The following is a 41,088-nucleotide window of genomic DNA, read 5'->3' as shown; positions in this document are numbered from 1 at the left end:
TAAGGAAATAACAGTAATTTCAGGCATGACTAAAAACGATTTGTTAACAATTGATGGATGGAAAGATTTTAATTATGGCCATAAATCTGTAATAAGAGTCAGCATTGCAGACAAGCCATTAAGGACAATAGAGTTTGGTTAAAATGGATGAAAGAACATTAATTCAAAAAATAAACAACCTGAAGAAAAAGAAAGATGCAGTTATACTGGTTCATAACTACCAGCGGCCTGAAATCTACAAAGTAGCTGATTTTATCGGCGACTCGCTTGAGCTTAGCAGAAAAGCAGCTGAAACTAATGCAAAGATCATTGTATTCTGCGGAGTTGATTTCATGGCAGAATCCGCAAAAATACTGAATCCTGAAAAGAAAGTGCTGCTGCCTGCCTTGGAGGCAAAATGCCCTATGGCTGCAATGGTTACCGCAGAAGAATTGCTTGAGGAAAAAAAGAAATACAAGGATGTGGCTGTTGTTTCTTATATAAATACAACAGCAGAAGTAAAGGCAGTTTCGGATATTTGCTGCACTTCTGCAAATGCTGTTAAAGTTGTTAACTCGCTTAAAGAAAGAAATATTATTTTTGTTCCCGACAGGAATCTTGCTGATTATGCTGCAAGGTTCACAAGCAAGAAGATAATCCCGTGGCAGGGCTATTGCTATGTGCATGCAAGGTTTTTATCAGAACAAATTAAGGAAGCAAAAAAGCAGCACCCAGATGCAGTTGTTATCGCTCATCCAGAATGCCCGGCTGATGCGATAGATGAAGCAGATGCTGTCTGCTCGACATCCGGAATGGTTGATATTGCCAAAAAATCAGATGCCAATGAATTCATGATCTGCACAGAAGCAGGAATGGTTGAAAGGCTCAGGCTGGAAGTTCCGAATAAAATATTTTATACGCTGGGAACAATCTGCCTGCAGCAGAAAAAGAACAATCTGCAGAAGGTTTATGATTGCCTTAATAATGAAACAAACGAAGTTGATGTGCCTGCAAGAATAAGAAAAAATGCAAAGAAGGCATTGGATAGAATGCTGAGAATAAAATGAGCAGCGCAAAAGAGCTTATAAAAACAGATTGCGGAGTAATAGGCGGCGGCTTTGGCGGCTGCGCAGCTGCGCTCGAACTGGCTGGAGCCGGCAAAAAGGTTGACTTATTTATCAAAGGAAAGTTAGTGGAAGACTGCAACAGCTATTTGACAGCCGGCGGCCTGGCAGCAATTCCTCTGGTGGATGGAAAGCCTATTAAGGGAGATTCCTTTGAAAGGCATATTAAAGAAACATTGATTGCAGGAAAAGGCCTTAATGATGTCAAGATTGTTAAATTCTGCGTGGAGCATTTTTTCAAAGATGTTATTCAGTGGCTGATTGGCAAAGGCGTTAAATTTAATGCATCTGAAAAAGGATACAAGTATGATCTGCACAGGGAAGGCGGCCATTCCAAAAACAGGATATTTCACGCAAATGACACAACAGGCGTGCAGATAATGAAGACGCTTGGCAGGTTAGTGAAAAGCAACCGCAATATAAGGGTTCATGAAGAGCATGTTGCAATTGACCTTATAACAAAGAACAAGCTGGAAAAAAGAAAAAAAATCAAGGCAAAAGCGAAAGATGCCTGCCTGGGGTTTTATGTTTATGATATTAAAAATGATCGTATTGAAACAATCTCCTGCAATGGAACATTCATTGCAACAGGCGGCCTTGGGAAAGTCTTTCTTTATACAACAAACTCAGATGCTGCAACAGGAGATGGATTTGCAATATGCTATAGGGCAGGCTTGCCATTGGCAAACATGGAATTTGTGCAATTTCACCCAACTGTGTTTTATGACCCGTCTGCTGTCAATGAATACAGCAGAAGATTTTTGCTTACAGAGGCGCTTAGAGGAGCAGGCGCAATATTGAAGCTAAGAAAAGATTCAAAAGAAGATTTTGTTTTAAAATATCATCCGCTTGGCTCGAAAGCAACAAGGGACGTTGTTACAAGAGCAGAAGATATAGAAATGAGAAAACACGGCTTGGCGCATTTATGGCTGGACTGCGCAAAAATAGACAAAAAAAGATTAAAGGAGGATTTCAGGAATTCTTATGAGTTCTGCTTGGCCAAGGGAGTCGACATAACAAAAGAGCCTGTGCCTGTCATTTATGCTGTTCATTATTCAAATGGAGGCGTGCTTGTTAACCGGAATGCAGAAACAAAAATAAGAGGATGCTATGTCATAGGTGAAACTTCTTATACAGGCCTGCACGGCGCAACAAGGCTGGCTAGCAATTCTGCGCCAGAATGCATTTTATTCGGCAGGCTGGCTGCAAAGCATTTCTTAAAGCTCAAGAATCAAGCAAATATGAGTGTTCCATTATGGAATGCGGGCTCTGCAAATGATATAAGGGACAAGGCTGCCATAGCCTATTATTGGGAAACTGTCAGAAGAACAATGACTTCATTGTGCGGAATATCAAGAAATAAAGAAAGATTGGATGCTGCAAAGCAAGTATTATCCGCGCTCAGAAAAAACATCAACGGATTTTACTGGAATTATCATGTGAGCAAGGAATTCTTAGAAGTCAGGAACATAGCGGATGTTGCCGGCATAATTGTAGAAAGCGCCATTGCAAGGGAAGAATCCAGGGCATGCCATTTCAGGGAGGATTTTCCAAATCAGAATGATAAGAGATTCAGGAAATTGACTATAATAAAAAAGCATGATGCATAGAAACCTTTTTAAAACACGCCATATTCACCCTTTATCGAGGTGGCAGAATTGAAATTTTACAGGGGATCTTTCATAAGCACTGCATCCGGCATCTTTAATTTTACGAACAGCATGTTCAGCCTCATAGTTGTCTACTTCATCTATCTTTTTGCAAATGAAAAAGGATGGGCTTTGCTTGCATTTGTTTCAAAGCTCTATTTAATCACGATAGTCGGGGTTTTTGCCATATTGTTCATAGTGATGCTTATTGTCTTGCTTTTCTCGGTCATTGGTTTTTAGAAGATAAAAAGGTGATAAAATGTACAAGCATAAAGGGCAAAGAGTGGGTGTTTTTATAGATGTGCAGAACATGTATTACTCTGCAAAGCAGATGTATGGCGCAAAGGTAAACTTCAAGGAAATCCTGAAGGAAGCAGTCAAAGGAAGGAACTTAGTCAGGGCGCTCGCATATGTGATAAAAGCAGACATAAAGGAAGAGCAGGGATTTTTTGAAGCATTGAAAAATATCGGGTTTGAAGTTAGGGCAAAAGACCTGCAGATTTTCTACGGCGGCCAGAAAAAAGGAGACTGGGACATCGGCATTGCAATGGACACAATTGAGCTTGCCCATAAGCTGGACACGATAATTCTTGTAAGCGGCGATGGGGATTTTGCTCCTTTAGTCCAGCATCTTAAAAGGGCAATCGGCTGCAGGGTTGAAATCATAGCATTTGGCAAAAGCGCCTCAGCTAAGCTGATAGAAGAAGCTGATGAGTTCACAGACCTAGATGAAGCTCCTAAAAAGTTTCTGATAGAGAAATAAAACAAAATCTAAAATGCCCATCATAACAAAAAAGCAGAAACTAGCTGAAAACATATTCCTGATGAATGTTAGGGCTCCAAATATTGCTAAAAATGCAAAGCCCGGGCAGTTTATAATATTGAGGCTAGATGAAGAAGGCGAGAGGATTCCGCTGACAATCGCAGATTCAAATCAGACTGAAATAACGCTTGTGTTTCAGGCAATAGGAAAGACAACAAAACAGCTCTCCGAATTAAAAAAAGGCGATAGTATGCTTGATCTAATCGGCCCATTGGGAAACCCGTCTGATATAAGGGAATACGGGACAGTCTGCCTTGTTGGCGGCGGCGTTGGAGCTGCTGAATTATTGCCATTGGCAAAAGCATTGAAGAGAGCAAAGAACAAGATCATAACAATAATCGGCGCTAAAAATAAAAAATCATTGATACTTGTTGATGAGCTTAAAAAGCTCTCCAAGCAGCTTATAATCTGCACAGATGACGGAAGCAGAGGATTAAAGGGGTTTGTTACAGCAGCATTGGAAGCTTTGCTGAAAAAAGAATGGTTAAACTTAGTCTATGCAGTCGGCCCTGCAATAATGATGAAATCTGTTTCTGCATTGACAACGGACAAGGCAAGGACAATAGTTTCATTGAATCCGATAATGATAGACGGAATAGGCATGTGCGGCGGCTGCAGGGTTGTTGTTGATGGCCAAATAAGATTTGCATGCATTGACGGCCCTGAATTCAACGGGCATAAGGTTGACTGGGATGATCTGCTCAACAGGACAAGCTATTATGCTGAAGAAGAGAAGCATGTCTGCAATTTGAGAAAAATAAAATGAGAAAAAAAGAAAAATCAGAAAATAGAATGTCCATGTATGTGTCTTCACCAAAAAAGTTTTATCCAGAAAGTTATTTAATAGCGGCAATATTTTATTTGTTGCTTTTGTTAGCTCTCCTATTCATAATAATTAAATCGTCCAATATGTTATTTAAAATTTTAATAGCAAATATTTACCTATTTTTGTCCATATACCTTACCTACTTCCTTATGCACATGTATATAATAAAATTAAACAAAAAGAAAAAACAATTAATAATCCAAAACTATTTTGCCAGCAAATTAAATCTGAAATCTTGTTTAAAGATTATTCATCTGCGAAAGATTATTAAGAATAACGAGAGGTCAATCCAAATATATACTTATGGCCAGGAATATTCGAGTCTCAAACTGATTATAGAATACCTTAAGAGATATTTCAGAAATAAAGTGACCATAAAGTGTATCCCGGAGCGTTTGTGGATATAAACAAAATGAAAACCATAATGCCGCAGCAAAAATCAGAAGAGAGAATTAAAAATTTCGATGAAGTCAATCTAGGTTATAATGATGAACTGGCGATCAAAGAAGCATCCCGCTGCCTGCAGTGCAAAAAGCCAGTCTGCATCGAAGGATGCCCTGTCAAAATAAACATTCCGAAGTTTATAAAGCAGATCAAAGACAAGAAATTTGATGATGCGATAAAGACAATAAAAGAGCAGAATTTTCTTCCAAAAGTTTGCGGCAGGGTGTGCCCCCAGGAAACGCAGTGCGAGGAAAAATGCATCTTAGCAAAGAAAAAGCAGCAGATTGCAATTGGCTGCCTGGAAAGGTTTGCAGGAGATAATGAAAAAAGTTTTTTAATTCCTGCAATCAGGAAAACAGGCAAAAAGGTTGCTGTTGTCGGCTCCGGGCCTGCTTCGCTTACATGCGCTGCGAAGCTTGCTTTAATGGGCCATAATGTGAAAATATTTGAGGCATTGCACAAGGCAGGAGGCGTTCTGCTCTACGGAATTCCGGAATTCAGGCTGCCAAATAAGATTGTTGATGATGAAATAAGATATATTAAAAAACTCGGAGTTGAGATCGAGCTTAATTCTGTGATTGGCAGAACTATCTCGCTTGACGAGCTCTCAAAACAGTATGATGCTGTTTTCATAGGAACAGGCGCTGGCTTGCCTTATTTTATGCGCATTCCGGGGGAAAGCCTTAATGGGGTTTATTCTGCAAATGAATTTTTAGCAAGGATAAACCTGATGAAAGCGAATGAATTTCCAAAAGCAAAAACTCCGATAAAGAGGGCAAACAAAACCATAGTTGTCGGAGGAGGGAATGTTGCGATTGACGCTGCACGAACAGCCAGGCGCCTTGGCTCTGATGTAACTGTTGTTTACAGGCGTTCTTTTGATGAAATGCCTGCAAGACTTGAAGAGATAGAGCACGCCAAGGAAGAGGGGATTAACTTTTTAATGCTGACAAGCCCAACAAAAATAATTGGCGATAAATTTGTCACAGGCATGGAATTCCAGCAGATGATGCTTGGCGAAATGGACTCGTCAGGAAGAAGAACTCCATTGCCGATAGAAGATTCCGAGTTCAGCCTTGAGTGCGGCCAGGTTATCATCGCAATAGGCCAGGGCATAAATCCTTTGCTGACAAGGAATTCTGAATTAAGGACGGTTATGAGGGGCGCAATAGAAGTGAATGAAAACTACCAGACATCCGAACCCAAAATATTTGCAGGCGGTGATGTGATCGGCCAGGAATCCACAGTCATAAAAGCAATGGCTGATGGCAAGAACGCAGCAGCGGCAATAGATGCCTTTTTAAGAGGTGAAATTAAAAATGATGGCGGTAATAGAGCTAAATAAGGATACTTTCAAGGAAGAAATTCTGGACAGCGATAAGGTTGTGCTAGTGGATTTCTGGGCAGAATGGTGCATGCCCTGCAAAATGATGGCCCCTGCTTACGAGGAGCTTTCAAAAAAATTGGCAATGCTGAAGTTCTGCAAGTTCAATGTTGACAGCGCTTCTGAAATAGCTGAAGAATACGGAATAAGGGGAATTCCGTGCATTGTTGTCTTCAAATCAGGCAGGGAAATCGGAAGGATTGTCGGAAATATAAACAAAAATGAGCTTGAAAACAAGATTAAGGGGATTATTGGAGAAAAATAGGCCTTGCTGATGCATTCACAATTGCCCTTATCAGCTAAAATAATCTTCATAGCAGAAACTTTTATTCGCTCCTTCAAATGTGCAGCTGCCTTTTTCATCAATTATGTTGCCGTCTAAGAATTCTCTATAACTGTTAATCAGGGAGTTGCAGTCGCTGCACCTCTTAAAATCAGTGCCTATCTCAATTTCAAACTGCTTTTCATTGAGCTTCTTTATTTTATGCGGAACAACTGACCTTTCTTTAAAATAAGTATAAATGGTGTCTATGAATCTGTTATCGGCAAAAGCTTCTGAAAGAGTTATGTGAAGGACGCATTTTTTTGGAGCAGTGAAGCTTACTGCATTTCTTTTTATTTTTATACATCTCTGAGATCTTAATTTTTCCTTATTTTCTTCTTTTTTGCAAGCTGTTCTGGAAGCTTAATGCTGCCGTCTGGATTGAATTCAACCATGAAAAAGCGGGATTGAAGCTGTTTAAATTGTTTTCGTTTTATGCGAGAACTAATGTCTTGCCTGTACTTGGTGAATGAAAATAAGCGTATTGTTCAACCTGTAGATATTAACCGTAGGCTGTTAAGAATTCGGCTGTTTTCTTAGAGAATTACTTATTCAAAAGAATTTTTTGACCAAAAATACTATTCCTCCAATGAATACAAAGAAACCTGCAATTTCATAAAGTGTCAGTGTTGATAATATTGAAGTTTTTGTTTGTTGATCAATCGGACTGTCTTTAACGACTTGACCAGTTGCATCCAGCATGGCGTCTTCTGCAACGCCTTGGATATAATTATTTAACAAGAATACCGATAGTGCTACAATAAATGCAATTATTCCAAAAATAGTAATCTTGCCCATTTAGCCAATCACTCTTTTTGCGACAGCAAATATTCCAAGTAATCCTAGCACGATGCCTATTCCAACGCCACCAAAGATTGCTAGGTCGCCCATTCCTGCTGAAAGATTTGTTCCTTTCAAAAGGAGTCCTGCTATGATTAATACACCGACGATGCCTGTTGCACCCATTCCGATCCAAAAATTTTCTGTACCATATGTTTTCCTCCGGACTTACGTCCAGTATATCAGTTATTGCTTCTAATTTAAATATTTATCTGTTTTAGCTTATACTTGTGAGTATTATAAGCTACTGCTAATACTTTTTACCAGTAAAACGAAAAATTTATATACTATTGCTCGTACTTTTATTAAAATGGAGAGGAAATCTGCTAAGGAGCTTATAAAAAGAATTTTAAAATCTGTGTCTGAAGCTCCAAAGTCAATACACGAAATTGCCAAAGATTGCGAATCTAATTGGGAATCTATTAAGATATACCTGGAAAGTCTAAAAGAGGCAGGCGTACTGTTAGAAACAGAAATCGCAAATAAAAGAGTATTCTCTTTAGTGCAATGTGATAAAACTAACAAAACAGGGAATTATTTTGATTTACCAATAAGATCAGAAGATGAAAAACTAATTGATTCTTTATTTTCTAAAATTAAAGAAGAGTGGAAACAAAAAACAGGAATAATTCCTGGTAGAATCCAAGTACAAAAAACTCTTGCAAGAATAAATAAAGAATGTAATTTGAATCTTCCAATTGGATGGTATCAATTTGGAACATTGTGTGTCAAACCTTACGACCAAAATTTAGATTATGATTTTTCTGGATTAAATGACGAAGTAAACAAATGCATAGTCGATATAGTTGGAACTTATTCGAAAGAAGTCAACGCAACAGCACTCAAATTAAGACATTATAATGAAGAAAATCACACTCTTTATAAAACAAAAGAAATGTTATTGTCTCTATTATCTTCATCTAATTTCTCTAAAAAATATATTCAAGAGATAAATAATCAACTTTACACTCTACTAAAAAACTCTCCCCCCATTTTTGATAAAGTTTCTAAGAGATTAGTAAATGATTTTGTCGGTTTAGTTTTACAAATGGTAAATGCTATTTCTGATGAAGATCTTAAAATGGTAAAGAATGATATCTATCAATCATTCAACGAGATTTGGAAACTAATTGCTTTGTATAATTACTTCTCAGATTTGGAACCTTATTATTCAAATAATTTCAGTAAAGAACTTGAGCTAAAACATTTCATTTCTGAAATGAATACTCAAAAGATGGAAGTTATTGAACATTTAAAGTACCTTAATGATCTTCTCCCTCGTCAAGCAGAGCCAGACGATGAAACATATAGAAAAATAAAAGCTATGTTAAGTTCGGTAGTTCTTCTTACTGAAGATGAACAGAAGAAACAGGAAAAATTCTTAGAACAAAAAGAGAAAGAACTAGGACACGATAAATTCCAAGAATGGTTGCTAGAACAAGCAGGCTTACAATAATTCTGGTTTTTTTATTGGTATTTTTGTTCCGATTTGAAGAAAGTCGTCAATGTTTCTTGTGATGATATAATCTGCTTTTACATTTTCAGCAATTACAATATGAAGAGCATCTGGAAAATTAGTTTCTGATCGTTTTCTTGCTTGAACTTCTTCTTCAAGAGAATATTTGCAGATTTCGATTTTCCTTTTCAAAATCTCAAAAGATGCTTTAATTTGATCTCCGCGAAGCTTTTTTAATAGTTCTTTTACCGTCCATGGCTCAGCCATATTCTTATTCGAATGCATACTCACTTCATTATTAATGACATTGATGAAGAGATTTGTGTCAATGTAAAGCCTGCTCATGAATTATTCTCCGTTTGTTTTCTCCTAAATGTACTCTTATCAATCATTACAAATAACCACCCAATTATCACACCATAGATTAAACCAAAATAATGCATAAAAAAGTTCACGAGCGTCCCATTACTTGCGACATTGTTAATAGTCGGAAATAGAAGGAATGGTGCAACCATAAAAAATAAGGGAATAAATAAAGACAAGAATAAAATTAACATATTTCGTTTACTTTCTTTTTGAATTATGAAATACAGAATATTAAAATTCTTTCTCCATAAAAATACAAATAATAAGAAGAGCGAGGCGAGAGGCAATATTAAAATTATAGACTTAAACGAGTATATGCATGAAAAAATTAATGCTACATAAAATAATATCAAATAAAAGAATAAGTTATTATGGAGGTTATTGTTACTTTTAATTGCATAGTGTCTAATCCAAATAAAAATTATGATGCCTAAAAAAGCAGATATTACTCCCGAGGTTCCTGTCGATGTCAACAAATTAGGAAAATATTTTGGTGTTATCCATAATTCCGCAAATCCACTAATTATTGGGAGCGAGATACAAATCGTAAGGTACATTTTATAGTATAATTGCTTCAGATTAGAATATGCTGCAAAGATAAATATTGGGATAACAAACCAAAAATATCCCGTTAAGTTATCAGTTAAATGTTTCCAACTTCCATGCATGTAACTAGCAGTAAATAACTGCCACCACATTGGTTCTTTGATGTGAATTTGCATAGCTGTTCTTATTGCATCAGGTAAGAGCATTAACAGAGTTATAATTAGGGGTAGAATCAATAACAAAATTATATCCATAAAAGTAATATTTCCGACAATTTTTTTGGAATCCTTTAAAAGATTCTGATAACTCAATCTTTTAATCAATAAATTCAGTCTTTGTTTCTTGGAGAGTTTCTTCATTCGACTAACTCACCATTAAACGCTTTCTGCATCAATGCATCAAACAAATTGTTTATGTCGGAAGTTGTTTCTGATTGTTTTTGCCTTAATGATTCAATTTTTTCCATGATTGTTAAAAATTCGTTGAGATACATGTTAATTTCCCTTCTTTAATTGTTTTTCAACAAATATTTCGAATTGGCGAGATATAACCAATCCTTTTTTCTTGCAATACTTTTTATACATTTTATAGATTTTCTCATCGACTTTGAGTGTTATATTCTTACTAGCCATTCTAACCAGTAAATATTTGCACAACTTTATAAATATTACTCAAATGAGTTGGACTTGACATGTCCACTGTCTTTATTCGTGCAGACTTGACTTGGCTGTAATTACTGGTTTCAAAAAAGTGAGAAAAAACAAGACTACTAAGAACATCCGCTATTTAACGGATAGGATTGACATCCACAGGGTGACCAATACGGAAAATAAGAAAACTATATAAACCAAATAAAACCAATAATTTCACTATGAGAAAGCCAATAATCGCAGGGAACTGGAAGATGAACAAGGTCAATTCTGAGGCAGTTGCTTTTGTCAGTGAATTAAAGCTGCGGTTGATTGACGTCAAGGATGTCGAGATCGTTGTATGCCCGCCTTTCACTGCGCTGCATGACGCTGCAAAAGAGATAAGGAATTCAAGCATCAAGCTAGGCGCCCAAAACATGCACTTTGAGGATTCTGGCGCATTTACAGGCGAAATATCCGCCTTAATGCTGAAGGAATTAGGAGTTAAATATGTTATTTTAGGCCATTCTGAAAGAAGGCAGCACTTTAACGAAGCTGATGATCTTATAAACAAGAAAATAAAGAAGGCATTGCAGCATAACCTCATTCCGATACTCTGTGTAGGAGAAAAGCTTGAAGAAAGGGAAAAAGGCGAAACAAAGAGAGTCATTGAAGAACAAGTCAAAGGCTGCTTAAAAGATATAGATGCTTCTAAGATAGTCATTGCTTACGAGCCAATATGGGCAATCGGCACCGGTAAAACTGCTGCGCCGGAACAGGCTGAAGAGGTTCATTTATTCATAAGAGAGTTAGTTAAAAACTTATATGATGAAAAAATTGCAAGTAATGTGAGGATCCAATACGGCGGCTCTGTAAAGCCGGATAACATCAAGGCGCTAATGGAGCAGAAAGACATTGATGGCGCATTAGTCGGGGGAGCTTCCCTGAAAGTTGACGATTTTGTGAAGATTGTAAAATACAGGCAGTGATAACTATTTCTCAGTGATTAAATATAGAAAAGTTTATAAAGTAGATGTGTTTTATTGGTTTAGAGGGGTTAGGGAGCTGGGTTAATGAAGTGCAGCATACTATTACTCGCTTTGATCTTATCCTTTTTGTTACTCATAAATATTTCTTCTGCCAATATTTCAGAGCAGGATTTCTCTAAAATCTGCAGTGATTTGTCAAAAATAGACAAAGCAGATTTAAATAAAAAGTTAATTGAAGCAGGCATTGATCCTGAAAACACAACCCTGCCCTATATTTATGAAGCATGCAATAATTTAATTTCAACTGCTGCAGCTTCAACAGAAGGCATTGCTGATAAAGAAGCTAAAAAAATAAAAAAGAAGAAAGAAGTTTCCATTAATGAAAATAAAATAATTGAAAACAAAGGAAAAGGAAAAATAAAATTTGACAAAGATATTGGCATGGATGTAACTGATGTTGAAGAAAACCCAAATATTTATGTTGATGATAATCTGATTGCTATAAACAGCAAAGAATTGCCGGAGCTCAATGAACCGGCCGCAATTACAATAGAAAATCTCCATTACAAACAAACACCCAGGATATTATATACGAATGAATTCACAACCAATAGAAATGAAATCAAGAATCCATGCCCGGAAGATACGTGCTTTAATGTTTCTTACGATCCTGTGCTCAGAATACTGGCCTTTACTGCTTCCCACTTTTCTTCTTTCACAACAGTAAGCTCATCCTGCCCTGTAAATTATACAGACTGCAATGGAGACGGCGCAGGAACAGATGCAGATGGCTGCGAAAACCCTTATCCTAAATGCTCATGCTTAAACAGAGGCAATTATTATTTCTGCGCAGATTATGCATGGTTCTGGAATTACTATGGCCAGAATTATAGCTGGTGTTTTGGGAGAACATCATGGCGCAGTTACTGGTTTGGCGGGGTTGTTATAGACAGCACGGGAGAGAAAGGAGGTTTTCCAGACTGCAGCCAAAGCCAATACTGCTGTTTTGATTATTATACTGATTTTATGGCAACATGCGGAAACGGAGTTTGCGATGCTAACAAGCCATATTATCCTGAAAGCAATGGAAACTGTCCCAAGGATTGTTACGTTGGAGATGGCGTTTGCGACCCTAACTATGAGAACCCAAATAATGACCCAAATGACTGCTGCACAGATTTAACGCAATGCAATACTTTGCAATACTGCAGCGAGAATAATCTTTCAGATTGCAGCATCAAAAAAAGCTCTGAAGTTTCTGGAACCTATAATTTTAAAGATTTAGTGATTGATTCAACTGTTACATTAAAGGCTGTTGATAATGTTATAATCAATGCTGAGAATGTTAAGATCTACGGAAAGGTAGTGGTTGATGGCGATTTAGTGTTTAATTTAACCGGTGATTTTGAATTATATGGCGTAATAAACGGGACAAAGTCAAAGCATACAGGGTTTTCTGTGATTAGTGAAGAAAAGCTTTATTGCGCTCCTGGCTCAGCATTTGATATGAGCGGGGATAATGGCGTTAATGGCGCAAAAGGCGTTTCTGGCCCTGCTCCGACAGCTGGAGTAGATGGAACAAATGGAAAAGATGGAAAGCCAATAACAATAGATGTTGGTGTTCTTGAAGGTGAGTGCAAATTTATTTCTAATGGCGGCAGAGGCGGCGATGGTGGAGCAGGAGGATCTGGTGATTGTGTTGGCTCTACAGAGGGCTCTAATTATTGCTATGGAGGATTATGCAGTTGCTCTGGCGATCCAAATGGAAAAGACGGAGGTATTGGAGGAAATGCTGGAAATGGCGGGCCTATAAATATTAAAGCAAAACTAAGCAAATCTTCTGTTTCAGCAATTGCTAACGGAGGCAATGCAGGCTTAGGGGGTAAAGGCGGTGATGGCAGCAGAGGCCCTACAACCGGAAGGTACTATGAAACAGTTTTCTGGTGGAGCGGCACGTTTACTATAAATTATATTTTATATGATGGAGGAGATAGTGGTTCAGGAAAAAAAGCCGGAAAAGCCGGAGATGGCGGGGCAATTAATATTAATTTTGATAAATATAAGTGCGATTCCAAAGCAGGAAGTTTATCAGCAAATGCTGGCAATGGCGGAAACGGCGGAAATGGAGGAAAACCAGCTGATGGCAGCGGCTGCTTCACACATTTCACAAGCTCGTGTTTTTCAAGCATGCCTGGTAAAGCAGGGCTATCAGCAGAGTCTAGCAAGGGAGGAAATGGAGGCTCTATAAATATTAAAGTAAATCACAACGATAATAAGCCTGTAATAAACTCTTATTTGTTCTCTGCAAATGGAGGCAGTGGAGGCAGTGGCGGGAATGGAGCCGGGGGAGCTTACTCCTGTTATAGTGACAGAGCGGGCGTATGCAGATATCCAGGGTGTACTGAGGCTTCTTTAATGACGGATGCTGCAGATGGAACAGAGGGCAGCAATGGCGGAAATGCTGGAACTGTTATTATAGATGGCCTCATCGTTGGCTGCAGTAAATTTTCTCTTAATGGCGGGAATGGAGGAAGCGGGGGAAAAGGAGGAGATACCCAGGGAAATACCGGATCTGGAAGTAATGCAGGAGATGGTGGCGATGCAGGAACTATCAGCGGATTAAAAGAAAGCTCATGCAAAAATACATTTAGTTTAAACGGCGGTGATGCTGGAGATGGCGGAAACGCAGGAAATTCAGCGTCTTGCTTGCCAGGATCGCATTGTTCAACAGATGTGTGTAATTTTTGCGGATATTATTACGAGCACCAAACTGGCATTTCTGGCAGCGGTGGAAATGCCGGGGATGGAGGGGAAGCAGGCTCTTGTTCTGATTGCACTGCAAATGCAAAAGGCGGAAAAGGCGGAATAGCTGGAAAAGGAGGAAAAGACTATGGTGAAGGCTGTTCGATTTCTTTAATCAGCCCATATTGCGGCAAACCTTGCAAGCCATCAGGCGCAGATGGAGAAGCTGGAAACAGCCAAGATTCAATTTCATTCATCAGCAATACGTCTGTGCCTACAGAAAATCATGCGCTAACAGTAAGCGCAGATATAGCGGCAAAAAACAGCGATGCATCACCTACTGTTTGTGACGATCTACTGTGCAGAATAGAAATAAGGGGCGATTGCTCTGGTGGCGCAGCAGAATACACTAATGAAGTGGAATACAATATTAGTGGCGGCCATGGCTCTTTGGCAAACAGCTATCCGAATGGCGTTATGAATGATGTTACTAATTGTGATTGGGATTATGCCAGCTGCACCTGCATTGTTGAGTTGACCATACCCAAGCAATATACTGATTACGGGGATAATATAAAGTGTATTGCAAAAATAGAGGACAGGTGCGCTGAAGCAACAGCTAGCGATTCAATAGGAATTGCTCCAAAATGCGGAGGTTAATAAAATGAAAGCAACAACTAAAAAAATAGCAGTAATCAGCAGCATTCTTTTAGCTACTTTGGCGGCCTACCCATCTGTAAAACAAGCCCTTAGCCCAAAACATCATGACATATATGACGCCTCAAAAATCGGAACAGGTGCTCTGAATGAGGAAGGAAGTGTAGTAGTTGAAGTAAACTATAGGGATGTAACGTATTCAGAATCTGTTTTTGGAATGCGCTGTTATGGCATATTAATACCGGGTCATAATTACTATCTTAACGGCTTTCTTTTTGAAGATTCTTCAAATAAAAATTTAGCAGAATTTGCTTTAGAAAAGGATCTTACTCTTAAGGTTCTGCCTAAGGAAAAAGGCGAATCTGGAATCTTTCCTATCCCGAAAGGGGTTAACCCTGCGTATATTCCAACGGAAACATCAAATTGCCCTCCACCTTTAGAAGAATTAGTTTGGCAATCCGAGGCAAAGATAGAACATGTTGGGCAAGAATTCTGGGTTAAGACAATAAAAGAAGGCAAGGATAAATATTTTAGAATTAAAGTAACAGATTATGGTTCTGTAAATAAAACAATTAAAGAAGAATATGGAAGCCCGGAAGTTACAAAGGTAAATGTAAAATGATAAACAAGGAAATAAATTATTCAGTAATGTTCTTATTGGCATTTCTTGTAGTTCTTCCTCTGGCAAATGGCGGTGGCAGCGACAGTGTTAACGGATGTAATGAAGGATGCGCAGCTCTTGGCACTGGGGGCATACAAGAGTATTTTTGTTTTGAGAATCATGTAAGTATGTATCAAGTTAGTGGAAACATGATAATCGGGTGCGACTGTTCCCAAACTGTTGGGGGCCGTGTTGGCGGCAGCAATACGCAATTTATGATGGCATACAATAATGATGTTTCTTACCAGAGCTATTATTGCGACTGCAATGGCAATATAAGAAAATTTTATACTGGCGATTGCACTACTGAACCGACTTTTGAGAAGTGGCCAGAGACTCCTATTTATACTCCGCCCCAGGATGGCAATAAATATAAATGCGTTGATCCTGATGGCGAGCCTGGGTGTGGGTATGAACGCTGGGACCCTCCATGGTCCTGGACCATTACACATCTTGCCTATGATAAACCAAACTATCGCCTTGTTTGCCATGGTTTAGAGAATGCCAGATGGGATCCCCCTGCTCCGCTTAGCTCTGTTGACTGCGGAACTGCTGGCGGGCCAGCTGGAGGCGGTTCCGGTGGAGGAACAGGCGGAGCTGCTGGTTCGGGAACTCTTGCGACATCAGCGCTTTGCGGAGCTCCAGGATGCTCTATAATCTTAAGAGGGTCCTTCATAGAGCTAGATGTCCCGCCTGATGCATTAAAAGGAAGCGGCACTATTGTTACAACAAACAATGCTCTCTCCGGTACAATTATAACAATTATGAAAGAAGATACATCTCTTTACATCAATAGTGAAAATAATATCCTTGTTGTTTATAGGCTTATACCCCAAGAACTTGCATTTGCGCTTCCCTCAGCCATAACTATAGGTTATGATGAAGATCCGGCAATAAATGAAGATAGGCTGGATATTTATCTTTATGATGAAGAAAACAATAATTGGATAGCTCAAAATGCTTCAATAAATAAAGAGAAAAATGAGTTAACCGCGCATATTGGCCACTTAGGCGTATATGCTGTCATTATGGCGATAGATACAGAGCCCCCTGTCACAAAGGATGATTATAAATACAATAACACATGGGTTAATAAAAATGCTGTGATCAATTTAAGCGCCACAGATGATTTATCCGGAGTGAAAGAAACATTATACTGCATTGGAAATTATGCTTGCGTTCCAAACATCAGCTATAAAGAGCCAATATCAATAACAGCAGAGGGCATAGCGTATTTGAAATATTACAGTGTAGATAATGCGGGCAACAAAGAAGAAGCAAAAGAAACAATAATAAAAATAGATAAAACACCGCCAGAGTTAAGCTTGGCATTAAATCCAAATCAAATATGGCCTCCGGACCATAAAGAAGTGAGCGTTAAGGTAAATGGCTATGCTGTTGATTCCTTAAGCGGCGTTAAAATTAACAGCTTCAAATTAATTGATGAGTATAATGAAGTTAAAAATACTGTAAATGGATTTAATACCTCGATAAAGCTGATAGCATGGAGAGATGGCAACGACAATGACGGCAGGAATTATACAATAACTGTCGAATCAGCTGATAACGCCGGAAATAATGCCATAACATCAGCTGCTGTTCTAGTGCCGCATGATCAGAGGAAATGACAGCAGCATTACACCCATATCTGATAGGTGGTTCTTGATAAATTAAGGAGAAGAATAAAATGGATAAAAAAACCAAGGCACTTTATATTGCTTTAATGGTATCTTATCTAACATACCTAACAACAGGGTGCACAGCTAAAAATAGATTAGTTGAAAAGTACAATGCTGTAAAATTAACAAATGATACAAAAGCCGAATGGCTTGCAGCTTTCTTAGGAGACAGTGTTGCTTACACAAGCAGGAAAATGGGTTCTGGTTCTCAAGAAATTTATATTGGCGATAAAGCTCCAATAAAAATAGATTTAGGTGATGAGATTATAGATAATTTCTTTGGTGGCAGAAATAATCTGCGCCAGTTGGACAATGGAAAAATTCTTGTACCTGTTTATTCCCTTATGCCTAATGAGACAAGACACAAACTATGCATTAGCCTAGTTGACCCTGCTGATGGAAGTCATAAGCTAATATTTATACCCGAACAGTTCGAGGCTTATGTTTTTTTGGAAGGTTCTTTTAGAGATAAATTTTATGTTACCACAGAATCATATAAGTCGGGTAATCATATATACGAAGTTTCATTAAATGGGGATAAAAAGGAGATTAGTGCTTTTCCATCCATCATTGCAAGAAAACAATATACGATTCAGGAACTTAAAAAGGAATTATGGAATGGATTAGGAATAAATGAAGACCAACTAGAAGCTATAGCGCAAAATAAATGTCTATTGGAAGTAAATGACTTTAGAACGGATAATGAAGGCAATATTATTGAACTTCTTGTTGGTTATTACGGAAAAAATGGATGGATAGGTCATGAGCAGTGGGACATATACAGAGCCCCTTACAAAGGCAATTTAAAATTTCTTCCAAATACATCAAACAAATCAGGCAGCTTATTAGAAAATAAAATGGATCATCTGTTTGATAAACAATATGAACTTGGATCCAGACAGAAACTACGATGTGATGCCTTATCTTCTGCAAAGAACGAACTCACTAAGAATTAATAATCCTCATAGGAGAATGTAAAATAAAATAAGCAAAAATGGCAATTACGGATTTCTTCCGAATGTTAGCTTATCCGCAGCTAACGCCAAGCACATGCCTGCTGTATAAGCAACAAAATCATTGGGATCAAATTTTCCAAAAAACCCGCTGAATGCTTGCGCGATCTCAATGCCGTAAAATAAGGAAAGGAGAAATCCTGCAACAAATCTTCCCCTATTCTTAAATGAAGCGCCATAATATGGGGAGATCAATTCGGTTAAAAAATATGCTCCAAAAGGAAATGCAGTTTCGATCAAATATTTGCCTGTGAAATTTCCTGCAGGGTATTTTGCTGCGACTGCAACGCTGCCTATTACCGGCAGAAAAGCATATGCTCCTTCCACTATTCTTTCAAGCCTTTCTCCCATAGCGCTTATTATGGCACTTGAAATATTTAAATCTTTCTATTTTGTAATTACTTTTTAGTAGTTCATTTGTAGTTGATTTAAGAAACATAAACGTAAATCTTGTGGATCTGCTGGTCATAAGCTTGCGATTGGGCATTTGCCGCTCCTCCGCTAGCATCGCAATTTGCTCCTGTGCAAACCATCACATTATAAATATAAGTTCCAGCCTTAGCTCCGCCAGGTATGTTGAATGCAACCCTTGCAATGTCTCTTTCAAATTTTTTAATTGTTTTTGTTGTTGGGTAAACAAACCATTTAGTTGTAGCTTCTGTCGCAGTTGAAATTGTTTCTCCTTTTTCATCAATAGCAGCATCCCATTTAACGCTTATGCTGAATGTATCGCCAGAATCCAGAATATTCCTTATTCCAATCCCGGCAACATCGCTCTTCCCAGCCCGTACATTGATGGAATTCGGAATAACAGCAACCTTTGACCCTGTGTCAAGAGCATCAAGTATCTGCGCTCTTGTCTGCTGGTCAAGATCTTTCTGCGTTGCATAGGCCTGCTGCATAAACCTGTATGTCAATGTTACTGCAAGCCCGAAAACAACTATGGCCAGGATAAGCATCACTATGAAATTTATGCTCAACTCCATGCCTTTCTTGTTTTTAACTGACATCTGGCTTTATAACGGTTACTTTTTCTTTTAACGCCTGTTCGAATGAATCTGCATAAGTGGTTGTTGCTCCATAGCTGGTTTTTCCGAATTCATAGTCTATTTTTATATTAAGGTAAATATCTTTTTGATAGCCGTCAAATTCATAGCTGCTTACCGGTATCTCAATGCTGTTTTTATAGCCGACAGTTGGGAAAATTAAATTACCGGTCTCTTGGCCAAGGACAACTGTTTTATCATTTATTTGCACTTTATTGATAGTTAGTGGCAAAACAGCATTTTTTTCATCAAATTTGCTCAACGTAAAGTCAATTTTAACTGTATTGTTCTTGATATTAAGCGGTTGCTCAAGGGAAACGTCAAAGTCCAATGTGAAGTAAGATGCTGTTTTTGTATTCGGGTAAAGCTTGGATAATTGAATCCCCTCCTTCACTGCAGTTTTGCATTTGTCTTCAAAACAGCCGTATTGCATGTAATTTCCAACATCTCCTTCGCAAGGCCCGCAGTCTGCCGGAGCATTGCATTTCGTTTCCCCTTCTTCACAGATCCAGTTGCCGTTGCAGTCAGCTATTATGTCATGCCTGCAGAAATTATTTGTTTGTTCATTGCAGTAATCATTTGTGCACCTGTTGCCGTCATCGCAGGAATCCGGGCATGAAGCTTCAGGCCCTTTTACAAACGTTACATCTGTTTTTATCTGCTCGACATAGCTTCCGCTGCTGCTCACTCCTTTTTCTTTATACTCATAAAATATTCTCAATGATATTCGCTTGTCCGCCTTATCAGCGCCAAAATCATAATCAATCACAATGACTTCGCTTATTGCGTCATTTATTTTCCACAGCATTCTTTCAATTGGCTTTTCGCTCAATAAAATATTCGAGCTGCCCATTGATGTTTCAACCATTATTTTGTTTATTTTTATATCCGTCACGCCAGCATCAGCTTGCGCAAGCATTATGCTTAATCCAAGGGCGGAGCGTCTTGTATCGAATGGCTTGTCTATTGTTGTGCTCAGCTGGAGCTTGAATTTCCCAACATCTTTTTCTGAAGAAAATGTCTGTGATATTTTTTGGGGAACGCATTCATCCTTTTTATCGCACGCATATGTTATGCCTGACTTTGATTTTGCCGAGCACTGGCCGTAATCTGCAGGGCAGCCGCATTCATTTTCCCCGGATTCCTTTATTTTGTTTCCGCAGCAGTTCATTTCAGCAATATAGCTGCATTTTCCCTTAACGCAGCTTGCGTCATAGCATGTTTTTGCTGCGCAGTCAGAAACTGATTTGCATTTTTCAACATTGCTTTTTCCGCAGGCGCTTATTAAAAAAACAAGAATAATTATAGATGTCAAAAACAAATAATGACTTTTTTTCATTTATTGTCCCTTTATTAAAATCATATAAAGATTAAAAAACAAAAATCAAACCCTTTTGATTTCATATTCCTTGGCTATTATTGCCATGAAAATCACAAGGATCACTGCTCCGATTAAAATGATATAGATCGGGTTGATCGCTGCCTGCTGGAATAATTGATACAGGCCAAACAGCATGATAATCACGCCAACCCACAGAAACTTGTCAAATGTGATCTTCATGATCTCGAATTCTTCTGCCTGAGTTAGCCTTCTTTTGATTTTCATCTTGGCCTCATTTGACTGTTACGTAAAGGTCAACTGTCTGTGGCTGGCTACCTGCCCCTGGCGGCGTTACTTCAATCGGAATCAAATAGGTAGTTGGCTCAGCTCCTGAACTTACTTTCACCTTCATCGGGATGACTTCAACTTCACCAGGCTGCACTTTTTTAGTAGAAAAGGTTGATACTGTAACATCTCCTTCACAAGCAGTTCCGGCTATCGTTTTACAGTCGTCGGTTTTAATGGCTATGCTGAACTCAACAAGGGTGTCATCTTGCAGATCATTTTTTATCGCAAGAAAAATGCTCTTTTCCTCGCTTCGTTTCATCTCAATTTCATAAACATTCAGCATTACCTTGCTTGTGGAATCCTTAATCCTGTCAATCATTTCCTTTTTTATTTGGTCAGAAACCTCTCCGAACTGGGATGTAACGCCTCCAAATGTCTTTTTCATGAATCCAAGGCCTAAGCCAAGCATTGTTATTGCAAGAATCAAGATCACAATCGCATTTATAGAAAGCTCCAAAGCGCCTTTTTTATTCATCCTCATCTTCACACCTCTTTTTAACGACATATATGTATAAAATATGCAATACAGCTGTATTGAAATAACTAATTTATAAAGCTTTCTATGGGTTTAATCCGTTATTCCTTTATTATCCCATATCCTATTAGCCTGAACCTTGTCTTGATCAATCTGGAGATCGTAACCCTCGACCCTTTTTCAGCGCATACTGGCAGCTTCAGCCTGCACTCTGCCTTGTTTTTGCCGATCTTTGTGACAATGCCGACAGTTGCTGCTGAGTTTACATTAAGCATTAATGATTCACCCAGTTTTATGGGCTCCACATTTAATTCTTCTCTGGATCCAACAACCCTTTCAAGCAGATGTGTTTCTAAGTTAAGGTTATACCAGACATCAGGCAGCTTTCCAGGAAAGCCAACTATTGCGCCGCCCAGGGAATCTGCTTTTATAATGGAAGGGTCTAATAAAGTAAGCACCCCGATCGAGCCGCCTGGCTTTACATCATTTACTTTTTCAGAGCCAGTCACCAAGCCAACTATCTTTGTCTTTAACGGCTTCCAGATTTTTTTATTTGCCTCTGTCACTTCATAACCTGGCTTTATCTCTATTTCATCATTGACTTTAAGCATGCCTTGCTTCAATGATCCGCCTAAAACCCCGCCGATAAGCTTCTCAGGCAGATCGCCCGGCTTGTTTATGTCAAATGACCTTGCGACAAACATAATGGGCTCTTTATTAGGATCTCTTGCAGGAGTTGTTATAACTTTCTGTATTGCATCTATTAATGCTCCGATATTGACTCTGTGCTGCGCGCTTATAGGTATTATCGGCGCATCTTTGAACTTTGTATTTCCCAAAAACTTCTTTATCTGCTCATAATTCTGGACTGCGCCTTCCCTTGAAACAGTATCCACCTTGTTCTGCACAACAACAACCTTATTGATGCCGATAATTTCCAGCGCCATCAAATGCTCTCTTGTCTGCGGCTGCGGGCATTCCTCATTCGCAGCAACAAGCAGCAAAGCGCCGTCCATAATTGTTGCTCCGGAAAGCATTGTTGCCATCAAGGATTCATGGCCAGGGGCATCAACAAAGCTGACCTTTCTCAAAAACTCTGCCTTGCCATTGCATTTCTTGCAGGCTGGCTGCGTTGTGTAAGCATCTGTTCCTTCGCAATTATCGCATTTATAGAATGATGCATCAGCATAGCCTAATCTTATAGTTATCCCTTTTTTGATCTCCTCAGAATGAGTGTCAGTCCATTTGCCTGTCAGGGCCATTGTTAAAGTTGTTTTGCCGTGGTCAACATGCCCGACCATGCCTATATTTATTTCCGGCTGCACTTTTTCTTCTTTTGATTCTTTCTGCTCTTTTATTTTAATTTCCCCTTTTTCTTCAGTTTTTTCAGATTCTTCCGGTTTCTTCCTTGGCATGTTAAGTTTTTATTTCTTTTCTTCAGTTTTTTCTTCTTTATGTTCAACTTTCTTTTCTTTTACATCAGCAGGCTTTTCTTCTTCTTTCTTTACCTCAGCCGGTTTTTCTTCCTTTGCCGCTTCTTCGCCTTCTTTCTTCTCTTCAGCAAACTTTTCATTTCCTTCTTTTGTGATTTTCAGATTCACCTGGGAAGTTTTGATTCCGACTGTGTTGCCGGCAACTGTTTTTCTGATCTTGATGCCCTTTTCCCCGACTCTGATTCCCTTGCTCTTTACAGTGTAGATTTTTCTTTTGGTGATCCCTTCAACATCTCTTCTCATAGGAAATCCGCAGTCATCAGAGCCGCCTGTTACCTGGAACTCATAGCCGCTAAATCCAATGTTGTCGCCCTTTACAATGTCGCCGATCTTCTTGCCGATCAGCACCTTAGAATCCTGCCCTTTCAGCTCTCTCTTGTAAGACTTTCCAGTCTTAGAGTCGCTTATTGTTAGTTTTATGTCCATTTTTCCTCCCGAGAACTATAACATTCACATTATAGCCTCAGCAATGCAGAGAATTGCGTGTTTATTTATAAAGATTACTGAGAAAATAAAGTTATTTAAGAAAATATTTTACAGTCATTTCATCATGCTTTTTGGGTTCACCTTTTGCTTCTCCACTATAAAGATCAGCAGCAAAATAGCATCTGACTACAGATATTATATGTTCATAGTTTTCTTCGCGCCCTAACAATTTGCGTATACTACTAACTTTTGCTTCTTCAGTCGACAAGCTTACTATAGGTCTGTAATACCAATAAAAAAAAGAAGCTTGAAAATGAAAATATTGCGGTTCTATTTTCTGCAATGCAGATATTACTTCTTCAATATTTATTGTGGATAATCCTATTTTCTCAGGTTTATCGAAATCACCTCTTGTCATACCCTCTCTGTAAGGGGTGTAAGTTCCAGTTACAATTATTTTTCCCACTAACCTATCGAGGGGAATAGACCTAACTAATTCGGTTATATCTGTTCCGAATTTACTTTTACTTGGTTCCCGGTCATTATACTCTTTCATCATTTTAATCACAATTAAGTAGTAGTGTATATTCGCCATATAAATCTTTGTTATAAATATTTGATAACAATGTAGAAAGATTTAAATACGGGCTGAATCATCTACCTGAACATGGATGCAGCAAAACTTGAAGAATTAGGGTTAACGCATAATGAGGCATTGACTTATACGGCTCTATTAGAGATAGGTGAAACTAAAACAGGAGCCATAGTCAAAAAAACAAGTTTGCATCGTGTTCTTATTTATGATGCTTTAGAACGCCTTATCAAAAAAGGCCTTGCGACATTTGTTATTAAGGAAAACAGGAAGTATTTCCAAGCTAGTGATCCCAATAGGTTATTGGATTTTCTCAAAGAAAAAGAAGAATTAGCTAAATCTTTACTGCCAGAATTAAGCCTGAAGAGGGAAATAGCAAAAGCAAAACAGCAAGTTTCTATTTATGAAGGAGTCAGAGGTTTAAAATCCGCCCTGCAGAATATGCTAAAAGAGCTTTCCCCAAAAGGAACTTATTGCGCATTTGCTTCCGGGAATATGGCGGATACAATAGGCCCTTATTATGATCTTTATCAAAAAGAAAAGGAAAGGAATAAGATAAAATCATTGATAATATATGATGAGGAGTTTAAAAAAAGAAAAGATATTCTAAAAATAACTTCTGGAGCAATAAAATTTTATCCCTTGACATATTTCCCAACTGATACTTTTATCTATGATGATAAAGTCCTGATTGTAATTTGGAATGCAAATCCGCCATTTGCTGTTTTGATAGTGAGTAAACAGGCAGCAGAATCCTATAAAAAAATATTTGATGTATTCTGGAAAAAAGCACACTTTTAAAAACAGATATGGACAAGTTTCTAAAAATTGATCCTAACATTATGACTTAAGGAAACAATCTTTCTCTCATGCTTGCTGGCTGTGTCGGATGCTGGAAATAAGGGTTTGTGGGCATTAAAGGTCTCATATTTGGATTTTCCCGTCCCATCTGCGGCAGCTCTTCTTCGCCTTCAAAAGGCATTTTCTCCATATTCCCCTCTTCTTTAATTGACTCGGGATTCGGGGTTATCTTGTCTATTAGTTCAATCAAATAATAAAAGAGCGGGAAAAACAAGGCTATTGAAATGAAAACCTGCCATGTCGGCTTTACTTTGTCATAAAATATCGGCGTGAAAACAAGCGCAAAATAAGTTACAACACGAACTCTTCCTATGAAATGTATCATCTTTTTAGCCTTCAGCCCTTCAATAATTATCCAGATGCCGTAAGCAAACATCAGGGCTGCCAAAAATAATTTAAGGAAAAAATAAACGCCCAGAACCATCTCTTTTTTTTCAAGCATTAAAAAAAGCGTTCTTGCCCAGTCTATCCCCACCCATAATGGAATAACTCCGTTTGAAATCGCATTGCCCAAAGATGTCCCTCTCTTCTCCTGGAAAAATTCAGCAAAAAACCAGCTCAAAAATACAGGAATGCCTATCCATAAAAGATTGAAGTTTGTGAAATATGCTCCAAATATGCCGATCCATACCAGAAAGAACTGCCAGATCCAGATCAAAAAGATCCAGGCTGCATTCAAAACAGGTAAAATGAAGCTGTACCATGCCATAAATGAAACCTTCGGTAATTTAGTTAATAAATATTTCTATTGGCAATTATGTTTTCTTTTTATACGCAATTCCTGCATTCCTGGTTGCAGTCAATCTGCGCTTTGTTCTCATAATCTATGTTGAGCGGCAGGACAAGATCTTTTGCAGTTGATATCACTATATTCAGCTCAATATCTTTCACTTTCGGGTTTCCCCTTAGATGATGATTGACTATGCCCTCAAGCCTTTTGAGGTCAGTTGCCATGAAAAAAAGGCAGAGATTATGCCTTCCTGAAGTGATTAGAGCATTAATGAAGAATGGGCAGTCCTTGAATTCATTAATGATGGCTGTTGTGTCAGTCGCATTCACATCCACCTTTGCAAGGCTCAGGTCAACTATTCTGAAATTCACTCCGCTTATGCTGTGCAAGATCCCTTTTTGCCTGAGTTTTTTTATTCTTGCCCCGATTGAAGGCTGGGAGAGCTTTATTTTTTTTGCAATCTCATCCTGCGATACATCCGGATTTTTCTGGATTAAAGACAGAATCGTATTATCCCTGTCATCAAGGCCCAGCTGCTCGTTGAACTGGGTTTTTTTCTTGAAGTCTTCCAATTTCATGAACAGGTTATTGTTTTTCATTTTCTTATAATATATTAGTAATAAGCCTATATTTATAAACTTTTCCTTTTATTTAGAATATTTTAATGATATTTACTTATATTTCAAAGTAATTAGATTTATATATTTTCCAGATATAACCTTGTTAGGTGCTAGACAAAATGCCAAAAGATCCGGTTACAAAAGAAATGCTGATCGGGGATGTTGTAAAGAAATATCCCGAATCAATAGAAATAATGCTGGATTACGGCATACAGTGCATTGGCTGCCATGTCGCAACATGGGAAACTCTGGAGCAGGCTGCAGCAGCCAACAAGGCAGATATTAATGCTTTAATCAGAAAAATAAACGAATCGTTAATTCTAAAACGGGAGGTGAGATAAATGACCCGAGAGATTGTTTGCCAAAAAGGAAGGTGTTTTGATTTTGAGGCAATAGAACACGAGCTTGACAGTTTGTTCAACAGAACAAATATTGTAGAGCAAATAGAGCTTGATTTGCTGAAGAACAGGCTTCATGGAACTTAATTTTAATGGCGCCTGTAAAGATAAATTTGGAGGTGAGTAAAATGACATACGAAATATCGTGCAGTAATCTGGGTATGGACTGCAGCTATACAGCAACCGCGCGCAGCATGGGGGCTTTGATGTCAAAAGTAACAGAGCATGGAAAGGCGGTGCATGGCTATACAGAAAAAGAGCTTAAAGACCCGGGAATGGTTAAAAAACTGAAATCAGTCATAAAGAGAAAATAAATATAAAACAAAAGGTGGTTTAGATGGGCAAAGAAATAATAGGTTTGCTTTCGGTGATGGTTTTATTTCTGGCTGCTTGTCAGCAATTGCCGCAAGAGCCGGCAACCGGTGTAATTCCGCCGAAGCAAACTGAAGAAGGCAGAGCTGTTTTTGCAATAACAGATGCTGCTGCAGACATGAAGGCAGTTACAAGCATAAAAATTACTATTGACGAGGTAAGCGTGCATAGCGCGGCAGAAGGATGGGCAACTGTTTTATCAGCGCAGAAGACATATGACCTTCTTAAGCTGAAAGCAGAAGGAAGCCAGGAGCTTTTGGCAGATATAAGCCTAAAGCCGGGAATTTATGAGCAAGTCCGCCTGCATATTTCAAAAGTTGTTGTTATGGATGCATCCGGAGAGCATGAAGCCAAGCTGCCGTCAGGCGAACTGAAGATTTTAGGAAATCTTGTAATTGATGCAAGCTCAACATCAACAGCAACATTTGACTTCATGGCAGACGAGTCCCTTCATTTAACCGGGAATGGCGAGTATATCCTGGCCCCTGTTGTAGAGCTTGAAACCAAGGAAAAAGCAGATGTAGAAGTAAAATCCGATAATAAAGTGGAAATTAAGTTAGGAAAAACAATTACAAAAACTAAGGTCGGAATGGACATCGACGGAAATGTAGGTGTCGGATTGAAAATCGGGCTGAATGAGGTGCTGTCAATCGAAGGCGGAAAAATAAAGATCGGAGCCCTTGTCAGCGAACAAGCCAAATCAAGCAGCAGTGCAAGCGGAAGTTCTGCTTCATCTGCTGGCTCAAGTACATCTGCAGGAGTAAGCACAGGCGGAGGCTACTATTGATTTTTATTTCTTTTTTTATTTGTGCATTTTAGAATGCAGATATAAACGCAATATTTAAAAACTATCGAGCCTCTGTTCTTTTAACATGGTACATGACCTTATCATAATCGGAGCTGGGCCAGCAGGAATGAGCGCTGCTGTTTATGCAGCCCGAAACAAGCTGGATTTTCTCATTATTTCAAAAGACATTGGCGGCCAGGCAGTATGGTCATCTGATGTTGAGAATTACATTGGCTACCAATTCATAACTGGCGCAGAGCTTACGCAAAAGTTTGAAGAGCATGTTAAAAAGTATAATGTGCAGATCATTACTGATGAAATTGTTGAGCTGAGAAAGCCAAACAGCATTTTTGAAGTTGAAGCAAAGAGCAGCAAAAAGTATCAGGCAAAAACAGTCATTATAGCATCAGGCAAAAAGCCAAGGATGCTCAATGTTCCTGGTGAAAAGGAATTCAGGGGGAAAGGCGTGACTTATTGCGCAGTATGCGATGCCCCTTTGTTTTCCGGAAAAGACGTGGCAGTTATTGGCGGAGGGAATTCTGCATTAGATGCAGCATTGCAGCTTACAAAGTATGCAAATAAAATTTATATGATCAATATAACAGGCGAGCTTGGCGGAGAGGAAGTATTAAGGCAGAAAATTGAAAAAAACAAGAAAGTGGCTGTTTTGAATAATTCAAAAACAGTTGAGATTTTTGGGGATAAATTTGTAAAAGGGATCAAGTTAGAGCAGGATAAAATGTCGGAAATTTTCCACCAGTTTAAAACTGGTGGCAGAAAGCCAATCAATTTCAGATTGCGGAAAATTTCCGAGCATGCTCAAGAACCACCTGATGCTATGAATAGCAACAACATTCCACCTATCTCTGATGTGGTTCTTGACAAAATAAAAATTATTGCTGTTCAGGGCGTTTTCATTGAAATCGGGCTTGTTCCTGAAACAGATTTTGCAAATATCGCCAAAAAGAATGAGTTCGGAGAAATAATCATAGATCAGTCAGCAAAAACAAATATTCCCGGGATCTTTGCAGCAGGCGACGTTACAAATACGCCGGAAAAGCAGATCGTTGTAGCAGCAGGAGAAGGCGCAAAAGCTGCGCTGGGGGCGATAAGGTACTTGTCGAGTTTGAAGTAATTATTATCTTAAAATGGTCAGATCAAAACAAGTATACAAAAAGACATTTACAAGAGATTTTTCATTGGGCATGGTTGAACTTTGGTGCGCTGGTGAAAGCACCGATCCAAGACAGTGGGCTAAAGAAGAACAGCCTTTCATGCCTTACATAATTTTTCAGAGAAAAAACGATGCTGTAGTCTGTTATATGAATCATAATGGCATAAGATGGACAAAAAATAAAATTAGACGCATGATGAATAAGGATGGGGCTTATACCTTTTTTGTTGCTAAAAATTTTTTGAATATTATCAAACCAATACAATATATTTTGAAAAAAGAGAGCATACTTGATCTCAAGTCGCTTAAAAAATTTACTTCTAGAGTGCGTGCATCATGGCCGTGGTTTGGAGCGTTGTGGTGGGCAATAGATTTACTGGAAGAAGAAGGCAGAACAAAAGAACTATCGCCCTTATTGCAAGCCCGTAAAGAAGGAGAATTGATCGGTGCTGGTTCTGATGCAGTAATCAGAAAATCCATTAAACATGCATATCCTAAATTAACAAGTTATGTTGACGTTATTTTGTTAGATGAAGCAATTTCAGGCAGAATGCCATCACAAAAAAAACTTGAAAAAAGATTGAAAGGATATTTTTATACAAACAAGACCCTATTTGTCAGTGCAAAAATTGAAGATATCGAGAGCAAATTCAAGATTAGCATAGAAAGACCCCGAAAAGTTAGAATAAATAAAATCAGGGGCCAGGCAGCTTATAAGGGCATTATATGCGGCAAAGCAAGAGTGATTATTAGCAGAAAACAACTGTCTTTAATGAAGCGAGGTGAAATCCTAATAGCGCCAACAACAGCCCCTGATTTTCTAACAGCAATGCACAAAGCAGCCGCTTTTGTTGCTGATGAAGGCGGTATTATCTCGCATGCAGCAATTGTTGCACGAGAAATGAAAAAACCATGTATTATCGGAACTAAGATAGCTACACAAGTTTTAAAAGATGGCGACTTAATAGAAGTTAATGCAAATGAAGGGTTAATAAAAATCATAAAAAGATCAAAACAAAAAAAGAACATTTAATTTTCGAATTCACAACATTTAAAAACTTAAGAAATCCTTTTTCTACACAATAAAAATGATCGAAATAAGAATCCACGCCAGAGCAGGGCAGGGCGCAAAATCAGCAGCCCAGTTCATAGCAGAGGCTGCAATGGAAAAAGGGAAGTTTGTGCAGGCATTCCCGGAATACGGCGCAGAAAGAATGGGGGCTCCAATGAAGTCTTATGTAAGAATTTCAGATAAAAAGATCAGGGATTATTCGCCTGTGCTCAACCCGGATGTTGTAATGGTTATAGACCCTTACTTTATCGAGCAGATTGATGTTGCCGAAGGCTTAAAGGAAAATGGCATTTTGATTGTAAACACAAATAAAAATCCTGCAGAAATAAAAAATTTAACAGAATTCAAAGGAAAAATATTCACATTGGATGCAACAAAGATTGCTTTTGAAGCGATAAAAGCAAATAAGCCGAATACGCCGTTGTTGGGGGCGTTGATCAAGGCAACAAGCATTGTAAGCCTTGAAAACATAAACAAAAAAATAAAGGATTATTTTTTGAAAAAATTAGGAGAAGAAAAAACTAATGCGAACATAAATGCTGTAGCAAGAGGTTTTAATGAAGCAAAAAACTAAGCTAATGTCGAGCAAGGAAATGCCGATTGGCGGCATAGTTTTAGAGCCAGGCTCAACCTTAAAAGAAGAAACCGGATCATGGAGGGCAGAAAGGCCTGTTTATGATGCATCTAAATGCAACCAGGATATGATCTGCGCGCAGCACTGCCCTGATATGTGCATAATTGTTGTTAAAGATAAAAAAACAGGAGCAAAGCGCCTAGGCACGGATTTCAGGTACTGCAAGGGATGTGGAGTATGCAGCCAAGTGTGCCCTGTAAAAGCAATTACAATGAAGCCGGAAGGAGAATTTAAAAAATAAAATGCCCAATAAAAAAACACTTGCATTAACAGGGGATGAAGCAGCAGCAGAGGCAATGCGGCAGATCGATCCTGATGTAATTCCGTCTTACCCGATAACCCCGCAGACTTTCATTATTGAAACATTTGCCCAGTTTTATGCAGACGGAAAAGTTTCAGGGGAAACAGTTGATGCAGAGTCAGAGCACAGCGCAATGAGCATTGCTGTTGGAGCAAGCGCAGCAGGCGCAAGGGTAATGACAGCATCATCTTCGCAGGGAATCGCATTGATGTTTGAAGTCCTCAATGTCGCTTCAGGCTTGAGGCTGCCGATTGTCATGAATGTTGTCAACAGGGCGCTGTCATCTCCGTTAAACATACACTGCGACCATTCTGATTCAATGGCATGCAGAGATACAGGATGGATCCAGCTCTACAGCGAGGATGCGCAGGAAGTTTACGATCACAATCTAATCGCAATCAAATTAGCAGAATCAAAAAATGTCTTATTGCCGGTCATGGTCTGCCAGGACGGATTTATAACTTCGCACTGTGTTGCAAATGTTGAGATTTTAGATGACAACATTGTTAAAAAATTTGCAGGCAATTACGAGCCAAAGTATTCGTTGCTCGATGTTGATCGCCCAATAACTTATGGCGCAATACAGCTCCAGAATTATAATTTTGAAACAAAAAGCCAGCTCGATGATGCTATGCAGGGCGCAAAAAAGGAATTCCTGAAAATAGGCAGTGAAATCTCAAAAATAACAGGCAGGGAATATGGCTATTTTGAGGAATATAAATCAAAGGATGCAAAAGCTGTTATTGTTGTGCTGAACTCAACTGCAGGCATTGTGAAAGATGTTGTTGATGAATTAAGGAGCAAGGGAAAGAAAGTTGGATTGTTAAAAATAAGATTGTTCAGGCCATTTCCATATGGCGAGGTAAATGAAGCATTAAAGAATGCAGAAAAGATTGCTGTTCTGGACAGGGCAGAGTCTTATGGCGCGAATGCACCGCTTTATTCTGAAATTTTAAATTCATTGTTCGTATTAGACAAAAAGCCGGATGTTTCAGGCATTGTATTTGGCCTGGGTGGAAGGGAGATTTTCAAGAAAGACATTGAAGGCATTTTTGATACTTTATTGGCAAATAAAAAACAGGAAAAATATGCAGGATTAAGAAAATGAACCTTAAAGAATTATCCTTGAAAGAGAACAGGTTTGTACCGGGCCATAGGGCATGCGCTGGCTGCGGATTCCCCCAGATAATCAACACTGTATTGAAAGCCACAGGCAATGTTGTTGCATCGTGCGCAACAGGCTGTATGGAGGTCACATCAACAGTTTATCCTCATACTGCATGGAAAGTTCCCTGGATCCATTCATTATTTGAAAACGCAGCTGCAACAATTTCAGGAGTTGAAACAGCATATAATGTCTTGAAAAGAAAAGGAAAAGTAAAGAAAGACATCAAGTTTGTTGCATTCGGCGGCGACGGCGGAACTTATGATATTGGCCTGCAAAGCTTATCAGGAGCAGCTGAGCGAGGCCATAAATTTGTTTATGTGCTTTATGACAACGAAGCTTACATGAACACCGGCGTTCAGAGAAGCTCCGGAACTCCGTTTGGAGCAGCGACAACAACCTCGCCAGATGGAAAAATTCATCATGGCAAAGAGCAGTTTAAAAAAGACATTGCGAAGATCATGGCTGCCCATAATATCCCTTATGTTGCGCAGACAACTGTTGCGCATTGGAATGATCTCTATACAAAAGCAGAGAAAGCGTTTAATGCAGACGGCCCGGCATTTCTGAATGTTCTGCAGCCCTGCACTCTTGGATGGAAATTCCCCGGAAACATGGCAATAGAGATTGCAAAGCTTGCAGCTGAGAGCAGGTTCTGGCCTTTGTACGAAGTTGAGAACGGAGTTTACAAGCTGAATTACGATCCTGCAAAACCGATCCCAGTCTCAGACTACTTAAAGACGCAAGGAAGATTTGCGCATTTATTTAAGCAAGAAAACAAGGAAATTCTTGAAAAGATCCAGAAGAATGTTGATGAAGAGTGGGAGAAATTATTGAAATTGTGTAGGAAATAGTTGTTATGTTCAATTCAAGTCACCTCGTCTTATCTAAACGCAACATCTACGAGCCCAAAAAAATCTGTCGGAAGATTTATATACCTTTAATTCAAAATTATCTTCGTATGAAAAAAGACTCTGCTACTTTACGTAACTGGATTCTATTCTTTGCTCTCATAACCTTTATTCTTTCATTTTCTATCGGCTTTAAAGGGTTATTCTTTTTAAGTCTAACAATAGGCTTATTTTTTCTAGCAATATTCATGAAGAAAAGAGAAACTGATAATTGGAGTGATGGTTTTAACTGGTTCATTGATTTTTTTAGAGAAATTTCTGTTTATTTCTTCGGTACTTTTATAATTGCCATAATAGTTGGATTATTTTTTGAAATGTCAGGTTTAAAATTGTCTGACCTTGAAACAGTTTTTAAATTTTTTCCTCCTACCTACTTGCTGTTTTTTGGACTTTTAGCAGGTCCACTCGAAGAATTAGTTTTTAGATGGGGAATTCTAAATTGGACTAAAAAGATCATCTCTAAGTGGACAGAACACGCTGAAGTAATCTCTTTGGTTTTTTCTTCTCTATTGTTTGGCTTATCCCATCTATATTTTGGAAGCGGACCAGCAATTTATACAATTTTATACCTTATTCCTACATTTATTATTGGCTTAATTTTTGGTAAAATATATTTAAGAAAAGGGTTAATCACGGTAATGTGGCTGCATTCGCTATACAATATGTTCGTTATTTTTTTAAATTATGCTTTGATTCATGGCTGGCGGTTTTGACAATGTTTAATAAATTCAATATTCGAAGATTTGGAACATTCTTCCTGGTGCTTCTTTTAGTCGTGTTCTTATATTGCTATATTTATCTTCAAATAGGATATCCTAAAGCTGTAGCTATTGAAGAATATGACAAGACAAACCCCATAATTAATGAAAAAACCGAAATTTTAGATTATAGAATTTTTAACTATCCCATTCAATATATTCGTATCTATTTTACTCACGCCACAAAAGAAGGCTTACCACCGAAAGTTAAGTCTGTATATATTGAAACAAGTCAAGAAAAGTCCGAAATATTTTTCCTCAACAGTATTCGTTTGATACAAAAGGGATGGGATGACGAATTTCTTAAAGTGATGTACCCTTCAGATTATGAGGTTAAGAGCCGTGAAAGATATGAGAGATCTAATAGATTTATTCAACAATTTATGAATAAAGGAGACAAGATGTGCTTATATGAGTTTGATAATTATTTAGTTTTTAATAAGACCATTAATTTAAGGTGTTATAGTCTCCAAGATAAAAATATGCTGAATTCAATAACAAAAGAACAAAAGAAATTCTTGTATAGTTCATTTCCAACAGACAATTTAACAGAAATTTATAATTATATTACTCCTGAATTTAGGGATAATCTTCTTTCAGATATTGGCGATTTTACACCCATCGCCACTACTTTTTATATGCACTATTCAATCACAGACTATGCCGATCTCAAATTAAAACCAGAGGATAGAATGACTTATACAGTTTATAAAATGCCTTTACAAAAAAACTGGACAGTCTATACTTTGTTTAGCGATAGTAAAATCCCTGTACAAGGAAAAAATTTTTACTTTTTTAATCTTAGTACGCCTTTAGATGAATCAAAAATTAATGCTGATTTAAGACCCGAAATTAACAATTGGTTCGTTGAAAACAACTATGCGCCAGTCATGGATAAAAGAAGATATGATTTTGTTAAAATCAAGGATAAAAATTGCTATCCTTTGATAGATGCAGAAAATGAAAGAATTGAGAATATATATTGCATCACTGATAAAAATAATACTGTCGAAACAACACTGTTTATTGTGAGTTGTAAAAAGTTTATGTTCTGTGATAGATTAAATAATGATGAGTTAAAAAAATCATACTACTCATTTATCGAACAATATTAGATTTTCTGGAGCTCTAACTAAATTTACTTATTCTAGCTCGGCGACTTGAACTTTTCGGATGAAATTGCCAATTCCAAATAAAACGAAATCTTTTTATAACCCCCAATTTATTTGTTAATATATGGCAAAACAAGCATGTCCAAAATGTGGCAGTAAAAAGATCGTAATTGCAGAAGGTTTCTCAAAATTAGGAAATCCTATATTGACTCAAGGTTTGGTTGGGTGGAAATGTCTTGATTGCGGATATGTTGGAAAAGATTTCTTCATAGTTTCAAAAACAAAACCAAAAAAATAATATTTTGGAATTGGCTATTGACCTTTAATTTATATTGTGAATCTAATCGATTTCACTATTTTATCAAATAGTAATTTATATTCTTTAAAATGCTCTTCATCTGTTTCCATAACAATTTGTATGGTCTGCTGGTTGTCATAGTACCCTGTTAATATCAAACCAAATTTCTGCCATATAGATACATTATTAATTTTTACAATACGATTAGAAATCAACCATTTACGATTGTTTATTTCTTTTATTTCCTCATCTAAAATTGTGAATTCCACATTAGGCTCTTCAGGAAACATCTTTAAAAGTCGAGAGTGAAAGGTTTCTAAATTTATGCTTTCATCATAAATATACACGCCAATGTCAAATCCAGCTATTTTATCCGGTGATGAAAAACTTGCTACTGCTCTATCTTCGCTAACCACAAAACTCCAATCTGCCGGGTAAATCATGGATTTTATACCTATATCGCTGTTTTTATATTCCTTAAAACCAGTCTCAATTGGCGCAGATACATCTTGAGATACCTTACACCCGGCCATTAAAATTACAACTAATATCAATCCCGTTAATAAGAATCTTTTCATAATTTCCTTTCTCGTTATTGAATTTATAATCCCGATATATAAATTATCGTTTATTTTCATTTAATCCATTTTAAAGAGTCATAAATTGATGAAAACTAAGCTTTTTAGCTGGTAAAACATATAAACTCCCAGGCCAGCAACTATCGTGCTTAATGCAGCTATCAGATTGGTTGTGTTTACTACTCGGTCTATGGGCGTATTTGCTTCTGCAATTGACCCGCTGACAGCTGCTGCAGTTATTCTGTTTACTTCGTTGTTTAATTTATCAGGCATTTTAGCCTTTTCAAATAGATTTACAACTTCTTCTTTTGTTTCTTCTTTTTTCGCTTCCTCCTTGGCTGGAGCAAGCTCTGCATAAGTGCATGTTTCTGTTATTGCGGGTTTAGTTCCAGCGCAGCTGTTTAAGTTCGTGCAGCTTCTGCTTCTTGCGCCTTCTTTAGAGCAAGGCTCCCAATCAGCGCACTGCCAGTTCGGTTTGCATGGTGTGATTGTAGGAGGAGAGCCTCCGCTGTTATCATCTGTAGTGGAAGGTGTTGGCTGCGCTGGCAATGCAATCTGGACTTCTATTGGTGTGCTGTTCAACAAGCCGAATTCACCTATTTTCTGAGTAGGAGGCGCTTCAACATAAATGCTGTAGTTTTTGTAATAGTTTGAATAATTGAACAGCAATGTAATATTTATGTATCCTTCGTTTGTGTTTCCTTCATAGATCACACTGTCATTTTCATCCCTGATCTCTATTTTTTTGTTATTGACCAGGCTGCCATGCTGGTCATATACATAGATTGGGAAGACTCTAGTAATATTTGTACGGTCATGGAAATCTGCTATGTCTTTTGCGGTTATATTGATGTGCCCTCTTATTGTTACAGTCGAATCTTTTGTATAAACATCAAACTCATTAGTGGTGCTTAGAGGGGCATTAAAATTAATGGTTGAATTCCCTCTTAAAATAATATAGCTGAACGTGGAGTTTTGGATGTAATTTACAGAATTAAGATATGAGCTGAATTTTATCTCGCTTATGTTTGTATTGCTTATATTTATCTTGAATCTTTCTGTTGAGTTTATGTGATTGCTGATTAAGCCTGGTTGTAAATCTTTTACAGCCAAAGTTCCATAATATGGCTGGATAAATAAAGAGCTTATGTTTGAATCTTCAATTGTGTTATCTGAACTGTCAGCCAGATATAGGGAAGAATCCCCAACACGGCGCGCTTCAAAATTTCTCAGCCTGTTTGTGCTGTTGCCTTCAAGCAGGGTTACATTTATCATTGAATTTGTTAAAAAATTTGTTGAATTGCCCCTTGCATCAAACCCTAAATAAGCTATATCAACATTGCTGAGATTTATGGCAAAGTTTGTTGTGGTAGACCGCATGTCATTCGTTGCAATTCCTGTTCTTAAGCCATCTATTGTCAGGTTGTTTGTCGAGTCGGAATAAATTACTAAATGATCAATATAGCCGCCGCTGATTTTATTATTTGATTTTTCGCTTATAGACGCTGTAGCATTTATTGTTGTGTTCACAAATGTATTATTTGATTCGCCATAAATGACAATATTTCCCCCCATTTCATAATCGCTTGAGCTAGAGCCTCCTGTTCCTGCTGCGTATTCTGTACCGCTGCCGAATGACTGGATAACATTTTCGAATATGTTTGTTGAATTTCCGTAAATGCTGATGTCTGTTAGTTTTGAATTCCTTATTGTATTCTGTGAATAATTGTAGAAATATGCGCTTTCATTGGATGTTGAACCATCAATGGAGTTTATTGAAGAGCCGTTAAAGCTGGTTTCACTATAAAATACAGTTGATTCGTTTATTCTGTTGTTGCTGTTTCCATCAAAGCTGGTTGTTGAATAGAATGTTGTTCTGTTTATCTTGTTGGTTGTATTTCCAAAGAACCTGGCATAATCCTTGAATGTTGCATTCTTGATTGTGTTGTTTGAGTAATTGTAAAATCTGGCCTCTAAATTAAATGTCGAATTTATTATTGTGTTATTTGAATAATCAAAGAAATCTGCCGTATCATTGAACACAGAGTCAATTATTTCATTTGCTGAATTTCCAAAGAACTCGGTCTTTTCAAAGAAAGAGTTCTCAATTCTGCTTTTTGCGTTGAAATAAAATCTTATAATGGTTGCAATATTATTTGCATATATTGTAGACTCTATTATCGTAAGATTTGCAGTATTTTCTATGTAAATGCTATTTTGCCGAGAACTTCCATTTAATACAAGTGAACTTTTGTTTAATACCAAAACTGCCCTGTCTTTCACATACAGTCTTTCGTTCAGCGTTATATTCTCATTTTCACATTTAACATACATTGTCCCGTTTATTGTCCAGTTTCCAGTCGCAGGCCATGTGCAGTTTATAGAGCCGCCTGCACTTCCGGCGGCAACTCCGACTGTTGTAAAATTATAATCCGAGCTGTTTGCGCAATTGCCTGCAGCATCGCAGCTTTCAACAGCGTAATGGTATAAAATACTGCCAGTTGCCAAGCCAGCCAATAAAACAGAGTGGTTTGCTGTATCTGTATCATTTTTTGCTTTTGAGCCATATGCTGTTGTAAGGCCGTAATAAACAGTGCTGTTTGAAATTTCATTTGTGTTCCAGATGATGGTTACATTGTCAGTTGGCGGCGTTGAATTTCCAACATTTGAGATTGCTGGCGGAGTTGTATCTGGCGTAGCATTAACGCTGAATGTATGGTATACGCCAACATCATTTATTCCGCTGGATGAATTGCATTTATAATAAAAGTTATATGTGTTGCCGCTGGATACGTTCCACGTTAAATTATATTTGACAAGATTTCCGTACAGGATAGTTGATGTTAAGTTAGAAGGACTATTTTCATAACTGAAGTTTGCTGTTGTTGTGTCATATTTGCATTTTGACCAAAATGACTCGTTTGTATAGATTTCTAAAATAACAGATGTTGTTGAATTTGGCAATATGGAGTTATTTGTGGGCTTGTCCACTATTATGGGTGGCCCTGATGCAAGAGCCAAGCTGATCAAAGCTAAAAACAGCAAAGGAATTATAAGCAGCATTTTTTTATTCATATTTTATCACCTTTGGCAGTATTTAAGGCTAGTGTAAATATCTTACTGCGGGAACAATCGCTTGTTTTTGTCAAAATAGGCATCATACTTCTGCACCTTTCTCATTATTGTTCATAAAATGTTCTCTTAGGCTAACAATGTTTTTTTTGCCGCTTTTTTCTTTATGCACCACTTTTCTGGCTTCTAATTCCGAAAGAAGCTTGCTTAGGCTCGCTTTTGGCATCCCTGTAATAACCCTTAATGTGCCTTGTGTTGTTCTGCCTTCTTTCATTCTTAATATATTGATGATCTGGCTTTCGTCTTCCTTGAGATGCTCATCAATGCTGAACTTTTTACTGAGTTTCCTTTCAAGCTTTTTCATCCTTGTTTTCTTGTAAACTATTAAAAACGTGATTTGGGCCATTATGATTGCAACTAATACAGAAAGCACTATGTTCATTTTTTTGTCAGAAAAGATGCCTGATCTTTCTCCAATGTTAAATACAGCCATGCCGGTCATTTTGGAATTTTTTGAAGCATTGAAATTTTCCCAGACAAGCATTGAACTTTGGCCATTGCTTTCAATCCGTGTTGGCTTTGCATTTGCTTCTTCTACTGGGTCCATCAAGATGGAGTGCGGTGGCAGCGTTAAAGCGGCCTTGAACAATTTGGAATCAAAAGGGGCAATGAATTCTGTGAAAAAAACAGCCATTGGCGAATTATAGTTGAGCATTTCCCTTGTGTAAAAGCTCAATTTTACTTTTTTTGTAGAAGTTTTTATTGGTATGGTTGTTTTGTTGTTTGAAACATCAGGAATTAAAGTTATGTCATCTATGGCAAGAGAAACACCCCATGCATCAGGTGGCAAAACAACTGTAAGGTTTTTATTGGAAGAAGAATTAAAATTGTATTCGATTGCAGATAAAATATAGTATCTGCTATTGATGTCTTTGACTTGCAGGTCTATATTGTAGGCTTCTAGTGTTTCTGCCATTACAATTGAGGGCAGTAAAAACAACAGCAATAACAAGGCTGTTTTATTGTGCATGTTTCACCTGATTTAGTATTAAATGGTTCAATTTGCCAGCTAACATATATTTTTTACTGATTGCCGATCTGCTCTTTTTTATCTTTAAAGCTTTATGCTAACTATCTCTTATCTGTAATTGTTCCTAAAGCCCCACTTTTTTTTAAATGAACTTTTTTATGCGTATTCTGACATTATTGGGTTAATTTAACCTTATTCTAGCTAAAAAATGATTTTTCAATCGTTTGATAAAAACCATCTCAGTTCTATTTTTACAAAGAAAATGCTCCTCACTATTTAAATATTTCCATTAAGTAATCATTTATTAGTAATAACTCATAATTTAGAAATCTTCGCCACAAAGAACCCCTCACTATCATTATCCTGCGGCCAGATCCTCAGGCATTTTTTTATTTCATCACTGTATTTTTTATTTTCAAATTTTAAAATAGGCTCGCTTCTTTTTATGTCTAATTTTATTTCTTCAAGTTCAGCATTATCATGTTTGCCCAACAAGTAATCAACAACCTCTTCATTCTCCTCAGGCTCCAGCGAACAAGTTGAATAAACCAAGGTTCCATTTTCTTTTAAATTGCTGAATGCAGTCTCGATCAGGTTCTTCTGCGTTGCTGACAGCCTTTTCACCATATTCGGGTTCCACATCAATAATGTTTTAAAGCTCTTCCTTATTGTTCCTGTTCCGGAGCACGGCGCATCAACAAGGATCCTGTCAAACTTCATTTCCTTGAGCCACTCTCCGTGCATCATTGTTATGATGCAGTTTGCTGCCCCGCATCTCTGCATATTCATCTCAAGCGGCACAATTCTCTCCCCCTTATAATCATTTGCAACCAATATTCCTTTGTTTTTCATGTACTGCGCTATCTGCGTTGTCTTTGACCCGGGAGAAGCGCACATATCCAATACAATCTCTCCTGGCTTCGGGTCAAGAACTATAGGCGGGATCATTGAAGCCGATTCCTGAACATAAATATAGCCGAGAAAATGCTCAATCGCATTTCCAATATCCCTTCTTCCCTGCTTATGCTCAACCCAGAATCCTTCCTTGCACCAGGGTATTTGAGCCAATATCCAGCTTTTCCCTAAGCTTTTTTTCAGTTTCTCAATTTCAATCTTTAAAGTATTTACTCTGATGCTTCTCCTTAAAAATTTCAGGGAATATTCTTTGAACTCCTTAAAATCAGTTAATTCAGAGTACCTTTTTATAAACTCCGGCTTGAATTTGATGTTATCCTTATCCATGAAATAAAAGAATGATGCAGGCTATTTAAATATGTTTGCTGCAAAGGGCACAGTCAACTTAATGGTGCTAACCAATAAATATCTCCTTCTCTAAAACAAAAATTGAACGGCAGCTAACATGCCAGTAGCTAATGCTGCCGTTC

Annotated in this window: 47 protein-coding genes; 28 read left to right on the top strand and 19 right to left on the bottom strand. The window is 37.9% G+C overall.

The window, feature by feature from the left end; translation table 11 throughout:
• The 8 genes from HYU07_03070 to trxA form a co-directional block, all read left to right on the top strand.
• Positions 1-142, top strand: a 142-nt coding sequence (locus HYU07_03070; protein MBI2129198.1) for a hypothetical protein, incomplete at its 5' end; no start/stop codon positions are given.
• 1 nt (position 143) lies between these two features.
• The gene (nadA, locus tag HYU07_03065; protein MBI2129197.1) at positions 144-1,046 is read left to right on the top strand and encodes a quinolinate synthase NadA; all 903 of its coding nucleotides are present in this window, start codon (positions 144-146) and stop codon (positions 1,044-1,046) included.
• Positions 1,043-2,713, top strand: a complete 1,671-nt coding sequence (locus HYU07_03060; protein ID MBI2129196.1) for an FAD-binding protein — start codon at positions 1,043-1,045, stop codon at positions 2,711-2,713. Before nadA ends, HYU07_03060 begins: the two co-directional genes overlap by 4 nt.
• 39 nt (positions 2,714-2,752) lie before the next feature.
• The gene (locus HYU07_03055) at positions 2,753-2,992 is read left to right on the top strand and encodes a hypothetical protein (protein ID MBI2129195.1); all 240 of its coding nucleotides are present in this window, start codon (positions 2,753-2,755) and stop codon (positions 2,990-2,992) included.
• Between the two features lie 19 nt (positions 2,993-3,011).
• The gene (locus HYU07_03050) at positions 3,012-3,515 is read left to right on the top strand and encodes an NYN domain-containing protein (GenBank protein ID MBI2129194.1); all 504 of its coding nucleotides are present in this window, start codon (positions 3,012-3,014) and stop codon (positions 3,513-3,515) included.
• A 13-nt stretch (positions 3,516-3,528) separates the two neighbouring features.
• Positions 3,529-4,341 carry a sulfide/dihydroorotate dehydrogenase-like FAD/NAD-binding protein gene (locus HYU07_03045; GenBank protein MBI2129193.1) on the top strand — a complete coding sequence of 271 codons (813 nt, stop codon included), beginning with the start codon at positions 3,529-3,531 and terminating at the stop codon, positions 4,339-4,341.
• 457 nt (positions 4,342-4,798) lie between these two features.
• Positions 4,799-6,190 (top strand): NADPH-dependent glutamate synthase, encoded by a 1,392-nt coding sequence (gene gltA, locus HYU07_03040; GenBank protein MBI2129192.1) that lies wholly within the window; start codon positions 4,799-4,801, stop codon positions 6,188-6,190.
• Positions 6,165-6,494, top strand: a complete 330-nt coding sequence (gene trxA, locus HYU07_03035; protein MBI2129191.1) for a thioredoxin — start codon at positions 6,165-6,167, stop codon at positions 6,492-6,494. The genes gltA and trxA overlap by 26 nt, the downstream gene beginning before the upstream one ends.
• A gap of 609 nt (positions 6,495-7,103) precedes the next feature.
• Here the strand turns inward: trxA and HYU07_03030 are convergent.
• Both HYU07_03030 and HYU07_03025 read right to left on the bottom strand, forming a co-directional pair.
• Positions 7,104-7,349, bottom strand: a complete 246-nt coding sequence (locus tag HYU07_03030; protein MBI2129190.1) for a hypothetical protein — start codon at positions 7,347-7,349, stop codon at positions 7,104-7,106.
• Complete coding sequence (locus HYU07_03025; GenBank protein ID MBI2129189.1) at positions 7,350-7,517, bottom strand: hypothetical protein; 168 nt, start codon at positions 7,515-7,517, stop codon at positions 7,350-7,352.
• A gap of 184 nt (positions 7,518-7,701) precedes the next feature.
• On the opposite strand from HYU07_03025, the gene HYU07_03020 reads away from it, so the two are divergent.
• Positions 7,702-8,847, top strand: a complete 1,146-nt coding sequence (locus HYU07_03020; GenBank protein MBI2129188.1) for a hypothetical protein — start codon at positions 7,702-7,704, stop codon at positions 8,845-8,847.
• On the opposite strand, the gene HYU07_03015 is transcribed toward HYU07_03020, so the two are convergent.
• From HYU07_03015 to HYU07_03005, 3 genes are read right to left on the bottom strand one after another with little or no spacing between them, the layout of a single operon-like run.
• Positions 8,839-9,192: a hypothetical protein gene (locus tag HYU07_03015; protein ID MBI2129187.1), complete on the bottom strand. Its 354-nt coding sequence runs from the start codon at positions 9,190-9,192 to the stop codon at positions 8,839-8,841. The genes HYU07_03020 and HYU07_03015 overlap by 9 nt on opposite strands.
• Positions 9,189-10,118 (bottom strand): rhomboid family intramembrane serine protease, encoded by a 930-nt coding sequence (locus HYU07_03010; GenBank protein MBI2129186.1) that lies wholly within the window; start codon positions 10,116-10,118, stop codon positions 9,189-9,191. Before HYU07_03010 ends, HYU07_03015 begins: the two co-directional genes overlap by 4 nt.
• Complete coding sequence (locus HYU07_03005) at positions 10,115-10,252, bottom strand: hypothetical protein (GenBank protein MBI2129185.1); 138 nt, start codon at positions 10,250-10,252, stop codon at positions 10,115-10,117. Before HYU07_03005 ends, HYU07_03010 begins: the two co-directional genes overlap by 4 nt.
• A 378-nt stretch (positions 10,253-10,630) precedes the next feature.
• Between HYU07_03005 and HYU07_03000 the strand changes: the two genes are divergently transcribed.
• From HYU07_03000 to HYU07_02980, 5 genes are all read left to right on the top strand, one after another.
• The gene (locus HYU07_03000; GenBank protein MBI2129184.1) at positions 10,631-11,377 is read left to right on the top strand and encodes a triose-phosphate isomerase; all 747 of its coding nucleotides are present in this window, start codon (positions 10,631-10,633) and stop codon (positions 11,375-11,377) included.
• Positions 11,378-11,461: 84 nt separating this feature from the next.
• Positions 11,462-14,779, top strand: coding sequence for a hypothetical protein (locus HYU07_02995; GenBank protein ID MBI2129183.1), 3,318 nt, complete (start codon positions 11,462-11,464; stop codon positions 14,777-14,779).
• Positions 14,780-14,783: 4 nt separating this feature from the next.
• Complete coding sequence (locus HYU07_02990; protein MBI2129182.1) at positions 14,784-15,398, top strand: hypothetical protein; 615 nt, start codon at positions 14,784-14,786, stop codon at positions 15,396-15,398.
• Positions 15,395-17,065: a hypothetical protein gene (locus tag HYU07_02985; GenBank protein ID MBI2129181.1), complete on the top strand. Its 1,671-nt coding sequence runs from the start codon at positions 15,395-15,397 to the stop codon at positions 17,063-17,065. The genes HYU07_02990 and HYU07_02985 overlap by 4 nt, the downstream gene beginning before the upstream one ends.
• Before the next feature lie 59 nt (positions 17,066-17,124).
• On the top strand, positions 17,125-18,072 hold the full coding sequence (locus HYU07_02980; GenBank protein ID MBI2129180.1) for a hypothetical protein: 948 nt from the start codon (positions 17,125-17,127) through the stop codon (positions 18,070-18,072).
• A 45-nt stretch (positions 18,073-18,117) separates the two neighbouring features.
• On the opposite strand, the gene HYU07_02975 is transcribed toward HYU07_02980, so the two are convergent.
• The 8 genes from HYU07_02975 to HYU07_02940 form a co-directional block, all read right to left on the bottom strand.
• Complete coding sequence (locus HYU07_02975) at positions 18,118-18,480, bottom strand: hypothetical protein (protein ID MBI2129179.1); 363 nt, start codon at positions 18,478-18,480, stop codon at positions 18,118-18,120.
• A 77-nt stretch (positions 18,481-18,557) separates the two neighbouring features.
• Positions 18,558-19,139 carry a hypothetical protein gene (locus tag HYU07_02970; protein MBI2129178.1) on the bottom strand — a complete coding sequence of 194 codons (582 nt, stop codon included), beginning with the start codon at positions 19,137-19,139 and terminating at the stop codon, positions 18,558-18,560.
• Positions 19,129-20,514: a hypothetical protein gene (locus HYU07_02965; protein ID MBI2129177.1), complete on the bottom strand. Its 1,386-nt coding sequence runs from the start codon at positions 20,512-20,514 to the stop codon at positions 19,129-19,131. Before HYU07_02965 ends, HYU07_02970 begins: the two co-directional genes overlap by 11 nt.
• 45 nt (positions 20,515-20,559) lie before the next feature.
• Positions 20,560-20,781, bottom strand: coding sequence for a hypothetical protein (locus HYU07_02960; GenBank protein ID MBI2129176.1), 222 nt, complete (start codon positions 20,779-20,781; stop codon positions 20,560-20,562).
• A 7-nt stretch (positions 20,782-20,788) separates the two neighbouring features.
• Positions 20,789-21,319: a hypothetical protein gene (locus HYU07_02955; protein MBI2129175.1), complete on the bottom strand. Its 531-nt coding sequence runs from the start codon at positions 21,317-21,319 to the stop codon at positions 20,789-20,791.
• 101 nt (positions 21,320-21,420) lie between these two features.
• Complete coding sequence (locus HYU07_02950) at positions 21,421-22,734, bottom strand: translation initiation factor IF-2 subunit gamma (GenBank protein ID MBI2129174.1); 1,314 nt, start codon at positions 22,732-22,734, stop codon at positions 21,421-21,423.
• A 9-nt stretch (positions 22,735-22,743) separates the two neighbouring features.
• Positions 22,744-23,238, bottom strand: a complete 495-nt coding sequence (locus HYU07_02945; protein MBI2129173.1) for a 30S ribosomal protein S6e — start codon at positions 23,236-23,238, stop codon at positions 22,744-22,746.
• 91 nt (positions 23,239-23,329) lie between these two features.
• Positions 23,330-23,797: a hypothetical protein gene (locus HYU07_02940; protein MBI2129172.1), complete on the bottom strand. Its 468-nt coding sequence runs from the start codon at positions 23,795-23,797 to the stop codon at positions 23,330-23,332.
• A 108-nt stretch (positions 23,798-23,905) separates the two neighbouring features.
• Between HYU07_02940 and HYU07_02935 the strand changes: the two genes are divergently transcribed.
• Positions 23,906-24,631, top strand: a complete 726-nt coding sequence (locus HYU07_02935; GenBank protein ID MBI2129171.1) for a hypothetical protein — start codon at positions 23,906-23,908, stop codon at positions 24,629-24,631.
• Between the two features lie 46 nt (positions 24,632-24,677).
• On the opposite strand, the gene HYU07_02930 is transcribed toward HYU07_02935, so the two are convergent.
• Positions 24,678-25,400, bottom strand: coding sequence for a hypothetical protein (locus HYU07_02930; protein ID MBI2129170.1), 723 nt, complete (start codon positions 25,398-25,400; stop codon positions 24,678-24,680).
• 59 nt (positions 25,401-25,459) lie between these two features.
• Complete coding sequence (locus tag HYU07_02925; protein ID MBI2129169.1) at positions 25,460-26,020, bottom strand: Lrp/AsnC family transcriptional regulator; 561 nt, start codon at positions 26,018-26,020, stop codon at positions 25,460-25,462.
• 140 nt (positions 26,021-26,160) lie between these two features.
• Between HYU07_02925 and HYU07_02920 the strand changes: the two genes are divergently transcribed.
• The 13 genes from HYU07_02920 to HYU07_02860 all read left to right on the top strand — a co-directional run bounded on the left by HYU07_02920 (position 26,161) and on the right by HYU07_02860 (position 35,023).
• On the top strand, positions 26,161-26,382 hold the full coding sequence (locus tag HYU07_02920; GenBank protein MBI2129168.1) for a DUF1858 domain-containing protein: 222 nt from the start codon (positions 26,161-26,163) through the stop codon (positions 26,380-26,382).
• Positions 26,383-26,526: a hypothetical protein gene (locus tag HYU07_02915; GenBank protein MBI2129167.1), complete on the top strand. Its 144-nt coding sequence runs from the start codon at positions 26,383-26,385 to the stop codon at positions 26,524-26,526.
• Between the two features lie 41 nt (positions 26,527-26,567).
• Complete coding sequence (locus HYU07_02910) at positions 26,568-26,753, top strand: DUF1059 domain-containing protein (protein MBI2129166.1); 186 nt, start codon at positions 26,568-26,570, stop codon at positions 26,751-26,753.
• A gap of 23 nt (positions 26,754-26,776) precedes the next feature.
• Positions 26,777-27,598: a DUF4382 domain-containing protein gene (locus tag HYU07_02905; GenBank protein MBI2129165.1), complete on the top strand. Its 822-nt coding sequence runs from the start codon at positions 26,777-26,779 to the stop codon at positions 27,596-27,598.
• Positions 27,599-27,683: 85 nt separating this feature from the next.
• The gene (locus HYU07_02900) at positions 27,684-28,733 is read left to right on the top strand and encodes an FAD-dependent oxidoreductase (protein ID MBI2129164.1); all 1,050 of its coding nucleotides are present in this window, start codon (positions 27,684-27,686) and stop codon (positions 28,731-28,733) included.
• Between the two features lie 13 nt (positions 28,734-28,746).
• Entirely contained in the window at positions 28,747-29,805 is a 1,059-nt protein-coding gene (locus tag HYU07_02895) for a hypothetical protein (GenBank protein ID MBI2129163.1), read from the top strand.
• 55 nt (positions 29,806-29,860) lie between these two features.
• Positions 29,861-30,418 carry a 2-oxoacid:acceptor oxidoreductase family protein gene (locus tag HYU07_02890; GenBank protein ID MBI2129162.1) on the top strand — a complete coding sequence of 186 codons (558 nt, stop codon included), beginning with the start codon at positions 29,861-29,863 and terminating at the stop codon, positions 30,416-30,418.
• Positions 30,402-30,719 carry a 4Fe-4S binding protein gene (locus HYU07_02885; GenBank protein MBI2129161.1) on the top strand — a complete coding sequence of 106 codons (318 nt, stop codon included), beginning with the start codon at positions 30,402-30,404 and terminating at the stop codon, positions 30,717-30,719. The genes HYU07_02890 and HYU07_02885 overlap by 17 nt, the downstream gene beginning before the upstream one ends.
• Position 30,720: 1 nt before the next feature.
• Entirely contained in the window at positions 30,721-31,887 is a 1,167-nt protein-coding gene (gene porA, locus HYU07_02880) for a pyruvate ferredoxin oxidoreductase (GenBank protein MBI2129160.1), read from the top strand.
• Positions 31,884-32,798: a pyruvate ferredoxin oxidoreductase gene (locus HYU07_02875; GenBank protein MBI2129159.1), complete on the top strand. Its 915-nt coding sequence runs from the start codon at positions 31,884-31,886 to the stop codon at positions 32,796-32,798. Before porA ends, HYU07_02875 begins: the two co-directional genes overlap by 4 nt.
• Positions 32,799-32,905: 107 nt before the next feature.
• A complete protein-coding gene (locus tag HYU07_02870; protein ID MBI2129158.1) occupies positions 32,906-33,568 on the top strand; it encodes a CPBP family intramembrane metalloprotease in 663 nt (220 codons plus the stop codon).
• Positions 33,569-33,570: 2 nt separating this feature from the next.
• Positions 33,571-34,728 carry a hypothetical protein gene (locus tag HYU07_02865; protein ID MBI2129157.1) on the top strand — a complete coding sequence of 386 codons (1,158 nt, stop codon included), beginning with the start codon at positions 33,571-33,573 and terminating at the stop codon, positions 34,726-34,728.
• Positions 34,729-34,849: 121 nt separating this feature from the next.
• Positions 34,850-35,023: a hypothetical protein gene (locus HYU07_02860; protein MBI2129156.1), complete on the top strand. Its 174-nt coding sequence runs from the start codon at positions 34,850-34,852 to the stop codon at positions 35,021-35,023.
• A gap of 29 nt (positions 35,024-35,052) precedes the next feature.
• Here HYU07_02860 and HYU07_02855 read toward each other — a convergent pair whose 3' ends face one another.
• The 4 genes from HYU07_02855 to HYU07_02840 all read right to left on the bottom strand — a co-directional run bounded on the left by HYU07_02855 (position 35,053) and on the right by HYU07_02840 (position 40,945).
• The gene (locus HYU07_02855) at positions 35,053-35,661 is read right to left on the bottom strand and encodes a hypothetical protein (GenBank protein MBI2129155.1); all 609 of its coding nucleotides are present in this window, start codon (positions 35,659-35,661) and stop codon (positions 35,053-35,055) included.
• An 18-nt stretch (positions 35,662-35,679) separates the two neighbouring features.
• Entirely contained in the window at positions 35,680-38,676 is a 2,997-nt protein-coding gene (locus HYU07_02850) for a hypothetical protein (GenBank protein MBI2129154.1), read from the bottom strand.
• 82 nt (positions 38,677-38,758) lie between these two features.
• Positions 38,759-39,703, bottom strand: a complete 945-nt coding sequence (locus HYU07_02845; protein ID MBI2129153.1) for a hypothetical protein — start codon at positions 39,701-39,703, stop codon at positions 38,759-38,761.
• A 315-nt stretch (positions 39,704-40,018) separates the two neighbouring features.
• Positions 40,019-40,945, bottom strand: a complete 927-nt coding sequence (locus HYU07_02840) for an RsmB/NOP family class I SAM-dependent RNA methyltransferase (GenBank protein MBI2129152.1) — start codon at positions 40,943-40,945, stop codon at positions 40,019-40,021.
• Between the last annotated feature and the right edge of the window lie 143 nt (positions 40,946-41,088).

Source organism: Candidatus Woesearchaeota archaeon, from assembly GCA_016180285.1.
Lineage (GTDB): Archaea > Nanobdellota > Nanobdellia > Woesearchaeales > JACPBO01 > JACPBO01.
This window is presented reverse-complemented; position numbering and strand designations above follow the sequence as displayed.

What these genes read in the sequence shown, in the direction of transcription:
- HYU07_02950 (MBI2129174.1), bottom strand. Translation starts at nt 22,734, where the DNA reads ATGCCAAGGAAGAAACCGGAAGAATCTGAAAAAACTGAAGAAAAAGGG.
- HYU07_02850 (MBI2129154.1), bottom strand. Translation starts at nt 38,676, where the DNA reads ATGAATAAAAAAATGCTGCTTATAATTCCTTTGCTGTTTTTAGCTTTG.
- HYU07_03030 (MBI2129190.1), bottom strand. Translation starts at nt 7,349, where the DNA reads ATGGGCAAGATTACTATTTTTGGAATAATTGCATTTATTGTAGCACTA.
- HYU07_03005 (MBI2129185.1), bottom strand. Translation starts at nt 10,252, where the DNA reads ATGTATCTCAACGAATTTTTAACAATCATGGAAAAAATTGAATCATTA.
- HYU07_02980 (MBI2129180.1), top strand. Translation starts at nt 17,125, where the DNA reads ATGGATAAAAAAACCAAGGCACTTTATATTGCTTTAATGGTATCTTAT.
- HYU07_02985 (MBI2129181.1), top strand. Translation starts at nt 15,395, where the DNA reads ATGATAAACAAGGAAATAAATTATTCAGTAATGTTCTTATTGGCATTT.
- HYU07_03020 (MBI2129188.1), top strand. Translation starts at nt 7,702, where the DNA reads ATGGAGAGGAAATCTGCTAAGGAGCTTATAAAAAGAATTTTAAAATCT.
- HYU07_02855 (MBI2129155.1), bottom strand. Translation starts at nt 35,661, where the DNA reads ATGAAAATAAACGATAATTTATATATCGGGATTATAAATTCAATAACG.
- HYU07_02955 (MBI2129175.1), bottom strand. Translation starts at nt 21,319, where the DNA reads ATGAATAAAAAAGGCGCTTTGGAGCTTTCTATAAATGCGATTGTGATC.
- HYU07_02905 (MBI2129165.1), top strand. Translation starts at nt 26,777, where the DNA reads ATGGGCAAAGAAATAATAGGTTTGCTTTCGGTGATGGTTTTATTTCTG.
- HYU07_03060 (MBI2129196.1), top strand. Translation starts at nt 1,043, where the DNA reads ATGAGCAGCGCAAAAGAGCTTATAAAAACAGATTGCGGAGTAATAGGC.
- porA (MBI2129160.1), top strand. Translation starts at nt 30,721, where the DNA reads ATGCCCAATAAAAAAACACTTGCATTAACAGGGGATGAAGCAGCAGCA.
- HYU07_02975 (MBI2129179.1), bottom strand. Translation starts at nt 18,480, where the DNA reads ATGGGAGAAAGGCTTGAAAGAATAGTGGAAGGAGCATATGCTTTTCTG.
- HYU07_03000 (MBI2129184.1), top strand. Translation starts at nt 10,631, where the DNA reads ATGAGAAAGCCAATAATCGCAGGGAACTGGAAGATGAACAAGGTCAAT.
- HYU07_02865 (MBI2129157.1), top strand. Translation starts at nt 33,571, where the DNA reads ATGTTTAATAAATTCAATATTCGAAGATTTGGAACATTCTTCCTGGTG.
- HYU07_02890 (MBI2129162.1), top strand. Translation starts at nt 29,861, where the DNA reads ATGATCGAAATAAGAATCCACGCCAGAGCAGGGCAGGGCGCAAAATCA.
- HYU07_02885 (MBI2129161.1), top strand. Translation starts at nt 30,402, where the DNA reads ATGAAGCAAAAAACTAAGCTAATGTCGAGCAAGGAAATGCCGATTGGC.
- HYU07_02925 (MBI2129169.1), bottom strand. Translation starts at nt 26,020, where the DNA reads ATGAAAAACAATAACCTGTTCATGAAATTGGAAGACTTCAAGAAAAAA.
- HYU07_02915 (MBI2129167.1), top strand. Translation starts at nt 26,383, where the DNA reads ATGACCCGAGAGATTGTTTGCCAAAAAGGAAGGTGTTTTGATTTTGAG.
- HYU07_02940 (MBI2129172.1), bottom strand. Translation starts at nt 23,797, where the DNA reads ATGATGAAAGAGTATAATGACCGGGAACCAAGTAAAAGTAAATTCGGA.
- HYU07_02995 (MBI2129183.1), top strand. Translation starts at nt 11,462, where the DNA reads ATGAAGTGCAGCATACTATTACTCGCTTTGATCTTATCCTTTTTGTTA.
- HYU07_03015 (MBI2129187.1), bottom strand. Translation starts at nt 9,192, where the DNA reads ATGAGCAGGCTTTACATTGACACAAATCTCTTCATCAATGTCATTAAT.
- HYU07_02845 (MBI2129153.1), bottom strand. Translation starts at nt 39,703, where the DNA reads ATGCACAATAAAACAGCCTTGTTATTGCTGTTGTTTTTACTGCCCTCA.
- HYU07_02840 (MBI2129152.1), bottom strand. Translation starts at nt 40,945, where the DNA reads ATGGATAAGGATAACATCAAATTCAAGCCGGAGTTTATAAAAAGGTAC.
- HYU07_03025 (MBI2129189.1), bottom strand. Translation starts at nt 7,517, where the DNA reads ATGGGTGCAACAGGCATCGTCGGTGTATTAATCATAGCAGGACTCCTT.
- HYU07_02900 (MBI2129164.1), top strand. Translation starts at nt 27,684, where the DNA reads ATGGTACATGACCTTATCATAATCGGAGCTGGGCCAGCAGGAATGAGC.
- trxA (MBI2129191.1), top strand. Translation starts at nt 6,165, where the DNA reads ATGATGGCGGTAATAGAGCTAAATAAGGATACTTTCAAGGAAGAAATT.
- HYU07_02895 (MBI2129163.1), top strand. Translation starts at nt 28,747, where the DNA reads ATGGTCAGATCAAAACAAGTATACAAAAAGACATTTACAAGAGATTTT.
- HYU07_02930 (MBI2129170.1), bottom strand. Translation starts at nt 25,400, where the DNA reads ATGGCATGGTACAGCTTCATTTTACCTGTTTTGAATGCAGCCTGGATC.
- HYU07_02970 (MBI2129178.1), bottom strand. Translation starts at nt 19,139, where the DNA reads ATGTCAGTTAAAAACAAGAAAGGCATGGAGTTGAGCATAAATTTCATA.
- HYU07_02945 (MBI2129173.1), bottom strand. Translation starts at nt 23,238, where the DNA reads ATGGACATAAAACTAACAATAAGCGACTCTAAGACTGGAAAGTCTTAC.
- HYU07_03050 (MBI2129194.1), top strand. Translation starts at nt 3,012, where the DNA reads ATGTACAAGCATAAAGGGCAAAGAGTGGGTGTTTTTATAGATGTGCAG.
- nadA (MBI2129197.1), top strand. Translation starts at nt 144, where the DNA reads ATGGATGAAAGAACATTAATTCAAAAAATAAACAACCTGAAGAAAAAG.
- HYU07_02960 (MBI2129176.1), bottom strand. Translation starts at nt 20,781, where the DNA reads ATGAAAATCAAAAGAAGGCTAACTCAGGCAGAAGAATTCGAGATCATG.
- HYU07_02875 (MBI2129159.1), top strand. Translation starts at nt 31,884, where the DNA reads ATGAACCTTAAAGAATTATCCTTGAAAGAGAACAGGTTTGTACCGGGC.
- HYU07_02990 (MBI2129182.1), top strand. Translation starts at nt 14,784, where the DNA reads ATGAAAGCAACAACTAAAAAAATAGCAGTAATCAGCAGCATTCTTTTA.
- HYU07_02965 (MBI2129177.1), bottom strand. Translation starts at nt 20,514, where the DNA reads ATGAAAAAAAGTCATTATTTGTTTTTGACATCTATAATTATTCTTGTT.
- HYU07_02910 (MBI2129166.1), top strand. Translation starts at nt 26,568, where the DNA reads ATGACATACGAAATATCGTGCAGTAATCTGGGTATGGACTGCAGCTAT.
- HYU07_03010 (MBI2129186.1), bottom strand. Translation starts at nt 10,118, where the DNA reads ATGAAGAAACTCTCCAAGAAACAAAGACTGAATTTATTGATTAAAAGA.
- HYU07_02860 (MBI2129156.1), top strand. Translation starts at nt 34,850, where the DNA reads ATGGCAAAACAAGCATGTCCAAAATGTGGCAGTAAAAAGATCGTAATT.
- HYU07_02870 (MBI2129158.1), top strand. Translation starts at nt 32,906, where the DNA reads ATGAAAAAAGACTCTGCTACTTTACGTAACTGGATTCTATTCTTTGCT.
- HYU07_02935 (MBI2129171.1), top strand. Translation starts at nt 23,906, where the DNA reads ATGGATGCAGCAAAACTTGAAGAATTAGGGTTAACGCATAATGAGGCA.
- HYU07_02920 (MBI2129168.1), top strand. Translation starts at nt 26,161, where the DNA reads ATGCCAAAAGATCCGGTTACAAAAGAAATGCTGATCGGGGATGTTGTA.
- HYU07_03045 (MBI2129193.1), top strand. Translation starts at nt 3,529, where the DNA reads ATGCCCATCATAACAAAAAAGCAGAAACTAGCTGAAAACATATTCCTG.